At 74.2% G+C, this 55,914-nt stretch carries 52 protein-coding genes and 5 tRNA genes (2 of these 57 running past the window's edge); 26 read left to right on the top strand and 31 right to left on the bottom strand.

All coding sequences use genetic code 11. From position 1 onward, the window contains the following. Positions 1 to 238, top strand: partial view of a sensor histidine kinase gene (locus tag GA0070609_RS20210; protein WP_088995227.1) — the end only. It extends 1,499 nt beyond the left edge of the window; the window shows 238 of its 1,737 coding nt (coding positions 1,500-1,737); the start codon falls outside the window, past its left edge; it ends in the stop codon at positions 236 to 238. A 133-nt stretch (positions 239 to 371) separates the two neighbouring features. Here GA0070609_RS20210 and GA0070609_RS20215 read toward each other — a convergent pair whose 3' ends face one another. Continuing rightward, positions 372 to 1,013 carry a response regulator gene (locus GA0070609_RS20215; protein WP_088995228.1) on the bottom strand — a complete coding sequence of 214 codons (642 nt, stop codon included), beginning with the start codon at positions 1,011 to 1,013 and terminating at the stop codon, positions 372 to 374. 311 nt (positions 1,014 to 1,324) lie between these two features. Here GA0070609_RS20215 and GA0070609_RS20220 point away from each other — a divergent pair, with 311 nt between their 5' ends. After that, entirely contained in the window at positions 1,325 to 2,296 is a 972-nt protein-coding gene (locus tag GA0070609_RS20220) for an Acg family FMN-binding oxidoreductase (protein ID WP_088997860.1), read from the top strand. A 121-nt stretch (positions 2,297 to 2,417) separates the two neighbouring features. Here the strand turns inward: GA0070609_RS20220 and GA0070609_RS20225 are convergent, their stop codons facing one another. Next, a complete protein-coding gene (locus tag GA0070609_RS20225; protein ID WP_088995229.1) occupies positions 2,418 to 3,422 on the bottom strand; it encodes an NAD-dependent epimerase/dehydratase family protein in 1,005 nt (334 codons plus the stop codon). 201 nt (positions 3,423 to 3,623) lie between these two features. Here GA0070609_RS20225 and GA0070609_RS20230 point away from each other — a divergent pair, with 201 nt between their 5' ends. The 3 genes from GA0070609_RS20230 to GA0070609_RS20240 are packed head-to-tail and all read left to right on the top strand — an operon-like array spanning position 3,624 to position 6,364. Further along, positions 3,624 to 4,574, top strand: a complete 951-nt coding sequence (locus GA0070609_RS20230) for a hypothetical protein (protein ID WP_088997861.1) — start codon at positions 3,624 to 3,626, stop codon at positions 4,572 to 4,574. 9 nt (positions 4,575 to 4,583) lie between these two features. After that, entirely contained in the window at positions 4,584 to 5,723 is a 1,140-nt protein-coding gene (locus GA0070609_RS20235; protein ID WP_088995230.1) for a sensor histidine kinase, read from the top strand. Further along, complete coding sequence (locus GA0070609_RS20240) at positions 5,720 to 6,364, top strand: response regulator (protein ID WP_088995231.1); 645 nt, start codon at positions 5,720 to 5,722, stop codon at positions 6,362 to 6,364. The genes GA0070609_RS20235 and GA0070609_RS20240 overlap by 4 nt, the downstream gene beginning before the upstream one ends. Before the next feature lie 31 nt (positions 6,365 to 6,395). Here the strand turns inward: GA0070609_RS20240 and GA0070609_RS20245 are convergent, their stop codons facing one another. Beyond that, entirely contained in the window at positions 6,396 to 7,076 is a 681-nt protein-coding gene (locus tag GA0070609_RS20245) for an NADPH-dependent F420 reductase (protein WP_088995232.1), read from the bottom strand. Positions 7,077 to 7,260: 184 nt separating this feature from the next. Between GA0070609_RS20245 and GA0070609_RS20250 the strand changes: the two genes are divergently transcribed. Next, the gene (locus GA0070609_RS20250; protein WP_231928355.1) at positions 7,261 to 7,830 is read left to right on the top strand and encodes a TetR/AcrR family transcriptional regulator; all 570 of its coding nucleotides are present in this window, start codon (positions 7,261 to 7,263) and stop codon (positions 7,828 to 7,830) included. 101 nt (positions 7,831 to 7,931) lie between these two features. Here the strand turns inward: GA0070609_RS20250 and GA0070609_RS20255 are convergent. Further along, positions 7,932 to 8,003 (bottom strand) — tRNA-Val (locus GA0070609_RS20255). A gap of 37 nt (positions 8,004 to 8,040) precedes the next feature. Next, positions 8,041 to 8,113, bottom strand: a tRNA-Gly gene (locus GA0070609_RS20260). A gap of 163 nt (positions 8,114 to 8,276) precedes the next feature. Between GA0070609_RS20260 and GA0070609_RS20265 the strand changes: the two genes are divergently transcribed. Continuing rightward, entirely contained in the window at positions 8,277 to 8,525 is a 249-nt protein-coding gene (locus GA0070609_RS20265) for a DUF6458 family protein (protein ID WP_088995234.1), read from the top strand. Positions 8,526 to 8,612: 87 nt separating this feature from the next. Here GA0070609_RS20265 and GA0070609_RS20270 read toward each other — a convergent pair whose 3' ends face one another. Then, a complete protein-coding gene (locus GA0070609_RS20270) occupies positions 8,613 to 9,428 on the bottom strand; it encodes an isocitrate lyase/PEP mutase family protein (protein ID WP_088995235.1) in 816 nt (271 codons plus the stop codon). Between the two features lie 70 nt (positions 9,429 to 9,498). Between GA0070609_RS20270 and GA0070609_RS20275 the strand changes: the two genes are divergently transcribed. From GA0070609_RS20275 to GA0070609_RS20290, 4 genes are all read left to right on the top strand, one after another. Then, a complete protein-coding gene (locus GA0070609_RS20275) occupies positions 9,499 to 10,476 on the top strand; it encodes an ArsR/SmtB family transcription factor (RefSeq protein WP_088995236.1) in 978 nt (325 codons plus the stop codon). A 230-nt stretch (positions 10,477 to 10,706) separates the two neighbouring features. Then, positions 10,707 to 11,492 (top strand): arsenate reductase/protein-tyrosine-phosphatase family protein, encoded by a 786-nt coding sequence (locus tag GA0070609_RS20280; protein ID WP_088995237.1) that lies wholly within the window; start codon positions 10,707 to 10,709, stop codon positions 11,490 to 11,492. After that, a complete protein-coding gene (locus tag GA0070609_RS20285) occupies positions 11,489 to 11,893 on the top strand; it encodes a VOC family protein (RefSeq protein ID WP_088995238.1) in 405 nt (134 codons plus the stop codon). The genes GA0070609_RS20280 and GA0070609_RS20285 overlap by 4 nt, the downstream gene beginning before the upstream one ends. Before the next feature lie 106 nt (positions 11,894 to 11,999). Next, positions 12,000 to 12,515 (top strand): GNAT family N-acetyltransferase, encoded by a 516-nt coding sequence (locus GA0070609_RS20290; RefSeq protein WP_088995239.1) that lies wholly within the window; start codon positions 12,000 to 12,002, stop codon positions 12,513 to 12,515. A 3-nt stretch (positions 12,516 to 12,518) separates the two neighbouring features. Here the strand turns inward: GA0070609_RS20290 and GA0070609_RS20295 are convergent, their stop codons facing one another. From GA0070609_RS20295 to GA0070609_RS20330, 8 genes are all read right to left on the bottom strand, one after another. Beyond that, entirely contained in the window at positions 12,519 to 14,315 is a 1,797-nt protein-coding gene (locus GA0070609_RS20295; RefSeq protein ID WP_088995240.1) for a glycoside hydrolase family 15 protein, read from the bottom strand. 85 nt (positions 14,316 to 14,400) lie between these two features. Continuing rightward, entirely contained in the window at positions 14,401 to 14,856 is a 456-nt protein-coding gene (locus tag GA0070609_RS20300) for a hypothetical protein (RefSeq protein WP_197700174.1), read from the bottom strand. 319 nt (positions 14,857 to 15,175) lie between these two features. Beyond that, complete coding sequence (locus GA0070609_RS20305; RefSeq protein ID WP_088995242.1) at positions 15,176 to 16,939, bottom strand: FtsX-like permease family protein; 1,764 nt, start codon at positions 16,937 to 16,939, stop codon at positions 15,176 to 15,178. A 1-nt stretch (position 16,940) separates the two neighbouring features. Next, positions 16,941 to 17,657: an ABC transporter ATP-binding protein gene (locus GA0070609_RS20310; RefSeq protein ID WP_231928356.1), complete on the bottom strand. Its 717-nt coding sequence runs from the start codon at positions 17,655 to 17,657 to the stop codon at positions 16,941 to 16,943. Next, positions 17,654 to 18,193 (bottom strand): PadR family transcriptional regulator, encoded by a 540-nt coding sequence (locus GA0070609_RS20315; RefSeq protein WP_088995243.1) that lies wholly within the window; start codon positions 18,191 to 18,193, stop codon positions 17,654 to 17,656. The genes GA0070609_RS20310 and GA0070609_RS20315 overlap by 4 nt, the downstream gene beginning before the upstream one ends. Before the next feature lie 355 nt (positions 18,194 to 18,548). After that, a tRNA-Val gene (locus GA0070609_RS20320) sits at positions 18,549 to 18,623 on the bottom strand. Positions 18,624 to 18,635: 12 nt separating this feature from the next. Then, a tRNA-Cys gene (locus GA0070609_RS20325) sits at positions 18,636 to 18,706 on the bottom strand. 34 nt (positions 18,707 to 18,740) lie between these two features. Continuing rightward, positions 18,741 to 18,813 (bottom strand) — tRNA-Gly (locus GA0070609_RS20330). A gap of 295 nt (positions 18,814 to 19,108) precedes the next feature. Here GA0070609_RS20330 and GA0070609_RS20335 point away from each other — a divergent pair. Then, on the top strand, positions 19,109 to 19,711 hold the full coding sequence (locus tag GA0070609_RS20335) for a TetR/AcrR family transcriptional regulator (protein ID WP_088995244.1): 603 nt from the start codon (positions 19,109 to 19,111) through the stop codon (positions 19,709 to 19,711). A 57-nt stretch (positions 19,712 to 19,768) separates the two neighbouring features. Here GA0070609_RS20335 and GA0070609_RS20340 read toward each other — a convergent pair whose 3' ends face one another. Beyond that, positions 19,769 to 20,956 (bottom strand): alkane 1-monooxygenase, encoded by a 1,188-nt coding sequence (locus GA0070609_RS20340; RefSeq protein ID WP_088995245.1) that lies wholly within the window; start codon positions 20,954 to 20,956, stop codon positions 19,769 to 19,771. 210 nt (positions 20,957 to 21,166) lie between these two features. Between GA0070609_RS20340 and GA0070609_RS20345 the strand changes: the two genes are divergently transcribed. Beyond that, entirely contained in the window at positions 21,167 to 24,097 is a 2,931-nt protein-coding gene (locus GA0070609_RS20345; RefSeq protein ID WP_088995246.1) for a M36 family metallopeptidase, read from the top strand. A 215-nt stretch (positions 24,098 to 24,312) separates the two neighbouring features. Here the strand turns inward: GA0070609_RS20345 and GA0070609_RS20350 are convergent, their stop codons facing one another. Further along, positions 24,313 to 25,119 (bottom strand): SPOR domain-containing protein, encoded by an 807-nt coding sequence (locus GA0070609_RS20350; RefSeq protein WP_231928900.1) that lies wholly within the window; start codon positions 25,117 to 25,119, stop codon positions 24,313 to 24,315. Between the two features lie 184 nt (positions 25,120 to 25,303). On the opposite strand from GA0070609_RS20350, the gene GA0070609_RS20355 reads away from it, so the two are divergent. Then, the gene (locus GA0070609_RS20355) at positions 25,304 to 25,972 is read left to right on the top strand and encodes a class I SAM-dependent methyltransferase (protein ID WP_088997863.1); all 669 of its coding nucleotides are present in this window, start codon (positions 25,304 to 25,306) and stop codon (positions 25,970 to 25,972) included. Positions 25,973 to 25,981: 9 nt separating this feature from the next. Next, positions 25,982 to 27,145, top strand: a complete 1,164-nt coding sequence (locus GA0070609_RS20360) for a cytochrome P450 (RefSeq protein WP_088995248.1) — start codon at positions 25,982 to 25,984, stop codon at positions 27,143 to 27,145. Positions 27,146 to 27,244: 99 nt separating this feature from the next. On the opposite strand, the gene GA0070609_RS20365 is transcribed toward GA0070609_RS20360, so the two are convergent. Further along, the gene (locus GA0070609_RS20365; RefSeq protein ID WP_088995249.1) at positions 27,245 to 28,111 is read right to left on the bottom strand and encodes a LysR family transcriptional regulator; all 867 of its coding nucleotides are present in this window, start codon (positions 28,109 to 28,111) and stop codon (positions 27,245 to 27,247) included. Between the two features lie 72 nt (positions 28,112 to 28,183). Between GA0070609_RS20365 and GA0070609_RS20370 the strand changes: the two genes are divergently transcribed. The 3 genes from GA0070609_RS20370 to GA0070609_RS20380 all read left to right on the top strand — a co-directional run bounded on the left by GA0070609_RS20370 (position 28,184) and on the right by GA0070609_RS20380 (position 31,184). Further along, a complete protein-coding gene (locus tag GA0070609_RS20370) occupies positions 28,184 to 29,419 on the top strand; it encodes an MFS transporter (RefSeq protein WP_231928357.1) in 1,236 nt (411 codons plus the stop codon). Positions 29,420 to 29,502: 83 nt separating this feature from the next. Continuing rightward, positions 29,503 to 30,435 (top strand): ATP-binding cassette domain-containing protein, encoded by a 933-nt coding sequence (locus tag GA0070609_RS20375; protein ID WP_088995250.1) that lies wholly within the window; start codon positions 29,503 to 29,505, stop codon positions 30,433 to 30,435. After that, complete coding sequence (locus tag GA0070609_RS20380; RefSeq protein ID WP_088995251.1) at positions 30,432 to 31,184, top strand: ABC transporter permease subunit; 753 nt, start codon at positions 30,432 to 30,434, stop codon at positions 31,182 to 31,184. Before GA0070609_RS20375 ends, GA0070609_RS20380 begins: the two co-directional genes overlap by 4 nt. 19 nt (positions 31,185 to 31,203) lie before the next feature. Here the strand turns inward: GA0070609_RS20380 and GA0070609_RS20385 are convergent, their stop codons facing one another. From GA0070609_RS20385 to GA0070609_RS20400, 4 genes are read right to left on the bottom strand one after another with little or no spacing between them, the layout of a single operon-like run. Further along, positions 31,204 to 31,887: a response regulator gene (locus GA0070609_RS20385; protein WP_088995252.1), complete on the bottom strand. Its 684-nt coding sequence runs from the start codon at positions 31,885 to 31,887 to the stop codon at positions 31,204 to 31,206. Next, the gene (locus GA0070609_RS20390; RefSeq protein WP_231928358.1) at positions 31,884 to 33,509 is read right to left on the bottom strand and encodes a sensor histidine kinase; all 1,626 of its coding nucleotides are present in this window, start codon (positions 33,507 to 33,509) and stop codon (positions 31,884 to 31,886) included. Before GA0070609_RS20390 ends, GA0070609_RS20385 begins: the two co-directional genes overlap by 4 nt. Positions 33,510 to 33,563: 54 nt before the next feature. Next, positions 33,564 to 34,292, bottom strand: a complete 729-nt coding sequence (gene bioD, locus GA0070609_RS20395) for a dethiobiotin synthase (RefSeq protein WP_088995253.1) — start codon at positions 34,290 to 34,292, stop codon at positions 33,564 to 33,566. Between the two features lie 55 nt (positions 34,293 to 34,347). After that, the gene (locus GA0070609_RS20400; RefSeq protein WP_088997865.1) at positions 34,348 to 35,484 is read right to left on the bottom strand and encodes an 8-amino-7-oxononanoate synthase; all 1,137 of its coding nucleotides are present in this window, start codon (positions 35,482 to 35,484) and stop codon (positions 34,348 to 34,350) included. Between the two features lie 166 nt (positions 35,485 to 35,650). On the opposite strand from GA0070609_RS20400, the gene bioB reads away from it, so the two are divergent. The 3 genes from bioB to GA0070609_RS20415 all read left to right on the top strand — a co-directional run bounded on the left by bioB (position 35,651) and on the right by GA0070609_RS20415 (position 37,462). Further along, the gene (gene bioB / locus GA0070609_RS20405) at positions 35,651 to 36,646 is read left to right on the top strand and encodes a biotin synthase BioB (RefSeq protein ID WP_088995254.1); all 996 of its coding nucleotides are present in this window, start codon (positions 35,651 to 35,653) and stop codon (positions 36,644 to 36,646) included. Between the two features lie 10 nt (positions 36,647 to 36,656). After that, the gene (gene bsaP, locus GA0070609_RS20410; protein WP_088995255.1) at positions 36,657 to 36,878 is read left to right on the top strand and encodes a biotin synthase auxiliary protein BsaP; all 222 of its coding nucleotides are present in this window, start codon (positions 36,657 to 36,659) and stop codon (positions 36,876 to 36,878) included. Positions 36,879 to 36,946: 68 nt separating this feature from the next. After that, positions 36,947 to 37,462, top strand: coding sequence for a GNAT family N-acetyltransferase (locus GA0070609_RS20415; protein ID WP_231928359.1), 516 nt, complete (start codon positions 36,947 to 36,949; stop codon positions 37,460 to 37,462). Positions 37,463 to 37,502: 40 nt separating this feature from the next. Here the strand turns inward: GA0070609_RS20415 and GA0070609_RS20420 are convergent, their stop codons facing one another. Together GA0070609_RS20420 and GA0070609_RS20425 are read right to left on the bottom strand one after the other, a co-directional pair. Beyond that, entirely contained in the window at positions 37,503 to 38,033 is a 531-nt protein-coding gene (locus tag GA0070609_RS20420; protein ID WP_088997867.1) for a DUF488 domain-containing protein, read from the bottom strand. A 78-nt stretch (positions 38,034 to 38,111) separates the two neighbouring features. Next, complete coding sequence (locus GA0070609_RS20425; RefSeq protein WP_088995256.1) at positions 38,112 to 40,691, bottom strand: glycoside hydrolase family 9 protein; 2,580 nt, start codon at positions 40,689 to 40,691, stop codon at positions 38,112 to 38,114. Positions 40,692 to 41,077: 386 nt separating this feature from the next. Between GA0070609_RS20425 and GA0070609_RS20430 the strand changes: the two genes are divergently transcribed. Next, positions 41,078 to 41,836 (top strand): LPXTG cell wall anchor domain-containing protein, encoded by a 759-nt coding sequence (locus tag GA0070609_RS20430; protein ID WP_231928360.1) that lies wholly within the window; start codon positions 41,078 to 41,080, stop codon positions 41,834 to 41,836. Positions 41,837 to 42,359: 523 nt separating this feature from the next. Continuing rightward, complete coding sequence (locus tag GA0070609_RS20435) at positions 42,360 to 43,925, top strand: aldehyde dehydrogenase family protein (protein ID WP_088995258.1); 1,566 nt, start codon at positions 42,360 to 42,362, stop codon at positions 43,923 to 43,925. A 115-nt stretch (positions 43,926 to 44,040) separates the two neighbouring features. Here the strand turns inward: GA0070609_RS20435 and GA0070609_RS20440 are convergent, their stop codons facing one another. Together GA0070609_RS20440 and GA0070609_RS20445 are read right to left on the bottom strand one after the other, a co-directional pair. Beyond that, the gene (locus GA0070609_RS20440) at positions 44,041 to 45,093 is read right to left on the bottom strand and encodes a GNAT family N-acetyltransferase (RefSeq protein ID WP_088995259.1); all 1,053 of its coding nucleotides are present in this window, start codon (positions 45,091 to 45,093) and stop codon (positions 44,041 to 44,043) included. Positions 45,094 to 45,214: 121 nt separating this feature from the next. Then, positions 45,215 to 45,916 (bottom strand): ACT domain-containing protein, encoded by a 702-nt coding sequence (locus tag GA0070609_RS20445; RefSeq protein WP_088995260.1) that lies wholly within the window; start codon positions 45,914 to 45,916, stop codon positions 45,215 to 45,217. 150 nt (positions 45,917 to 46,066) lie between these two features. Here GA0070609_RS20445 and GA0070609_RS20450 point away from each other — a divergent pair, with 150 nt between their 5' ends. Both GA0070609_RS20450 and GA0070609_RS20455 read left to right on the top strand, forming a co-directional pair. Then, positions 46,067 to 47,179, top strand: a complete 1,113-nt coding sequence (locus tag GA0070609_RS20450; protein ID WP_088995261.1) for a phosphotransferase family protein — start codon at positions 46,067 to 46,069, stop codon at positions 47,177 to 47,179. Further along, positions 47,179 to 48,402: an acyl-CoA dehydrogenase family protein gene (locus tag GA0070609_RS20455; protein WP_088995262.1), complete on the top strand. Its 1,224-nt coding sequence runs from the start codon at positions 47,179 to 47,181 to the stop codon at positions 48,400 to 48,402. Before GA0070609_RS20450 ends, GA0070609_RS20455 begins: the two co-directional genes overlap by 1 nt. A 102-nt stretch (positions 48,403 to 48,504) precedes the next feature. Here the strand turns inward: GA0070609_RS20455 and GA0070609_RS20460 are convergent, their stop codons facing one another. From GA0070609_RS20460 to GA0070609_RS20485, 6 genes are all read right to left on the bottom strand, one after another. Next, the gene (locus GA0070609_RS20460; RefSeq protein WP_088995263.1) at positions 48,505 to 49,551 is read right to left on the bottom strand and encodes a LacI family DNA-binding transcriptional regulator; all 1,047 of its coding nucleotides are present in this window, start codon (positions 49,549 to 49,551) and stop codon (positions 48,505 to 48,507) included. Positions 49,552 to 49,633: 82 nt separating this feature from the next. Beyond that, positions 49,634 to 51,067 (bottom strand): GH1 family beta-glucosidase, encoded by a 1,434-nt coding sequence (locus GA0070609_RS20465; RefSeq protein WP_088995264.1) that lies wholly within the window; start codon positions 51,065 to 51,067, stop codon positions 49,634 to 49,636. Continuing rightward, complete coding sequence (locus GA0070609_RS20470) at positions 51,064 to 51,843, bottom strand: carbohydrate ABC transporter permease (RefSeq protein WP_088997868.1); 780 nt, start codon at positions 51,841 to 51,843, stop codon at positions 51,064 to 51,066. Before GA0070609_RS20470 ends, GA0070609_RS20465 begins: the two co-directional genes overlap by 4 nt. Positions 51,844 to 51,968: 125 nt before the next feature. Continuing rightward, a complete protein-coding gene (locus GA0070609_RS20475; RefSeq protein ID WP_088995265.1) occupies positions 51,969 to 52,952 on the bottom strand; it encodes a carbohydrate ABC transporter permease in 984 nt (327 codons plus the stop codon). Between the two features lie 152 nt (positions 52,953 to 53,104). Continuing rightward, a complete protein-coding gene (locus tag GA0070609_RS20480; protein WP_088995266.1) occupies positions 53,105 to 54,415 on the bottom strand; it encodes an extracellular solute-binding protein in 1,311 nt (436 codons plus the stop codon). Between the two features lie 338 nt (positions 54,416 to 54,753). Beyond that, positions 54,754 to 55,299: a plasmid pRiA4b ORF-3 family protein gene (locus GA0070609_RS20485; protein WP_088995267.1), complete on the bottom strand. Its 546-nt coding sequence runs from the start codon at positions 55,297 to 55,299 to the stop codon at positions 54,754 to 54,756. A 151-nt stretch (positions 55,300 to 55,450) separates the two neighbouring features. Between GA0070609_RS20485 and GA0070609_RS20490 the strand changes: the two genes are divergently transcribed. Continuing rightward, on the top strand, positions 55,451 to 55,914 hold the 5' portion of the coding sequence (locus tag GA0070609_RS20490; RefSeq protein WP_088995268.1) for a pyrimidine reductase family protein. It continues 283 nt past the right edge of the window; only the first 464 of its 747 coding nucleotides appear in the window; it begins with the start codon at positions 55,451 to 55,453; the stop codon falls past the right edge of the window.

The raw sequence follows: 55,914 nt of genomic DNA on the forward strand, positions 1-55,914 counted from the left end.
GCTGTCCAACGCGGTACGCCACGCCCAGGCCGACCGGGTGGCGGTCGCCGTCCGGGTCGACGCCGGGCAGGTGTCGGTCACCGTCACCGACAACGGGGTGGGCTGCGACCCGGCCGCCGGCCGGGGCGGGCTGGTCAACCTGCGCGAACGCGCCGAACGGCACGGCGGCGTGTTCGAGGTGCGCCCGGCCAGCCCGCGCGGGACCGAACTGCACTGGTCCGTCCCCCTCCGCGACTGACCCTCCCTGACCTACCCCGGCCACGACCGCATGGGGCGCTCGTACGGAGAACGAGTGGCATCCGGGCGCGACGAGGCCACTCGTTCCCAGAAAGTGCGCGCCGGGGTCGGCGGGCGGGGAGAGCGGTGGCGGGTCAGTGGGTGGTCTTGCCGAGCAGGCGGGTGGCCAGGACGGCGGCCTGCGTGCGGCGCTCCAGGCCCAGCTTGGCCAGCACGCTGGAGACGTAGTTCTTGACCGTCTTCTCGGCCAGGAACATCTTGCCGGCGATCTCCCGGTTGGTGAGCCCCTCGGCCACGTACTCCAGGATCCGCCGCTCCTGGTCGGTGAGGTCCTTCAGCTCCCGGGGCTGCTCGACGCCGCTGCGGATCCGCTCCAGCACCCGGGTGGTGATCGCCGGGTCGAGCAGCGACTGCCCGGCCGCCACCCGGCGTACCGCGTCGACCAGGTCGGTGCCGCGGATCTGCTTGAGCACGTAGCCGGCCGCGCCGGCCATGATCGCCGCGAACAGCGCCTCGTCGTCCTCGTACGAGGTGAGGATCAGACCCTTGATCGAGGAGTCCACGGCCCGGACGTCGCGGCACACGTCGATGCCGTTGCCGTCGGGCAGCCGGGCGTCGAGGATGGCCACGTCCGGCCGCAGCGCCGGGATCCGCCGCGCCGCCTCCTGGGCGGAGCCAGACTCGCCGACCACTTCGATGTCACCGCTGCTGGTCAGCAGGTCGGCAAGGCCACGACGGACGACCTCGTGGTCGTCGAGGAGGAACACCCGGATCATTCCTCGTTTCTACCCGCCGCCGGGCGGATCGGCACGGGCCGAAGGTCCCGAACCGCCGTGACCTGCGGCCGAACGGACAGCCGACGCCACGGGTGACCGACCGGGCGGAACGGACGCGGCCGCACCAGCGGCGGGCGGTGGCAGGCCGCCGGAGGCGGGCGGGCGGACCTGGCCCGGCGGGTGCGCACAAGGCCGTTGACCTGCGGCGGGGGGCGCTCGGGCCCGGGCGGACGGGACGTCCGGCCCTGTCCGGCCCGGTGCCGGCCGGGGCACGGTGGAGAGGAACCCGGCGAGTGCCGAAGGAGCCGAAGATGGACACCGCCTACACCGTCGAGCAGCTGCGCGATGCCGTGACCGACGCGGTACGGGCGCCGTCGCTGCACAACACCCAGCCGTGGCGGTTCCGCCTGCGCGACGGCGGCATCGAGGTGCTCGTCGACGCGACCCGGCGGCTGCCGGCCACCGACCCGAGCGGCTGGGGCGTCCGGATCGCCTGCGGGGCGGCCCTGTTCAACCTGCGGCTCGCGCTGGCCGTGGCGGGCACCCCGGCCCGGGTGCGGCTGCGCCCCTACCCTGCGGAGCCGGACGTGGTGGCCCGGCTGGTGCCCGACGTGCCCCGCCGACCCACCCCGGCGGAGCAGAGCCTGCACGCCGCCATCCCCCGCCGGTTCAGCAACCGGGCGCCGTTCTGGCCGGACCCGGTGCCGGCCGACGCCCGGTGGCGGCTCGCCGAGGCGGCCCGGGCCGAGCTGTGCTGGCTGGAGCTGCTGATCGGGGTCAGCGCGGTGAACGCCTTCGCCGAGATCGCCCGCAGCGCCCACCGGGTGCTCGAACGGGACCCCGCCTACCGGGCGGAACGCACCGACTGGGTGCGCACCGAGCCCGCACCGGACGGGGTGCCGGCCGCCGCCGGCGGCCCGCAGAGTGAGCCGCAGGACCTGCTGCCGTCCCGTGGCTTCGGCGGGCTGAACCGGGCCCCGGGGCGCGACTTCGAACCGGAGCCGCTGGTCGCCGTGCTGGGCTCGGCCGGCAACACGGCGGTGGACCAGGTGGTCGCCGGGCAGGCGTTGCAGCGGGTGCTGCTCACCGCGACCGACTCCGGGCTGTCGGCGTCGATGCTGTCGCAGCCGATCGAGGTGCCGGGGGCCCGGGAGCAGTTGCGGCTGTCGCTGGGCCGGTTCGGCACCCCACAGATGGTGCTGCGGATCGGCTACGGCCAGCCGGGCTCGCCGACGCCCCGCCGCGACGTCGACGAGGTGCTGGAACTGCCGGTCCACCCGTGACCGGCGGGCCGTCGGGCTCGGGTGGGGCTTCCCGTGCGGGGCACCGTCCCGGCCAGGCGGGCGCCGCCGTCCCGGCCAGGCGGGCGCCGCCGTCCCGGCCGAGCGGGGACGCGCCGGCCGGTCAGGCCGGGGCGAGGCCGGCCAGCAGCGCCGACTCCCGGGCCGGGTCGAGCCCCACCTTCGCCCGCTGCGGCCGCCCGGCCCGCGGCGGCACGGTGCCGACCTGGCGCAGCCAGCGCCAGGTGTCGGCCACCGTCTCGGCCACCGGGCGGCAGGTCAGCCCCGCCGCGTACGCCCGGCTGACGTCGCGCTCCTGCAACCAGCGGTACTCGTGCCCGAGCGGGATCCAGATCGGCAGGTCGTTCCAGGGCACCACGCCGGCGGCCAGGATCGGTTCCGGGTCGACCCAGCGCAGCCGGGCGTCCGCCCCGGCGGCCGCGATGCAGGCGTCGAGCAGCTCACCCATGGTGGTGTGCCCGGTGCGGCTGACCACGTTGAACGTCCCGCCGAGCCGGTCCGCGCCCCGGTCGAGCAGCCAGCCGGCCAGGTCCCGCGCGTCGACGTACTGCAGGGGCAGGTCGGCCGGGCCGGGTGCGAGCACCTCCCCGCTTCGGGCGACCCGCTCCAGCCACCACGGCAGCCGGCCGATGTCCTCCCCCGGGCCGAGGATCAGCCCGGCCCGGGCGATCAGTGCGGCGTCGCCGTACACCTGCCGCACGGCGCGCTCGGCACCCGCCTTGAGCTGCGGGTAGTCGCCGTCGGTGGCGTCGGGGTCGGCGTCCACCACGGGCGCGTCCTCGGCCGAGCCCGGTTGCACCGGTTCGGCGTAGACCGACCCGCTGGAGACGTAGACGTACTGCCCGACCCGGCCGTGCAGCGCCCGCGCCGCCGCCCCCGCCGCCCGCGGCGCGCCGTCCCAGGTGTCCACCACCACGTCCCACTCGCCGTCGGCCAGCGCGGCCAGCCCGCCGGGCGCGGTCCGGTCACCCCGCAGCCGGTGTACGCCCTCCGGCGTGCTCCCGGAGACGCCCCGGTTGAACACCGTCACCGACCAGCCCCGGCGGACCGCCTCGGCCACCGTCGCCCCGCCCACGAAACCCGTACCACCCAGCACCAGCAGTCGCATGGGCTCCACTGTGCCGCCTCTCGGTGACGCCCCGGCAAGGTGTTCACGGTGAGCGGATCTGCTGACGGCAGAAGCCGCCCGGGCAACCCGCGCCTCCTGCCGCCGGGCTCCTCCGGTGGCAGGAGGCGCGGCCGGTGGCAGGAGCCCGGTCCGGCCGTGCGGCAGGAGGTGCTGGCCGCCCGCGACGACGACCGTCGAGGCATGACCACTTCACTGCGCACCGCCTGGCGGGGCAGCCCCGCCCTCACCCTCCTCGCCGCCCTGATGGGCGGCCTGCTCGTGGCCAGCGCCGCCGGCCTGGTCGTCGACGACCGTACGCTCGGCGGGCAGCCGATCTGGCTGAAGCCGGCGAAGTTCGCCGCCTCCTTCGTCCTCTACGGACTGACTCTGGCCTGGCTGATGGCGCACCTACGGCGCGGCCGGCGGATCGCCAGCTGGACCTCGTACGCCGTCGTCGGCACCGCCATCCTGGAGGTCGGCATCATCGTCGCCCAGGCCGCCCGCGGCCGGGCCAGCCACTTCAACGAGGCCACCCCGCTGGACGAGACGTTGTGGCAGGCCATGGGTGGCCTGATCAGCGTGCTCTGGCTGGGCACCGCGGTGCTGACCGTCCTGCTCTGGCGGGACGGCATGCCGGACCGGGCCGGCACCTGGGCGGTGCGGCTCGGCATGGTGGTGCTGCTGGTCGGTCTGCTGCAGGGGCTCACCATGACGATGCCGACCGAGGCCCAACTCGCCCTCGACGAGCGGGGACTGGGCACCACCATGGGCGCGCACGCGGTGGGGGTGCCCGACGGCGGGCCGGGCATGCCGCTGACCGGGTGGAGCACCACCGGCGGTGACCTGCGGATCGGGCATTTCGTCGGCATTCACGGCCTGCAGGCGTTGCTGCTGTTCGCGATGCTGCTGTCCGGGCTGGTCGGCGACGTGGCCCGGCGGACCCGCCTGGTGTTCGTCTTCGCGTTCGCCTGGAGCGGGCTGCTGGTGCTGGTGACCTGGCAGGCGCTGCGCGGCCAGCCGCTCACCGCCCCGGACGCCGCCACGCTCGCCGCGTTCGCGGTGCTGGTGCTGGCCACGGCCGCCGGTACGGCGGCGGCCTGGCTGCTGCCCACGCGTTCCGCGGCGCTACTGCCCGCCCGGACCGCCGCATAGGATGCCGGCATGCTCTGGGTGGAGCGGCTGTTCGAGGAGCGGTACACCGCGATCCGGCTCACCCTGGTGAGCCTGACCGGGGTCGGCTACCTCGTCCTGACCCCGGCCGGCAGCACCATGAGTTCGCTCGACCGGGGGCTCGCGGTCGGCGTCCTGCTCTTCGGCTACTCCGGGATCTGGTCCCCGTTCACCGTCGTCTGTGGCGTGTCCGTCGCGTTCGCGGTGGGTTACCTGTTCGGCGCGGACAACGACGCCGTCCCTTCGGTCGCGCTGGCCTGGGCGATGTTCGAGCTGGGCGCCCGCCGCTCCGGCTGGCAGGTGTGGACCGGCCTGGTGGTCGGTCTCACCGGCAGCATGCTCTCCGACTACGACGAGCTGATCGACGTGGCGCTCACCGTCCTCTACGCCGCGGCCGCCGCGGTGGTGGCGCCGCTGCTGCTCGGCCTGCATGTGCGGGCGCTGGGTGAGCTGAACCGGCAGGCCGCCGACCGAGCCCGGCAGGAGGTGTCCCGGGTCCGCGCCGAGGAACGCACCGCCATCGCCCGGGAGCTGCACGACCTGGTGGCGCATCACGTGGCCTCGATCGTGCTCCGGGTAGCGGTGGCCCGCAACGTGCTGCCGCTGGACGATCCCCGGGTCCGGCAGGTCCTCGACGACGTGCACGCGACCGGCTCCGGGGCGCTGACCGACCTGCGCCGGCTGGTGGCCGTGCTGCGCGATCCCGGCTCGGCCCGGGAGGTCACCTTCGTCGACCCGGAGGGGCTGCCGGTGGCCCTGCGTACCGCGGTGGACCGCAGCCACCGGATCGGCCTGCAGGTGCAGGCGGACATCGACCCGGACGTGGTCCGGCTGGATTCCCGTACCGCGCTGGCCGTGCTGCGGCTGACCCAGGAAGGGCTGGCCAACGTGGCCAAGCACGCCGGCCCGGCGGCCCGGGCCCGACTGTCGATCCAGGTCGACGACGACCGGGTGGAGTTCGAGCTGCGCGACTCCGGCGGCCCGGCCGGCTCGGCGCCCAACGGGCCGGCCGGGCACGGGCTGGTCGGCCTGCGGGAGCGGGTCGAGGTCCTCGGTGGCCGGCTCGACGCCGGCCCGGCGGGCACCGGCTGGCGGTTGAGCGCGCGGGTGCCCACGGGTGTGGCCGCGTGATCCGGGTGCTGCTCGTCGACGACCAGCAACTGGTCCGTGCCGGCCTGCGGATGCTGTGCGACTCGGTGCCGGACATGGAGGTGGTCGGCGAGGCCGCCGACGGGGCGGCCGCGGTCCGGCTCGCCGAGCAGCTCCGCCCGGACGTGGTGCTGATGGACCTGCGGATGCCCGGCGTCGACGGCACCACGGCCACCGCCCGGATCCTGGCGAGCCGGCCGGCCACCCGGGTGGTGGTGCTGACCACCTTCGACGACGACGACCACCTGTACCCGGCGCTGGCGGCGGGCGCCTGCGGCTTCCTGGTCAAGGACACCAGCCCGGCCGAGCTGCTGGACGGGGTGCGGCGGGCAGCCGCCGGGGACAGCCCGTTCAGCCAGGCCGTGCTGCGCCGCCTGGTCGAGCAGGCGGTGCACACCCAGGCGAACCGGGCCCCGGTGGCGGCGCCGGCGGGGGTCACCGAGCGCGAGCGCGACGTGCTCGCGCTGGTCGGGCAGGGGTTGTCCAACCCGGAGATCGCCGCCCGGCTGCACCTCGGCGTCACCACCGTGAAGACCCACGTGGCGAACCTGATGACCAAGACCGGCAGCGCCAACCGGGTGCAGCTGGCCGTCTACGCCGCGACCGGCGCGGACCGCCGGTGAGCCGGCCACGCCCGGCGGCCGGGGGCCCGGGTCAGCGGACGACCTTGAGGTTGAACAGCGGGGTGTCCAGCGCGCCCATCAGGCGCAGCCAGAGCGGCAGCAGCAGCTCGGTGCCGCGGGCGGTGGTGATGTCGCCGAGGTCGACGACGTCGGTGTGGCCGAAGGACGTCAGGATGCCGGTGACCGTCTTCTTGGCTTCGGCGTCGTTGCCGGACACGAAGACCGAGTGGTCGCCGCCGGCGAGGGCCTTCGGCTCGACCATCAGCGCCGCGGTGAGCGTGTTGAGGGCCTTGACCACGCGCAGCTGCGGGAAGGCGGCCTGGATCTGCTCGCCGAGGCTGTCGGTGTCCTTGACGAACAGGGTGGGTGGGAACCCGTTGCCGAAGTCCAGCGGGTTGGCCAGGTCGATGAGGATCTTGCCGGCCAGGTTGTCGGCACCGGCGGCCCGCAGCGCCGCGATGGACACCGCCCCGGACGTGGCGTTGACCAGCAGCTCGGCACCGGCTGCCGCGTCGGCGAAGGCGGCGAGCCGGACCTGCGGGTGGCCGGCGGCCCACGCGGCGTAGGGCGGGTTGCCCATCCCGTCCGGGGTGGTCGTGGCCAGCGTCGCGGCGACGTCGCGGGTGCCGACGGTGACCTGGTGGCCCAGGTCCGCGAGGCGGCCGGCCAGCGCCTGACCGACCATTCCGGTGCCGAGAACCGCGATCTTCATGGTGCTGCTCCCTCGTCAGGTCTGGCTGGCCATCCGGAGCGGGTTCCCGCCCGGGCCACCAAGCTAACAGACAGGTCTGTCTACCACCAGCACTCATCCAGCTCCAGGGAGGAACAACCCAAACCAGGGCATGAACAGACTTGTCTGTATCATTGTTCGGCCTGGCCAGTGGAGGTGTGTACGGGTGACCAAGCCAGCCCAGCCCGCGCGCGAGCGGATCCTCGACACGGCGTTCCGGCTGTTCTACGCCCACGGGCCCCGCGGCGTCGGCGTCGACACCGTCATCGCCGAGTCCGGCGTGGCCAAGGCGACCCTGTACAAGCACTTCCCCCGCAAGGACGACCTCGTCCTGGCGTACCTGGACAAGGTCGACCAGACCTGGTTCGGGCAGCTACGCGCCGCGGCCCGCGCCGGCAGCGACGACCCACGCGACCAGCTGGTCGACATGTTCGACGCGCTCGCCTCGGCGTGCCGGCGCGAGGGCTACCACGGCTGCGCGTTCATCAACACCGCCGCCGAGAGCGAGGCCGGCGGCGATGTGCACGCCCGCACCGTCGAGCACAAGCGGGTGGTGCTGGTCTGGGTGACCGACCTGGCCCGCCGGGCCGGCGCCGCCGACCCGGCACGGCTGGCCCGCCAGCTGACCCTGCTGCTCGACGGCGGACTGTCCGCCGGTGTGCTGGACGCGGATCCGGAAATCCCCGAGACCGCCAAGGCCGCGGCCCGCGTGCTGGTCGACGCCGCCTGCCGATGACCCGAAGCCGAGCTGGAAGCGCCACGGCCTGACCCGGAACCACGCTGGCAAGCGGAGGAAACGACAGCACCCGCATGGAGTTCGGGCACTGCCACGTACGGTGGGCGATACTGGGTTTGAACCAGTGACCTCTTCCGTGTCAAGGAAGCGCGCTCCCACTGCGCCAATCGCCCCTGGTGACCACCCGTCGGAGACCCGGGGTGGTTCGCGAGCGGACGACGGGATTCGAACCCGCGACCCTCACCTTGGCAAGGTGATGCGCTACCAGCTGCGCTACGTCCGCGTGCCGCCGGCGTTCCCCGGCGACGGGGCAAACTCTACCCGATGACAAGATCCCCCGGTCCGTCGGCCCACCCGGCCCCGGGTCGCGGCATGGTTGCGCTGGTCAGCGCCGGGGTACTGAAGACCCTCGACAGCACACCACATCCCCTGACAAGGAGGCTGTCGTGGGTATCGGCACCAGCATCTTCCTGATCGCCGTCGGCGCGATCCTCACCTTCGCGCTGGACGCGAGCATCGGCGGCATCGACCTCGACGTGGTCGGCTGGATCCTGATGGCGGCCGGCGTGCTCGGGCTCATCATGACCACCCTCATCTGGGGCCGGCGCCGCCAGGTGGTCAGCACCACGGAGCCCGTCGAGCCGGTGGAGTACCGGCGGGTCGAGGAGCGCCGGGACATCGCTCCGCCGCTCTGACCGCACCGGCGCGGCCGACGGAGCTGGACGGTCGCGACGGCGAGGTGCCGACCACCACCCGGTGGCCGGCACCTCGCCGTGCGCGGGTCAGCGCATCAGGCTGTTCAGCGCGCCGTAGTCGAACCCGCCGGCGAGGGTCTGGTACGTCCCCGGGCCGAACGCCTCGTCGGCAGCCCGGCGGGCCACCGCGTACGCCGCCTCGGCCACCGCCGAGCCCAGGCTGACCCGGGCGACCCCCAGCCGGGCCAGTTCGGGCACCGCCGGGGCACCCGGGCCGGCCAGCACGTTGACCGGCGCCGACACGCCGGTGACCAGGGCCCGGATGGTCTCCGGGTCGACCACGCCCGGCACGAACACCCCGTCCGCGCCGGCGGCCAGGTACGCCCTGGCCCGCGCCACGGTCCCCGCGACCCCGTCCACGCCCCACAGGAAGGTGTCCGTACGGGCGTTGACGAAGACCGGCACGCCGGCGGCGTCGGCGGCCGCCCGGACGGCGGCGATCCGGGCGCACTGGTCGTCCACGTCCCGCAGCACCGGCCCACCGTCGTACCGGGCGTCCTCGATGTTCACCCCGACCGCGCCGGCCGCGATCACCGCCCGTGCGGTCTCGCCAACCTCCGCCGGGTTCGCCCCGTAACCGGACTCGATGTCCGCGGAGACCGGTACCGGCACCGCGGCGGCGACCCGGCGCACCAGGTCGACGGCCGCCTCGCGGCCGAGGGCGTCACCGTCCGGGGCGCCCAGGCTCCAGGCCACGCCGGCGCTGGTGGTGGCCACCGCGCGGGCGCCGGCGGCGGCCACGATCCGGGCGCTGGCCACGTCCCAGGCGTTGACCAGGACCAGCGGCGACGCGGCGGTGTGCAGGGAACGGAAGAGCTCTGCTCGGCTGTGTTGATCGCTCACCCGGCCAGTCTGGGCGGGTCCGGCCGCCGGCAGTATCGTTTCAGTCCCAGCTGAATCCACCGGGGGTGCCGTGGTCTCGATCGGGCTGTCCGCGGCCGGCGTCGCCCGGATCCGCTTCGCCGTCTCCTGCCTCTGGGAGGTGGCCGCCGGCGTCCGGGTGCTCCGCGAGCCCGGCCGCCACGCCGTGCATCTGCCCTGGGTGCGCCGGGTGCGGCCACGCCTCGCGGAGGCCGGGTTGCTCGGCCCGGACGGGCTGCTCTGGCAGCTGATCCCGGCCGCACCCGGCTACTTCCCCGACTTCCTCACCCCGCCGCCGGCCGGGCTCAACCCCGACCTGGCCGCCGAGCTGGCGGTGCTGCGGGCCACCCCCGCCGCGACCGTACGCGCGCAGCTCGACCTCGGTCCCGGCGACCGGCCGCCCGCGGTGGCCGCCCTGTACGCCGACCCGGAGGCGGGCCTGCGCCGGCTGGCCGGGGAGATCGAGGCATACTGGCGGCTCGCGGTGGCCGCCGACTGGCCCCGGATCCGGGTGCTGCTCGACGCCGAGGTGTTCGCCCGGGCCCGCCGGCTGGCCGAGGACGGCGTCGCCGCGCTCCTCAACGACCTGCACGAGTGGGTCCGCTGGGAGGACGACACGCTGCGCATCGCCCAGCGGCACTGCGCCGCCCCCGACGTACCCGCCGGTGGCGCCCTCGTGCTGGTCCCCTCGGTCTTCGTCTGGCCGTCGGTGCTCAGCGTCGCCGCCGGGGACGCCCCGCAGCTCAGCTACCCGGCCCGCGGGGTCGGCACGCTCTGGGAGAGCCCGGCGGGCACCCCCGGGGCGCTGGCCGCGGTGCTCGGGCCGGGGCGGGCCCGGCTGCTGGCCGAACTGGCCGCGCCGACCGCCGGCGGGGAGCTGGCCCGGCGGACCGGGATGTCCCCGGCCGGGGTGTCGCAGCACCTCACCACGCTCCGCGCGGCCGGGCTGGTGACCACCCACCGGCAGGGCCGGACGCTGCTCAGCGTCCGCACCGAGGTCGCCGAGGCGCTGCTCGCCGCCGCCGGTTGACCGGACCGGCGAGCGCTCGATGCCGCCGCCGGCTGACCCGACCGGCGGCGAGCGCTCGGTGCCACCGCCTCGGGCCGGGTGCCGCCGCGCCGCTCGCGGGCCGGATGTGGCGGGGTCAGTAGAGCCCGGCCTGCGTCAGCCCGCCGACGCCGGTCCGGCAACCCATCAGCCCGCTGACGCCCGACCCCGATCCGTCAACCCATCAAATGGTTTTGATGTAAAGTCGGTCTATGGCGCCATCGAGCCCCGATGCCCCGGCGTTCCTCTACCTGGCCGCCCATCCGCTGCGCTGGCGGCTGTTGACCGCACTCGCGGCTGGTGACTACCGCGTCCGGGAGCTCGTAAGGCTGGTGGGCGAGCCACAGAACCTGGTGTCCTACCACCTTCGACTGCTGCGTGACAGCGGGCTCGTCATCGCCACGCGCAGCAGCTTCGACGGCCGGGACAGCTACTACCACCTCGATCTGGACCACTGCGCCCGGGCGCTGGCCGGTATCGGAACGGCCCTGCACCCGGCGCTGCACCGGGAAGCAGCGCTCCCTCCCGTGGACCCGCGGCGCTCACCGCGTCTCGATGTGCTGTTCGTGTGCACCGGCAACAGCGCGCGGTCGCCGATCGCCGAGGCCCTGCTGGGCCATCGAGCCGGTAGCCAGGTGACGGTTCTCAGCGCCGGCACCCGGCCGAGACCAAGGCTCCATCCCTACGCCGTACGGGTGCTGCGCGACACCTTCGGCATCGACATCACCGGACAACAGCCCCGGCACCTCGATACGGTGACCGGCCGCCGGTACGACTACGTGATCACCTTGTGCGACAAGGCCCGCGAGGTCTGCCCCGACTTCGCAGCCGAGCCTCGGCGGATGCACTGGAGCGTTCCCGACCCCACGACGACCGGCGACACCAGCGACCCCGACTATTCCGCTTTCCAGCGCGCCGCGACCGACATCGACACCCGCGTCAGACATCTGCTGCCCCTGCTCAGCGCCACCCGGCCCGCGAAGGAGACCGCGTCATGACAACACCCAGCCAGTACGCGAGCGTCCGTTACCTCGTCGACGACGTCCAGGCCGCCGTCGACTTCTACACGACCCATCTCGGGTTCACCGTCCACACCAGTGCCGCTCCCGCCTTCGCCGACGTGGTGCGCGGCCCGCTACGGCTGCTGCTGTCCGGACCGACCAGCTCCGGCGCCCGTGCCACTCCCGCCGACGCCGCCACCGCCGGACGCAACCGTATCCACCTCGTCGTCGACGACCTCGATGCCGAGATCGACCGCCTGCGCGGCAGCGGATTGGATTTCCGCGGCGAGGTGGTTACCGGGCCGGGCGGACGTCAGATCCTGCTCACCGACCCCGCCGGCAATCTCATCGAACTGTTCCAGCCCGCCAGCACGCCCAGCGCACCAGTCACGCCCTGACCAGAGGCCGGCCGGGGCGCACTCACGGTCGACACGACCGGATTCTGTGGCACCCCGCTGGTATGTTCGCCCGCGCTGACCGGTGCTGGACTAGTAGGAGGCACTTGTGGTTGACGTGGCGCTGCGGCCGATCGACGACTCCGATCTCGACGCGTTGTTCGAACAGATGCGGGATCCCGAATCGGTCCGGATGGCTGCCTTCACCGCCGAGGATCCCGACGACCGCACCGCGTTCGATGTCCACATGGCGAAGGTCAGGGCGTCGCCCACGGCCATCAATCGCGCCGTCACCGCCGATGGACGGCTGGTCGGCAGCATCGCCGCCTTCGTCATCGAGGGAGTCACCGAGGTCACGTACTGGATCGACCGGGCCTTCTGGGGGCAGGGAATCGCCAGCCGAGCGCTCGCCCTGCTGATCGAGTCGGTTCCCGTCCGGCCCCTGTTCGCCCGCGTCGCGAGTGACAACGCGGGATCGCTCCAGGTGCTGCGGAAAGCAGGCTTCGAGATCACCGGCACGGAGATCGCGTTCGCCAACGCGCGGAAAGCGGAGATCGAAGAAACGATCCTGCGCCTCGACCGGCCCGCGAAGACCGCGCCACCCGATGCGGCGAGCGGGGCCTAAAGATCAAGCCGGGGGGCTGTCGCAGATCGCGAGCGCGGCCTGGACGAGCGCGGCGTGGGTCAGCGTCTGCGGGTAGTTGCCGAGTTGGGCCCCGGTCCTGGGATCCACCTCCTCGGCGAAGAGGCCGAGCGGGCTGGCGTAATCGAGCAGCGTCTGGAACAGCTCGATCGCCTCGCCGCGTCGCCCGGTGCTGGCGAGGGCCTGGACGAGCCAGAACGAGCAGGGCAGGAACGCGCCCTCGGTGCCGGGCAGGCCGTCGCGTCCCGGTGGGTAGCGGTAGAGCAGCGGACCGCCGGCGGACAGCCGCTCACGGATGGCGTCGATGGTGCCGCGCACGCGGGCGGACCCGACGCTGTCCATGCCCAGCAGGGGCAGGACGAGCAGGGCCGCGTCCAGGTCGGTGGAACCGTAGCTGCGGACGTAGCTGCCCTGCGTCGGGTCGAAGCCCTGGGTGCGGACGTCGGCGGCGATGGCATCCCGGGCGCTCTCCCAGCGCCGGCGTTGCCGCGCCGGGAGCCGGTGGGTGTCGGCGATGCGCAGCGCCCGGTCGAGGGCGAGCCAGCCCATGAGCTTGGAATGCACGTGCTGGCCCGGCTCGCGGACCTCCCAGACGCCGGCATCGGGCTCCCGCCATCGGCGGGCGACGACATCGGCGAACCCGCGCACGGCCCGCCACGTCTCGGAGTAGAGGCGGTGACCGGCCTGGACGAACACCCAGGCGGCGTCGACCACCCAGCCGTAGCCGTCGAGCTGGTGCTGGTCAGCGGCGCCGTTGCCGAAGCGTACCGGCACGCTGTCGTGGTAGCCGGGCCAGCCGGACAGTTCCCGTTCGCGGGGCACGTGGCGGCCGGTCAGGGTGAACAGCGCCGGCAGGCGTGGCCGCTCCAGGCGGCTGGCGTGCAGCAGCCACGCGAGGAAACCGTGGGCCTCGTCGAGTTTGCCGACGCCGAGGAACGCGTTGACGCCGATACTGGCGTCCCTGGGCCAGACATAGCGGTAGTCCCAGTTCCTCGCCCCGCCGGGATCCTCGGGCAACGACGTCGTCGGTGCGGCCACCGGGGCCTGCGAGGGGGAATAGGTCAACAAGCGGATGGTCATCAGGCTGCGTACGACCGGCTCCCGGAACGGGAGCGACTCCTGGATCCCGGCCGTCCAGGCCCGCCAGCGGGCCTCGTCTGCGACGACGAGTTCCCACGCCGCCGCCGGCTCCACGTGGATCAGCGGTTCGCGGTAGGCCACGGCGAGGACAAGGGTCACCGGGTGGCCCGGCACGACCCTCACCGAGGTGGGCCGCCCCGGTTCGATCGTGCGGTCGGGCGTACAGCTCAGGGACACAGCCAGCGCCCCCCACTCGCACACCAGGATTCCGCCGCGGTGGCGGGTGCGGGGCCGGCGGTGCGGTACCCCGAGGCGGGGGTCGAACTCGACGACGACGTCGACCGCTCCCCCCTCGGCCGACAGCCGCCGCACGAGCAGCGTCGTCGGCAGCAGGCGGCCCGACACCTCGGCCACCATCGACTCGGCGAGGGTGAGCCGACCGCCGCCCACCGCCCAGGTCGTCTCCAGCGTGGCGGTGTGCTGCCGGTAGCGCCGCTCGACAACCGTGGCGGCCGAGGCCGGGCCGACCCGGAACGTGCCCGCCTGCGGACCGCCGACGAGGCGGCCGAACAGGGGTTCGCCGTCGAAGCGGGGTACGCAGAGCCAGTCGATGGCGCCGTCACTGGCGACGAGGGCAGCGGTACGGGTGTCGCCCAGCAGCCCGTAGTCGCTGATCGGCGCCGGCGGCCGGGGCCCCGTCACCGTGGGCCCACCGGTCGCCCCGGTCCCGTGCTGACGGTTCGCACGGGATCACAGCGAAGGGGACGGTCACCCGGGCCGGTGCGGCTCACTGGGCCCGGAGGAGCAGCCCGAGGACGACCCCGTAGATGACGTGGACGACGACCGCGACGGCGGGCGTCTGGACGCCGTAGTTGAGGGCGAACAGCCCGGGCGGCTCCAGCACGGCCGTGCTGGACGGTCCGGCCCGCGGCGAGGCCATCCGCGGATGGACGCCGGGGAGCAGCGGTAGGAGCACCGTCAGCGCGATCGCGACATGGAGCCCACCGAACAGCGCACCGACCCACCAGGTGGCACGGTCCAGCACGGCGAACGCGGCCGCGTACCCCAGGGCGAAGCCCTGACCGGCGATGAGGTGGACGAAGAAGCCGACGACCCGCGCCCGATCGGGGTCCTCGGTGACGAGAGTCCCGAGCACCAGCGGCAGGTCGAGGCGAGTGAGCCCGGCCAGTTGCGCCGCGATCATCGACGCGGTGAGCGCGGCGGTCGCGACCAACCCGAACACTGCCCATCCGGCCCAGTCCATCTCAGCGGCCGTCAGTCACGCACGCCGGCGCGCACGTGGCTGACCGGGTCTGGAGCTGTCGAGCAGCAGCCGCCCGGCGTCCCGTACGCGGCGCCGCGCACTTGTCTCGGACATCGGTGCCTTCCGGCTGCAAACACGAGGTCGGTTACAAACCTGGGCCGGGGTGTACGCCTGCGACAACTCGCGGACGCTGGTCTCCACCCTAGGCCCACCAGACCTCGGACACCGTCGGCTTGCCGGAATGCACAGCGCGGACAACCGAGGGAAGCGGTACGCCCGGCACCGCCGCCGGCGGCTGTCACGTCGGTGCGGACCGGAGCGTGTCCACGACCGGGCGCCGGGTGGCGACCATCGCGGGGATGGCGGCGAGTGCGGCGATGGCGAGCAGGACTCCGAGCGCGGTGGCGAGCAGCCAGGAACCGGGCGGGTACCGGACCTCGCCGGTGCTGACGACCTCGAGAAGCCCGATGCCGGCCGGGATCCCCGCGACGACGCCGGGTATGGCGGGAAGCAGTTGCGCCACCGCCAGGCCCACGCCGGCCTGCGTGGGCGTGGCGCCGAGCGTCCGCGCGACGGCCAGCGGCTGCCGGGCGTCGAGGACCGCGGTCCAGGTGCTCACGACGGCGTTGATAAGCGCGAGGACGCACAACACGACGATGACGACGAGCAGGGCCTGGTCCATTCGCTCGCTGCGGGGATTGGCGAGTTCGGTGTAGCCGAGGTCGAAGTGTTCCACCCGGGCGTTGACCATGAGCATGGCGACGAGCGCGGTCATGGTGATCAGCGTGTTCACCGTGACCAGCCGGGCGCGGCGCGGCCGGCGCGCGTTGATCCGCACCCCGATCAGCAGAGCGGTGGGCAGCCGCCGCGACAGCCAGATACGCCACCGCCGGCGTCGCGGTGGCGTCGCGGCGTCGGCCAGCGCGGGGACGGTGCTGCTGGCGGCGGCGCGCACCACCGGCACCAGAGTCGCCGCCACCGCGACCGCGAGGGCGAGGGCGGTGACGGCGATCACTGTGCGCAGGGCGGGGGGCTGGGCGTTGACGGAGCCGATGAGTCCGGCGCTGGGGCGGATCAGCACGGGTGCGGCGAACCAGCCCGCGGCCAGCCCCACCCCGGCGGCGGCAAGTCCGATCACGAGGTACTCGGCGAGGTGGACGACGGCGATCATGGCCGGTCCGGCGCCGACGGCCTTGAGCAGCCCCACCCGGCGGCGCTGACCGATGATCCGACCCGCGACGATGCCGGCTACGCCGGCCAGCGCAAGGCCGGTGAGCAGCCAGCTGCCGACGAGCAGCGTCATCCGCGCGTCGCCGTACAGCCGACCGTTGAGATAGCTGATCTCCTGCCAGGTGGTGAGGTGGGGGCCGACGTCGTACGTCGCGCTGGCCGCCGGGTCGGCGAGTCTGAGTTTGGCGGTGTACGACAGCGGCTGGCCGCCCGCGAGCGTGCCGATGTCGCCGCGGTCGACCCAGACCAGGCCGCCGCGCTCGACCAGGATGCTGCCCGGGTGGTGCCATCCGGCGTACGGGTACGTCGGTCTCGCGGCGGTGACGGCGGTTCCGATCACGCGCAGCGGATGACCGTCGATGCTGACCGTGTCGCCGATGCGGATGTCGAGGGCGTCGGCGAAGGCACGCTCGACGACCACGCCGCCGGGGCGTACCCAGGTGCCGTCGGTCACGGCGGGCCGGTCGACGGATACGGGTGCGGCGTCCCGGCCCTCGACGACGGTGTGCGCGGACGTGCCGCGGACCGTCATCGTCAGGTAGGCGATGGGGAACGGACCGCTGTGCTCGGTGACGCCGGCCGCGGTGGTCAGCGAGGCCAGCTCATCGATCGCTGCCTGGCCGGTGGCCAGGGGCGTCACGGCCACGTCCGGGCCGGCGGTGGCCGTCCGGGTCTGCTGGTACGGCCGACCGGCGAGCTCGTTGAGGGCGAGGCCGATGGTCAACGTGGCGGTGGCGGCGGTGATGGCGGACAGCAGCAGGACAGTCTCGGTCCGACGGCGGCGCAGGTCGCGCACCAGCAGCCGGCAGACGAGCAGCAGGCGGCCGGTCACCTCAGCGCCGCCCGTCGCATACGGCGCCGGCGAGTCGGTTGTCGTCGACGAACGCGCCGTCGCGCATGGCGATCACCCGGTCGGCGACCGCCGCGATGCGGGCGTCGTGGGTGACCACCACCAGGGTCTGCCCCGCCGTGCGCAGTTCCTCGAACAGCCGCAGCACCTCCAGGGTGGCGGCGCTGTCCAGGCTGCCGGTGGGTTCGTCGGCCAGCACCACCAGCGGCTCGTTGCTCAACGCGCGGGCGATGGCGACCCGCTGGCGCTGCCCACCGGACAGCGCCGAGGGAAGGTGCGCGGCGCGGTCGGCCAGCCCGACCCGGTCCAGCAGATACATCGCCCGCTTGCGGGCCCGTCCCGGTGACTGGCCGGCCAGCAGCGCGGCCAGCTCGACGTTCTCCACCGCGGTCAGCTCGTCCATGAGGTGGAACGACTGGAAGACGAACCCGATCCGGTCGCGCCGCAGCCGGGCCAGGGCCCGCTCGCTCATCGTGTCCACCCGGGACCCGGCCAGCCACACCTGCCCGCCGGTCGGGCGTTGCAGCCCGCCGAGCAGATGCAGCAGGGTGGACTTGCCGCAGCCGCTGGGCCCCATCACCGCCAGCGCCTGCCCGGCCGGCACGTCCAGGTCGACCTCGTCGACCGCGCGGACCAGCGCCCGCTCGTCGCCGTACCGCATGCTCAGCCCGCGCGCCTGCAACACCGTCGACCCGGTCACGCCCCCGCCTTCCGTCCGGTCCGATCAAGCCCGGTCCAGCGGCGTTCACACGCCTCCAGCCAGTCCAGGTCCGCCCGCAGCCGCAGCACGACACCCTCCAGCAGCAACCCGGCGTCCGGTTCCACCGACCGGTCCAACGCGGCCCGCTGGGCGTCGCGCAACCGGCGCAGCACCTCACGCCGCTGCGCGTCGACCAGGGCCACCGGATCTGCCAGCCGGGCGGCCGCGGCGGCCACCAGCTTGAGATGGAACTCGGCGAGGTCCGGCTTCGGCCAGTGCACCTCGGTCAGCCAGGCGGCGACCCGCTGCTGCCCCTCCGGGGTCAACGCGTACACCCGGCGTTCGGGCCGGTCCGGCAGGCCCTCGGCCCGCTGCGAGGTCACCAGCCCGGCCTTGGCCAGCCGGGCCAGCGTCACGTAGATCTGCCCGGCGTTCATCGCCTCGCCCAGCGGGCCGAGCGCGGTCCGCATCCGGCTGCGCAGCTCGTACCCGTGCGCCGGTTCCTTCGCCAGCATGGCCAGCACCACGTCCTGCACCCGGCAACCCCTTCGAGTCGATCGCTAATAGATAGCCGTTAGCTATAGCGCTGTCAAGCCGGCGGCGGGGTGTGCGGACGCGGTCGGCCAGCAACCTGAGGGCGTGCCCGGGCGCTTCGACCCGCAGCCGTTCCGGGCGCACCTCGGCACGACCGCGAGCGGCTGGTCAGGCCCGGAAGGCCGCGGATGTCGGCGGGGTGCCGGTCGAGGTTCGTGCGGGCGCCCGGTCGTGGCGCGGGTGGTTCGCGGGTCGGCGAGCACAGCGGTCAGCCGCCCCGGCGGCTGTTCATCGTCCGGTCGCGGTCGCGAAAGGCAGCGGGCCCGTCACCGGTCGGTGACGGGCCCGCTGTACTTCTGGTGGGCGATACTGGGTTTGAACCAGTGACCTCTTCCGTGTCAAGGAAGCGCGCTCCCACTGCGCCAATCGCCCGCGTCTGTGTCGAGGTGGGGACGGGATTTGAACCCGCGTACACGGCTTTGCAGGCCGTTGCCTCGCCTCTCGGCCACCCCACCGAGGTTGCCCCCGTCATGCGTGGCGGCAGCTCCGAGCGGACGACGGGATTCGAACCCGCGACCCTCACCTTGGCAAGGTGATGCGCTACCAGCTGCGCTACGTCCGCGTTGCCCCCGGCATTCCCCGGTGACGGATGAGAACTTTAGCCGAGCCGGCGGAGGGTTGCCAACTCGGGGGGCGACTCGGCGCGTCCGTGTCGGTCCACCCACCCCCCAAAGCTTCCTAGGAGGATCTCCGGGCCCCGGCCGGCCGCGAGCGCCGATCCTAGCAAGGCAATGACCGACGACAATTCGTGATTCACGTTTTCGCAGGTCAGGAAGTGTCCGACATCCGACTTTAGGAGCGCGGCAGGCCGATTCGGTAACGCGCCGTGTTCGGGTGAATGGGCTACGGTAACGGGCGTGACGAGACGTGCGGCCGAGATCCGCCTGGATGCCCTGCTGCGCACCGCCTGCGACGTGATCGCCGAACGTGGCCTGGCCAACACCCGGACGGCCGACGTCGCACAGGCCGCCGGAGTGAGCCAGGCACTGGTCTTCTACCACTTCGCCACCAAGGACCGGCTGCTCGCCCAGGCGTTCGCGTACGCCGCCGAGCAGGACCTGGCCCGGCTCGACGCGGTGATCCGGTCCAGCGCCCCGCCACTGACCAAGCTGCGCCGGATCCTCAAGATCTACACCCCGGCCGGGCGGACCATCTCCTGGGCCATGTGGATCGACGGTTGGGCCGAGTCGCTGCGTACCCCCGAGCTGGAGAAGGTCTCCCGCCGGCTCGACCTGCGCTGGCGGGAGGACCTGGCCACGGTGATCGCCGACGGGGTCCGCGACGGCACCTTCGAGTGTGCCGACCCGGCCGGCGCGGCCTGGCGGATCAGCGCGGTGATGGACGGCCTGGCGGTGCAGCTGGCGGTGCACGACCGGGTGATCTCCCGCCGGCAGTTCACCGAGTGGGTCCGCCTGGTCACCGCCCGGGAACTCGGCCTCGACCCCACCGAGCTGGACTGATCTCCGCCGAGCCGGCCCGCGGACCACCGGCTCACGGCGCCGGAGCGGCCGGCGGGGCTAGCGGTCGGCGAGGCTGGCGGCGCGCCGCCGGTGCCGCTCGCGCAGCCGGGCCAGGGCCGGCGGGTGCACGTTGGCCCGCTCGATGTCGCCGGCGTAGTGCTCGATCACCCGGTGGTCCATCATCCGCCGCCAGAGCGGCGGCACCAGCGCGGCGACCACCATGGTCGCGTAGCCGGCGGGCAGCTGCGGCGAGCTGTCGAAGCTGCGCAGCGTCTGGTAGCGGCGCAGCGGGTTGGCGTGGTGGTCGCTGTGCCGCTGGAGCTGGAAGAGGAACACGTTGGTGACCACCCGGTCGCTGTTCCAGCTGTGCCGCGGGTCGACCTTCTCGTACCGGCCGGCCGCGGTCCGCCACCGGGCCAGCCCGTAGTGCTCCAGGTAGTTGACCGCCTCCAGCAGGGAGAACCCGACCAACGCCTGGAGCAGCAGGAACGGCAGCACCCCCGGGCCGAACGCGACGACCAGCGCCGCGAACAGCGCGACCGTCATGGCCCAGGCGTTGAGCACCTCGTTGCGCCAGGTCCACGGCGACCGGCCGCGGATCCGGAACCGGCCGGTCTCCAACCGCCAGGCCGAGCGCAGGCTGCCGACGACGGTACGCGGCCAGAACCGCCAGAAGCTCTCCCCCAGCCGCGCGCTGGCCGGGTCCTCCGGGGTGGCCACCCGCACGTGGTGGCCCCGGTTGTGCTCGACGTGGAAGTGCCCGTACCCGGTCGGCGCGAGGGCCACCTTGGACAGCCAGCGCTCCAGCCGCTCCCGCTTGTGGCCCAGCTCGTGCGCGGTGTTGATGGCGATGCCGTCGACCACTCCCGCGGTGAGCACCAGGCCGGCGGCGCCGAACAGGGAGAGGCCGCCGTCGACCCAGACCGCGCAGCAGAGCACCAGCGCGGCGTACTGGGCGGGCAGGTAGAGGTAGGTGAGCCAGCGGTAGTAGCCGTCGGCCGCCAACTCGGGCACGGCCGCCTCCGGCGGGTTGGCCCGGTCGTCGCCGATCAGCAGGTCGACGACCGGGATCAGGCCGAAGACGATGGCCGGGGTGAGCCACCAGGCCCAGCCGCCGTCGGTGCCCCGCCACGTCGCGTAGCCGAGGAAGGGCAGCGCCGGGACGAGCAGAGCCAGCGGCCAGAACGGCCGGCGCGGGTCGCGCCAGCGGCCAGCGGGGACGGTCGCGCGGACACCGGTCGCCATCGTCAACCTCCGATCCGGGGACTGTCCCGACCCTGACACCGGAGGGGCCTCTTTACAAGACTCTCGCTTTTGTAAAGAGCCTGGCCGCGAAAACGGACAGTCGTCGACCTTGTCGCCACCGTCACCGGCTGGTATCCACAAATGCGCATGCGTCACCGCGCTGCACCGGCCGGCGAAGGGCCGGCCATCCCGCTCCCACGAGGAGGACCCGTGGCACAACCGGAGTGGACACCCTGGATGAGCCGGCGCCGACGCCGGCTCATCCCCGTTCTGGCAGCGACCGCGGTGGTCGCCGCCCTGCTTCCCGCCGGCCCCGGCGCCGCCGCGCCCGCCGGCGGCGGCGCCACCGAGGAACGGCGCTCCGGCCCGTTCGCCGAGGGCCACCAGCACGCCGACGTGGACAACCGCGCCGGCAGCGCGGCCCCGGACGCCCGCCAGCGCGGGCTGGGCCGCAAGGCCGACCCGGACGTGCGGTGGAACCGGCTGGGCACCCCGCACGCGCTCGGCCCCGGCCGCGCCCCGCTCGCCACCGGCCTGCCGGCCGACCCGGAGGCGGCGGCCCGCGCCTACCTGACCGGCAACCAGGACCTCTTCGGCCTCGACGCGGCCGACGTCGCCGCGATGGACCGGCTGCTGGTCCGGCCGGTCGGCACCGGCGCGGTGGTCACCCTGCGGCAGCGCTTCGGTGACCTGCCGGCCGGGCACGACGGCCTGGTCACCGTCGCTGTCGCCGACGGCACGGTGCTGTCGGTGAGCTCCTCGCTGGCCCGCGACGCGGCGGCGCCGGCGCCGGCCACCCTCACCGAGGAGCAGGCGTACGCGGCCGCGCTGGCCGACGCCGGCCTGGACCCGGCCGCGGTACGCAGCCACACCGTGCACCGGGTCGCCGTGCCCACCCCGCTCGACGGGGCCCGGGACGCGTACGAGGTGACCCTGATCGGCGCCGACGCCGATCACCCGACCGCCTACACCACCTACGTCGACGGGATCACCGGTCAGGTGCTGGTCCGCGAGGACCTGGTCGACTACGACTCGGACAACCCCAGCTGGGCGGTGTTCCCGGCCACCCCGCCCCGCGACCTCGGCCCCGGGGTGGACCCGCGGGTGCGCTGGTGCGGCGACCCGGCACCGGGCTGCCAGGCGGCGTTCCGCGACCCGGCCACCGGGCAGCCGTGGGACGTCGACGCGGCCACCGGCACGCCGACCCTCACCTCGCGGGGCAACTCGGCCAACACGGTGCGCTCCTGGGGCGCCGGCACCCCGGTCGTCCCGGCCACGGAGAGTCCGGAACGCCGCTACGAGTACCCGTTCACCGACCAGTGGCACCAGGCCCGGTGCAACCCCGAGGTGTTCACCTCCGCCCAGCGCAACGACGACGACGCGGCGATCGCCAACCTCTTCGCCATGCACAACCGGATGCATGACTGGGCCTGGCACCTCGGCTTCACCGAGGCGACCTGGAACCTGCAGGCGGTCAACCTGACCCCGGACGGCCTGGGCGGGGACGCCGAGCAGGGCCGCGCCCAGCAGGGCGCGCTGAGTGGCAACCGGAACAACGCTAACCAGGGCACGCCGCGCGACGGCCTGCCGCCGACCACCAACATGTACCTGTGGCAGCCGCAGGCCGGCGGCCCGTACCCGCCGTGCGTGGACGGCGACTACGACATGACGGTGATCGGGCACGAGTACACCCACGCCATCACCAACCGCATGATCGCTGGCCCGAACAGCGGCATCGGCGGGCACCAGGGCGGTTCGATGGGTGAGTCGTGGAGCGACCTGCTCGCCGCGGAGTACCTGTTCCAGCACGGGCTGCGCGCCCCGGGCGAGACGCCGTACATCACCGGCGGGTACGTCACCGGCAACCTGGTCAGCGGCATCCGCAACCACGACTTCAGCCGCAGCCCGCTGAACTACTCCGACGTCGGCTACAACACCGGCGGCCCGGCGGTGCACGCCGACGGCGAGATCTGGAGCGCCACCAACTTCCGGGTCCGGGCCGCGCTGATGAAGCGGTATGGCGTGGGCACCCCGCAGCGGCAGCTCGACTGCGCGCTCGGCAAGGTGCCGGTCGAGCAGTGCCCGGGCAACCGGCGCTGGGCGCAGCTGGTCTTCGACTCGTTCCTGCTGCAGGCCGCCAGCCAGGTGAGCATGCTCGACATGCGGGACAACATGCTCACCGCCGACCTGCTCCGCTTCGGCGGCGCCAACCAGGACCTGATCTGGGCCGAGTTCGCCCGCTCCGGGATGGGCCGGGACGCCGCCACCAACGGCGCCTCCGACACCGACCCGACGCCGAGCTTCGCCGCCCCGAACGCGGACAACGCGCTGCTCACCCTCCGACCGAAGGGCGACAGCGCCGACGCGCCGATCCGGGTGTACGTCGGGGCGTACGAGGCGCGGGCGGTGCCGGTGGCCGACACCGACCCGGCCACCCCGCTGCCGGACACCGTCGAGCTGGTGCCCGGCACCTACCAGTTGCTCGCCGTCGCGCCCGGCTTCGGTCACCAGCGGCTGACCGTGGTCGCCAAGGCCGGCAAGGAGGGCTACGTCGACCTGCGGATGAGCCGTAACCTGGCGTCCACCGCGTCCGGCGCGACGATCACCGGGGACGGGGTCAACCTGGACCGGATCGCCGACGACACCGAGGCGACCAACTGGGCCTCGCTGGACGGGGTGGCCGGCCGGCAGGTCACCGTGGCGCTGCCCGGGGACGCGCCGCAGGTGGTGAAGCGGGTGAACGTCAGCGCCATGCTGCGCCCGACGATCGCCGGTGACGCCGACCCGGGCAGCCAGAACTCGCTCAGCGCGTTGCGGTCGTTCGCGGTGTCGGCGTGCAACGCGAAGACCACCGACTGCGCGGATCCGGCGAACTGGCAGCGGATCTACACCAGCGCGGCGGACGCCTTCCCGGGTGGGGCGTACCGGGCCTACGTGCGGGACATCAACCTGCGCGAGTTCCGGGTGCCCACCACGCTCGCCACCCACCTGCGGCTGGAGGTGCTGGCCAGCCAGTGCACCGGCGGCCCGGCCTACGCCGGTGAGCAGGACGACGATCCGGCCACGACGACCGACTGCGCGACCGCCAGCCCGGCGCGCGACCAGGTGCGGATCGCCGAGTTCCAGGCGTTCTCGAAGTGACGCCGCCCGGGGCCGGTCGGCGCGCGCCGGCCGGCCCCGGGACACCGGCCGCCCGTCACGGGCCCGCAGGGTCACGGCCCGCAGGGTCACGGCCCGCAGGGTCACGGGCCCGCGGGTCCCTGCCCGCCGGTCACTGCCCGCCGGTCACTGCCCGCCGGTCACTGCCCGCCGGTCACTGCCCGCCGGTCACTGCCCGCCGGTCACGGACGGCCGGTTCACCACCGCCGCGGACCGGTGGGCCGCTCCCACCGGTCCAGCGGCTCCGGGTCGCCGTCCCCGCCGGCGGTCCGGGTCAGGTGGCGTAGCCGCAGCAGCAACCCCACACCGAGGAAGAGCAGCAGCCCGCCGAGCAGGAACGCGGCCTGCACCACGCCGAACCCGCCGGACTGCGCGACCGGCCGGCCCGCGGCCGGAGGCACCTCCGCCGCCGGCTCCTCGGTCGGCTCGGCCTCCCCGGTCTCCTGGGCCGGCTCGGTCGACGCCGGTGGCGTGCTCTCCGGCGTCGGCTCGGTCGGGGTGGCCGGGGCGTCCGGCCCCACCACCGACCGGGTCGCCGTCTGCCGGGCCAGCAGGCGCAGGTTCGCGTCGTACGCCTCGGCCGCCAGGGTGACCCGCCCCCGCGTGACGTCCTCGGCGAAGGCCAGCCGGTAGCGGGCGGTGACCGTCCGGTTCGGGCAGAGCGTGCCCGGGTCCAACTGCCGGTCGGTCAGCCGGGCCACGTCCCCGTCGGTCCGGATCTCCAGCGGGAACGAGCCGGTCTCCTCGACCCGGTCCACCTTCACCTGGTCCAGCCGGATCCCGCGCACGGTGAGCACCATCGACCAGCGCACCTTGACGCACCGGCCGGGGTCGGTGCGGGAGACCACCGCCGAGACGGTGGCCACCCGGTCCCCGGCGGTGAACTCGTCGGGCAGGCCGCTCAGCTCAGTGGCGAAGGCCGCCCGCGCGGGCGCGGCCGGGCCGAGCGCCATCCCGCTCAGGCAGGCCAGCACCACCCCGGCCCGCAGCGCGTACCGCCGCATCGTCACCGTTTCGTCCTCCCCGGTCGGCCTTCTCCCCGGCAACGCTAGGGGCGCGCCGGGCCGGCGGCCAGACGGGTGTGTTCGCACCGATCGCCAAGCGCGAGGGTGGATATCACCGAGCGTGGTGAACCGGTCACCCCTCCCCCGCGACACGCCGGCCGGCGGGCCGGGCGAGAATCACCGGGTGTCCGAGCTCTCCGCCGCCTTCGTCCGGCTGCACGCCCGCCTCGCGCCGGTCGCCTTCGTCCCCGAGGTGCGGCTGCACCAGGCGGACGAGCCGATCGGGCTCTGGGAACTGACCGAGGGCGAGTTCCGCAGCGCCCAGCCCCCGCCGTTCTGGGCCTTCGCCTGGGCTGGCGGGCAGGGGCTGGCCCGCTACGTCACCGACCACCCGGAGCTGGTCGCCGGCCGCCGGGTGCTCGACCTGGCCGCCGGCTCCGGGCTGGTGGCGATCGCCGCGGCCCGGGCCGGCGCCGCCGCCGTCCGCGCCGTCGAGGTCGACGAGCTGGCCGTCGCGGCGGTCACGCTCAACGCCGAGGCCAACGGGGTACGCGTCGACGCCGAGCTCGCCGACGTCCTGGACGGCGATGCCGGCGACGCCGAGGTGGTGCTCGCCGGGGACGTCTTCTACAGCGAGGCGATGGCCAACCGGATGCTGCGCTTCCTGCTGCGGGCCGCCCGGTCCGGGGCGCGGGTGCTGGTCGGCGACCCGGGCCGGGCGTTCCTGCCCCGGGACCGCTTCGACGAGCTGGCCGGCTACGACGTGCCGGTGCCGGAGGCGCTGGAGAGCGTCCGGGTGAAGCGCACCACGGTGTGGCAGCTGCGACCCGGCCGGCCGGGGGCGGCCGGCTAGCGTGTCGGCGTGCTGTTCCGCAGCTGGGCGCAGGCCGCCGACGCGTCCTGGCCCGACGTGGCCCGGGTCGCCGACCACACCGGCCTCGAGCACCTGGTGGTCACCCGGCACGCGCTGGTCCGCGAGGTGCTCACCGACCCGGTGACCTACCGGCCGGACAACGCGCTGGACGCGGTGACGCCGATGCCGGTGGCCGCGCTGCGGGTGCTCGCCGGGCACCGGTTCCGGCTGCCGCCGACGCTGGCCAACAACTCCGGCGCCAGCCATCCGGCGATCCGGGCGGTCGTCGCCGACGCGCTGCACCCGACCCGGGTCGCCGCCCAGCGGCCCTGGCTGACCGACCTGGTCCGCGGCCGGGTAGCGGCGCTCGCCGCCGAGCTGGACGCCGGCGAACCGGTGGACCTCTACGCCCGGCTCGCCGCCGACCTGCCGCTGCTGGTGCTGGCCCGGCTGGTGGAACTGCCGGACGCGCCGGTCGGCGCGGTGAAGGAGTTCGCCCGGGCCGCGCTGGAGCTGTTCTGGGCGCCGCTGGACGCCGACCGGCAGCTCGCCCTCGCCGCCGAGGTGGGCCGGTTCCACCGGGTGCTGCGGGAGTTCGCGGCCACCGGCGGCGGGCTCGCCGCCGACCTGCGGGCCGCCGGCCACCCGCCCGACACGGTGGTCGGCGCGTTGTTCTTCCTGCTGGTCGCCGGCCAGGAGACCACCTCGCAGTTCCTCACCCTGCTGCTGCACCGGCTGGCCGGCGAGCCGGCCGTGCTGGCCGGCCTGCGCGCCGGCGCGGTGCGGGTCGCCGACGTGGTCGAGGAGGGGCTGCGGCTGGAGCCGCCGATCGTCACCTGGCGGCGGGTGGCCGCGACCGACACCACGCTGGGCGGGACGGCGGTGCCGGCGGGCACCAGCATCGTGCTCTGGCTGGCCCGCGCCGGCCGGGACCCGGCCACCGTGGACGCCCCCGACGAGTTCCGGCCCGGCCAGCGCGGGTCGCGCCGGCACCTGGCCTTCGGGGCGGGCGCGCACCGCTGCGTCGGCGACCTGCTGGCCCGGATGGAGGCGGCGGTGGTGGTCACCGAGGCGGCCCCGTTGCTGACCGGGGTGACGGTGGTCCGCCCGCCCTGGTGCCCGGACAACCTCACCTTCCGGATGCCCGACGCCTTCGTGATCCGCCGGGGCTGACCTTCCCGACCCGGGTCGCCGGCTTTGGCGGCCATGGTCCGAACGCGGCTTGCAGGTCCGCGCCCGGCGGCCGGCCTGCATTCGGGCCGCGCCAAGGCCTCACCGCGCCGGCTGGAGACCGAGGCGGGTGGGCAGGCCGGCCACCGCCGCCGCCAGGTCGGGCGGCGTGGGCCGGCGGGCGACCAGGAAGAGGGTGAGCCGGCCCGGCACCGCCACCGGCAGCACCCGTTCCGCCGGCTCGGCGTAGGCGACGCCCAGCGCGCGGGGCAGGACCACCGGGGCGCGCAGCAGCCGGCCCATCCGTACCGCCGTCTCCGCGGTGGCCGCCGGGCGCGGGCGGGCGCCCAGTTCGGAGAGCCGGCGGTGCAGCGCGTCGGACGACATGTCGTAGGTGAAGACGACCACGTCGGCGCCGGCGAACGGCCGGCGGCCGGAGCCGAGCTCCACGCCCGGCGGGGTGAGGACGGCCAGCCGGTCGTGCCCCAGGGGCACCGCGGTCGCCGTGGCGGGCAGCCGCATCTGGTTGGCGATCGCCACGACGGCCGCGTCGAGCGAACCCTCACCGACCCACTCCACCAACCGGTCGCCGTGGTCGGTGACCTGGTGCACCGTGGCGTCGCCGAGCAGCTCCTGCAACGGCGGGAACAGCCAGGGGGCGAGGCTGCCGAAGGTGCCGACGGTGAGGGCGCCCGCCCGCGCCGCCGCCCTGGTCCGCTCGAAGATCGCCTCGAGGTGCCCGAGGACGTGCGCCGCGTCGGCGGCCAGCGCCCGGCCGGCCGGCGTCGGCCGCGCCCCGGTGGTGTCCCGGTCGAAGAGCCGTTCGCCGACCCGCCGCTCCAGCGCCGCCAGCCGGTTGCTCGCGGCCGGCTGGCTGATCAGCAGTTCCCGCCCGGCCGCCCCGAGCGAGCCGTGCCGGACGAGCGCCTCGACCAGCCGCAGATCCTCAACCGAGGGCACCGAGGTCATAGCCACAGATTATGAGGTGCCGGCACGAAGTGCCAGCTAGTAGCCATCGCCGCCGGATCCGAGGATCTGTCCGTGACCTTCCGACGCGACATCGCCGCCATGCTGACCACGACGTTCCTCACCTGGCTGGGGCAGCGCACCACCGCCGTCGCGCTCCCCCTGGTCGCGCTCGCCGAGACCGGGTCCGCCTGGACCACCGGCCTGGTCGGCGGGGCGGTCGGGCTGCCCATGCTCACCTCGGCCTGGTGGGCCCGGGGCCTGCGGCAGCGGCTGACCACCGGCCGGGCGCTCGCCGGGGTGCTCGCCGTCGGGGTGCTCGGACTGCTGGTCGTGCCGGTCGGCGCCGCGCTCGGCACGGTCGGCCCGATCCACCTGGCCGCCGCCGGGCTGGTCACCGGTGGCGCCACGGCGCTCGGCGGGCCGGGCCAACGGGCGCTGCTCGCCGACATCGGCGACCGGTCCGGCCCCGGCGTCGCCGCCCGCATGCTCGCCTGGCAGGACTTCGCGCACCGCGCCACGATGATCGTGGCGCCGCCGCTGGCCGGTTGGGCGATCACCGCCGGCGGCCCGTACCTGCTGCTCTGGGCGGAGGCGGCGGGGGTCGGCCTCGGCGCGGTAGCGCTGCTGACCGTACGCGGCACGGCCGCCGCCGGCACCGCCGGCCGGACCACCGGCGCGCCGGCCCTCCGGCACGTCCTCGCCCGGCACCCGGAGATCCGTCGCGCGGTGACCATGAGCGGCGTCGGTGGCCTCGCCTGGTTTGCCTTCACCCTCGGGCTCGCCATCCTGGGCGCCGAGACCGGCCGGCCCGGGCTGCTCGTCTCGGCCGGCATGACCGGTTACGGACTGGGCTCGCTCACCGGCGCGCTCCTGGCACCGGTGCTGGTGCCGCGCCTGCCGGCACTGGGCACCATGGCCACCGGCTGGCTCGTGCTCGGCGCGACCTTCGTCGCCCTGCCCGCCGTCACCTCGTCGCTCGTCCTGATCGGCGCCCTGGCCGCCGCCGGCGGTTTCGCCATGCCGCTCGGCATCGGCGCGGTGAACCGGTTGATCAGCACCCGCACCGCCGGCCCGGAACGGCGGGCCGCGTTCGCCGCGGAGAGCCTGGTGCACGACGGGGCGGTGTCGATCGGCCTGCTCGCCGGCGGGGCGGTCATCGGCCTGGCCGGCGCGGGCGCGACCCTGGTCGTCGCCGGCGCCGCCCAGATCGCCGTCGCGCTCCTCGCCGCGCCGTGGCTGATCCCGCTACCCGCTCACCGGCCAGCCGCGCCGCCGGCCCCAGTCGAGCGGGACCGGGTAGCGGTGTGAGCCGGGCGACCTGACGAAAGTGGGGGGCGGGGGGTGCCGTTCGGGCGCGGTGCCGGCCCGGGCCGCCCACCTAGCGTCGATGCATGATCACATTACGTGGGTTGACCAAGCGGTTCGGGCGGACGACGGCCGTCGACGACCTGACCGTCGACATCGCACCCGGCCGGGTCACCGGCTTCCTCGGCCCCAACGGCGCGGGCAAGTCCACCACCATGCGCATGGTCCTCGGGCTGGACCGGCCCACCGCCGGGCGGGCGCTGATCGACGGCCGGGCCTACCGGGAGCTGCGCCGACCGCTGCGCGAGGTCGGCGCGCTGCTGGACGCCCGGGCCATCCACCCGGCCCGCGCCGGCCGGGCCCACCTGCTGGCGATGGCCCGCAGCAACGGCCTGCCCGTCCGCCGGGTGGACGAGGTGCTCGACACCGTCGGGCTGGACGCCCGCGCCGCGGCCAAGCCCGGCCGGACCCTCTCGCTCGGCATGGCGCAGCGGCTGGGCATCGCCGGCGCCCTGCTCGGCGACCCGCCGGTGCTGATGTTCGACGAGCCGGTCAACGGCCTCGACCCGGACGGGGTGCGCTGGGTCCGGCAGCTGATGCGGTCGCTGGCCGGCGAGGGCCGGACAGTCTTCGTCTCCAGTCACCTGATGAGCGAGATGCAGCTCACCGCCGACCGGCTGGTGGTGATCGGCCGGGGCCGGCTGCTCGCCGACGCGCCGATCGACGAGGTGATCGCGGGCAGCCCGGTGGCGGTACGGGTGCGCAGCCCGCACCCGGCCGGCCTGGCCGCGCTCGCCGAGCGGCTCACCGCCGCCGGGGCCGCCGTCGACCCGGCCGGCCCGGACGAGCTGACCGTCACCGGCGCCACCACCGACCGGATCGGCGACCTGGCGTACGAGCTGGGGGTGCGGCTGCACGAGCTGAGCCCGCACGGGGCCTCGCTGGAGCAGGCCTTCATGGAGTTGACCGCCGGCAGCGTCGAGTACGCCGGCACCCCGACCGGAGGGACCGACCGATGAACACGATCGGCGCCGAATGGACCAAGGTGTGGTCGGTCCGCTCCACCTGGTGGACTTTGCTGGCCGGGCTGCTGGTCACCGCCGCGACCGCCGGCCAGCTCGCCATCTACGCCGCCAACGCGAACACCAACGACGACCCGGCCGACGACCCCGGCGTCGTCACCGTCGGCAGCGTCGTGATCGGCTCGGTCGAGCTGACCCAGTACGCCGTGCTGGCGCTCGGCCTGCTCGTGATCACCAGCGAGTTCACCAGCGGCACCATCCGTACGACTCTGCAGTGCACCCCGTCGCGCGGCCGCGTACTGCTGGCGAAGGCCGCGGTGACCGGGGCGGTGACCTTCGCGCTCGGCCTGCTGCTCGGCGCGGTCGGCGCGGCGGTGGCCCGGCCGGTGCTGGGCCGCTGGGGCACCGCGCCGGCCGCCGAGACGCTCGCCGACATCGCGGCGGTGGCGGTCTACCTGGCGCTGGTCGGGGTGCTCGCGCTGGGCCTGGCCGCGGCGCTGCGCAGCGCGGTGCTCACGCTGACCGTGTTGGTCGCCACCCTGATGATCGTGCCGCTGTCGTTGCAGGAGCCGGACATCGAGGTGCTGAACCGGATCGCCGACGCCTTCCCCGGGGTGGCCGGGGCGCACTTCCTGGCCGGCGACACCGACCCCTATCCGGCGGCCGTCGGGCTGCTGCTGCTCGCCGGGTGGTCCGCCGCCGCGCTGGCCCTGGGCCGGTTCGCGCTGCGCCGGCGGGACGCCTGACGTGCGCAGGCGGGGCGGTTCAGCCGACCGGCTCGACCAGCCCCGCCTCGTACGCGAGGATCGCCGCCTGCACCCGGTTACGCACCTCGAGCCGGGTGAAGATGCTGGTCAGGTAGCTCTTCACGGTTCCCTCCACCAGGTGCAGCCGGCGGGCGATCTCGGCGTTGGACAGCCCCGCCCCGACCAGCGCCAGCACCTCCCGCTCCCGGTCGGTGAGCCCGGCCAGCCGGTCCCGGGCGGCGGGGCGCCGGGCCAGCCGCCCGCCGCCCAGCTCGATCACCCGGCGGGCCACCCGCGGCGACAGGTACGCGCCGCCGTCGGCGACCGCCCGCACCCCGGCGATCAGCTCGCGCGGGTCGCCGGCCTTGAGCAGGAAACCGCTCGCCCCGTGGCCGAGCGCCCGGGCGACGTGGTCGTCCTCGCCGAAGGTGGTCAGCATGACCGTGGCGGTCTGCGGCACCAGCCGGCGGATCTCGGCGGCGGCGCTGAGCCCGTCCAGCTTCGGCATCCGGATGTCCAGCAGGGCCACGCTCGGCCGGTGCGCCCGGACCAGTTCCACCGCCGCCCGGCCGTCGCCGGCCTCGGCGACCACCTCGATCTCCGGGTCCGCGGCGAGGATGGCCCGGACGCCGGCCCGGATCATCGCCTCGTCGTCGGCGAGGACGACCCGCACCGGGCCGCTCGGGGTGCTGTCGGTGCTCACTGGTTGATCCGCTCCTTGCTGACCAGCCGGCCGTCGGCGAAGCAGAGTCGCCAGGTCGGCTGGGCCAATGGGAAGTTTCCGTCGGTGTAGTACTCGCAGCCGGCCGTTCCGGCGCCGGCGGGCCGGTCGAGCTGGCGGCGGGGCAGCCCGGTCAGCTCCGCCCGGACCGTGCCGACCCGCATCGCGTCGAAGGTGGCCTGGTCCAGCACCGTCCCGGCGGTCGCCACCGGGTAGTAGACGAGGGAGAGCACCAGGGCGAGGCCGACCGGCGCCCCGAGCGCGGCCAGCAGGCTGCGCCGGACCCGTCGCCGGGCGTCGCGCAGCCGCCGCTCCGCCTCGGCCGGCCGCTCCGGCGGCTCCGCCCGGCCGGTCCGGTCACCGCCGGCAGCCGGACGAGCCGCCCGGCCCGGGTCCACCCGGGCCGGCTCGTCCGCCGGCCCGGTCGAGTCGACTGCGACCGGACCGGTGACCGGCAGCCCGGCGCGTACGACGAAGCCGCCGTCGGGCCGCGGGCCGGCGTCGAGGGACCCGCCGGCGAGGCGTACCCGCTCGGCGAGCGCGAGCAGCCCGCTGCCGTGCGACGGCGGGCCGGGCAGCGGGCCGGCCGGCGGCGGCGCGTTGACCACGGCCACCTCGATCCGGTCGCCGGCCCGGGCGAGCCGCACGTCGACCGCGGCGCCGGGGGCGTACCGGGCCGCGTTGGTCAGCGCCTCGCGAACCACCCGGTGCGCGGCGTGCCGGACCCGCGCCGGCAGCTCGGCCGCGTCGGGAGTCGCGGCCAGCCGGACTGCCATGCCCGCCTCCCGGGCGCCGTCGACCAACTCCGCCACGCTTTCCTCCGCCGGTCGGGTGGAGCTGGCGCCGCCCTCCTCGCGGAGCAGCCCGATGATCTCGTGCAACCGTTCGGTGGCGGTGGCGACGCTGGCCCGCAGCTCCCCGGCGGCGGCCCGGTGCCGCTGGTCGAGATCCGCGGCGACCTCCAGGGCGGCGGCGCGCAACGCGATCAGGCTGAGGTCGTGGCCGAGCGAGTCGTGCATCTCCTGGGCGATCCGGGCGCGCTCCCGCAGCCGGATCCGCTCGGCGGCACCGCGCTCCTCCCGGACCAACGCCTCGGCGTGCCAACGGCCCGCCTCGATCAGCTCGTGCTGCTGGCGCCGGTACCGGCCGACCAGCCACGGGAACACCCCGGCGAAGAGCAGCACCGAGGCGAGCAGGAACCAGGTGGCCGCGCCGGCGCCGAGCAGCCCCAGGTTGAGCACCGTGCCGCCGGCCGCGAGCGCGACGAAGGCGACGGCGGCCGGCGTGGCGGTGGCGCTGCGACGCCCCGCCAGATAGCTGAACACCGGGATCGCGAAGAGGAAGTTGCCGTTCAGCAGCGACCCGAGCACCGCCATGACCAGGGCGGCCACCGGCCACCGCCGGCTCACCCCGACCGCGGCGGTGAGCACGAGCAACGCGCAGACCGTCAGCATGGTGTCCCGCCCGGAATGCGGCGGGGTCACCCCCGCGTACCCGATCGGCGCGGCGGTCACCAGCCACAGGGCGGCGTCGCCGGCCAACCGCCGTTGATCGGCGCGCGACCACCGCCCGCCGCCCATCCGGGCCGCCCACCAGCTCTCCACGGCGGCCAGGCTACCCACGGCCGACCTGGGCGGGCACCGACGAAGGTCAGGTGTTCAGCTGATCTCCTCGGCCCAGGCCCGCCAGTCGTCGAGCACCCCGTAGAGCGCCGGGGTGAGCCAGCCCGGCGCGGACCGCCGGAACACCCCCGGGTCCATCGCGCCGGCGCCGGCGGGCACCGCGCCGAGCAGGTTCGGCACCAGGTCGGTGAGGTTGGACCAGTGCACCAGCTCCGGCTCGGTGGGCCAGGCGCCGACGACCACCCCGGCCGGCACCGCCCGGCGGTCCAGCGCCTCCAGGGTGAGCGCCGTGTGGTTGAGCGTGCCCAGCCCGGCCCGGGCCACCACCACCGCCGGGGCGCCCAGCGAGACGGCCAGGTCGGCCACCGTCCACGGCTCTCCCGACGGGCGCAGCCCCATCGGCACCAGCAGCCCGCCGGCGCCCTCGACCAGCACCAGGTCGTGCTTGTCGGCCTCCTCGCGGACAGCGTCGACGGCGGTGTACAGCTCCAGCGGCTCCAGCTCGGCGACCCGGGCCGCGGCCAGCGGGGCCAGCGGATCGGGGAAGCTGGCCAGGGTGCGGCCGGTCAGTGGGGCCGCCAGCCGGGTCACGTGGTCGACGTCGCCGGGCTCGCCGGTGGCCGTACCGGTCTGGCCGGGCTTGACCACCGCGACCCGCAGGCCGGCCGCCTGCGCGGCGGCCGCGATCGCCGCGGTCACCACGGTCTTGCCGACCTCGGTGTCGGTGCCGGTGACCAGCACCGGTCCCCGCCACGGCTCGGTCATGCGCCCACCTCGGTTCGCGACTGCGGGGCTCGCAAGACCGGCTCACTCCTCGCGCTCACGGCGCACACTCCACGATGACCTCCAGGGCCCGCTCGAAGTCCGCCCGGGGCACCCCGGCGCCGATGGTGAGCCGCAGCCGGGACCGGCTGTCCGGGGTCGACGGCGGGCGGAAGCAGCCGACCGCCACGCCGCGGTCCCGGCAGTCCGCCGCCCAGGCCGTCGCGGCCTCCGGGCCGGGCGCGGTCACCGAGACGACCGCCGCGTCCGGTTCGGAGACGTGCAGTCCGGCGGCGCGCAGCCGGCGCACCGCGAGCGCGGCCCGCTCGGCGATCTCGGCCCGCGAGCCGTCCCCGGCCCGGGCCCGCGCCACGGCGGCGTGCACCCCGGCGGCGACCGCCGGGGGCAGCGCGGTGTCGAAGATGAAGGTGCGCCCGGTCTCCACCAGGTGGCGGACGAACTCGGCCGGTCCGGCGACCACCCCGCCGGCGCCGCCGAGGGCCTTGGACAGGGTGGCGGTGACCACCACGTCCGGCTCGCCGGCGAGCCCGGCGGCGGACACCCCGCCGGCCCCGGCCGGGCCGACGACCCCGAGCGCGTGCGCGTCGTCGACCAGCAGCAGCGCGCCGTGCCGGCGGGCGACCGCGTGCAGCTCGGCCAGTGGAGCGAGGTCGCCGTCGACGGAGAACACCGACTCGGTGACCACCACCGCCGGCCGGCCGGGCGCGGCGGCCAGCGCGGCGGCCACCGCTGCCACGTCGTTGTGCGGGGTCACCACGGTCTCCGCGCCGGAGATCCGGCAGCCGTCGATCAGCGAGGCGTGGTTGTGCGCGTCGGAGACGAGCAGCGTACGGGGCTGCACCAGCGCCCGGACCGCGCCGAGGTTGGCCAGGTAGCCGGAGGAGAAGACCAGGGCCCGGTCGGTGCCGAGCCAGTCGGCGAGGGCGTCCTCCAGCGCGTGGTGGGCGTCGGTGGAGCCACGCACCAGCCGCGACCCGGTGGCCCCCAGCCCGTACGCCGCGAGCGCCCGGCCGGCCGCGGCGGTGACCTCGGGGTCGGTGGCCAGGCCGAGGTAGTCGTTGCCGGCCAGGTCGACCACGGCGTCGCCGGCCGCGCGCGGCCGCAGCCGGCGGGTCAGTCCCGCCTTCGCCCGCAGCTCGGCGCGGCGGTGCAGCGCCGCCAGCCAGTCCGCCACCGTCACCCCCACACCGCCGGTCGCGGCCGCCGTCCGAGCACGGCCGCCGGGCGAAATTACCATCCGTGACAAGCGGCCCGGCGCTTCCACCCCGGCCGGCGTCGTCTCGTCACCGCAGGCCGCGCGGCCGTTCCTGTCGATCGGGCGGGCTTGTAGGGTACGAGCCATGCCAGAGATCCTCGACCAGGCCCGTACCCAGGTGCTGGAGAACGGTGTCGGCCTCGACGAGGCCGGAGTCCTCGCCGTGCTGAACCTGCCCGACGAGCACCTGTCCGCCGCCCTCCAGCTCGCCCACGAGGTGCGGATGCGCTGGTGCGGCCCGGAGGTGGAGGTCGAGGGGATCGTCTCGCTGAAGACCGGCGGCTGCCCGGAGGACTGCCACTTCTGCTCCCAGTCCGGCCTGTTCACCTCCCCGGTGCGGTCGGTCTGGCTGGACATCCCGTCCCTGGTCGAGGCGGCGAAGCAGACCGCGGCGACCGGGGCGACGGAGTTCTGCATCGTGGCCGCCGTCCGCGGCCCGGACGCCCGGCTGATGAAGCAGATGCGCGAGGGTGTCGCCGCCATCAAGGCCGAGGTCGACATCCAGGTGGCCGCCTCGCTCGGCATGCTCACCCAGGAGCAGGTCGACGAGCTGGTCGACATGGGCGTGCACCGCTACAACCACAACCTGGAGACCTGCCGCTCCTACTTCCCGAACGTGGTCACCACGCACTCCTGGGAGGAGCGCTGGGAGACGCTGCGGATGGTCCGCGAGTCCGGCATGGAGGTCTGCTGCGGCGGCATCCTCGGCCTCGGCGAGACGGTGGAGCAGCGGGCCGAGTTCGCCGCGCAGCTCGCCGAACTGGACCCGCACGAGGTGCCGCTGAACTTCCTCAACCCGCGTCCGGGCACCCCGCTGGGCGACCGGCCGGTGGTCGAGGGCAAGGACGCGCTGCGGGCCATCGCCGCGTTCCGGCTGGCCATGCCGCGCACCATCCTGCGGTACGCCGGCGGCCGGGAGATCACCCTGGGCGACCTGGGCACCCGCGACGGCCTGCTCGGGGGCATCAACGCGGTGATCGTCGGCAACTACCTGACCACCCTGGGCCGGCCGGCCACCGAGGACCTGGCGCTGCTGGACGACCTGAAGATGCCGGTCAAGGCGCTCTCCGCGACGCTGTGAGGGGTCGACGGTGACGGAAGCTGCGGGGCTGGTGACGCCGAACGGGACGGCGCCAACCTGGTGCGACCGGTGCGGCGAGGCCGCGACGGGCGGGTCGCACGAGGCGTGCGCGGCGGCCCGGGCGCTGGAGCCGCCGCGCTTCTGCGCGCACTGCCGCCGCCGGATGAAGGTGCAGGTGCTGCCGGTGGGCTGGGCGGCGGTCTGCGTCGAGCACGGCGAGATCCGCGGCTGAGGCCCGGTGACCCCGCGCTTCCTCGTCGCCGGCGGGCCGGTCCCGCCGCCGGGGTCCCGGTGGCGCCGGTGACCGGGGAACTGCGCGGGCGGGCGGTGACGCTGCGCCCGGCCGGCGCCGCCGACGTGTCGGCGCTCGCCGCGATCCGGGCCACCCCGCAGGTGCGCCGCTGGTGGCGCGGCGGCGACGACCTGGCCGCCGCCGTCGAGGCCGACCTGGCCGACCCCGACCTGACGGTGTACGCGGTGCTGCACGCCGGCCGGGTGGTCGGCGCGATCCAGTGGTACGCCGAGGACGACCCGGACTACCGGCACGCCAGCCTGGACGTCTTCCTCGACCCGTCGGTGCACGGCCGGGGCCTCGGGCCGGACGCCATCCGCACCCTGGTCCGGCACCTGGTCGAGGCGTACCGGCACCACCGGTTCACCATCGACCCGGCGGCGGCGAACACCCCGGCGATCCGCAGCTACGCCAAGGTCGGCTTCCGCCCGGTGGGCGTACTGCGCCGCTACGAGCGCGGCGAGGACGGGCGCTGGCACGACGGGCTGCTGATGGACCTGCTCGCCGACGAACTGGTCGAGTGACGGGAACGGATCGTTCCGGCACCGGCGCGACGGGCGACGGTCAGCCGTCCCAGACGAGATCGTGGTCGCCGTCGCGGCGGGCGCCGGCGGCCGGCCGGTGCGGAGTGAGCCGGCCCTCCGGCATCAGATGGTCCACCGGCACGTCGTGGCCGAGCACCGCGACGTCGGCGATCAGCCGCCGGTGGCAGCGCCACCAGACGCTCTCGCTGCACATCACCGCCGTGGTCCGGGCCGCCGCGTCGGCCAGCACCGCGCCGAGCGCCGCCCGGAAGTCCGGCGTGCGGGTGTACGCCGCGTACGCCCGGAACGCCGCCACCGTCCACCAGGTGTCCGGCTCCGGCGTGCCGGCCGGGGTGTGCCGCCGGCCGCCCAGCCGCGGCTCCCAGCGGTAGTCGATCCCGGCCCGGGGCAGCCAGCGTTCCAGCTCCTCCCGGCGGACGTCGGGGTTGGTGCGGCTGGCGGGGAACCGGCGCACGTCCACTACCAGCTCGATCCCCGCCCCGGCCAGCAGCTCGCCGAGCCGGGCCCGGTCGGCCGGCCCGTGCCCGACGGTCACCAGCGCCCGCTGCACCACCACATCCTGCCCCGGATCCTGGGCAGCTACCGTTCGCGGCGACGGTAACTGCCCAGGATCTCGACGGAACGGTGGTCAGCCCAGGGTGCAGGGGGCGCCGTTGAGGGTGAAGGCGGTGGGTTTCGGGTTGCTGCCGGTGTGGGTGCCGTTGAAGCCGAAGCTGGTCGAGGCCCCCGGCGCCAACCCACCGTTGTAGGAGACGTTCGTCGCGGTCACCGCCGTCCCGGTCTGGCTGTACGTCGCCGACCAGCCCTGCCCGACCCGCTGCCCGGTGCTCGGGAAGCTGAAGGCGAGGGTCCACCCGTTCAGCGCGGTGGTGCCGGTGTTCGTGATGGTGATGTTCGCGGTGAACCCGGTGCTCCAGTCGCTGGTGACGTACCCGACCCGGCAGTCGGCGGTCGGCGTCGGGGTGACCGGAGTGGTCACCTCCAGCACGGGGGAGGCGGCCGAGCGGTTACCGGCGCCGTCGCGCGCCCGCACCGAGAACCGGTACGTCCGCTCCGGCGTCAGCCCGGTCACCGCGAGGGAGTTGGTGGCGGCGTTCAGCAGGACCAGCGCGTCGCTGCCGACCTGCTCCTGGGTGACCTCGTAGCCGGCCAGGCCGCTGCCCCCGGCGTCGGTGGCCGCGGGCCAGGTCAGGGTCAGGCCGGTCGGCGTCACCGCCGAGGCGACCGGGGTGCCCGGCACGGTGGGCGCGGTGGTGTCCGGCGTGGCGGGGCCGGGCTCCTCGCCCCAGACCCGGGTGCCGCCGGAGTAGAGCGGCACCCTCCGGTTCGGGCCGGCGTCGGCCTGGTACGACGGGTCGTTGGTCGGGTCCCAGGTGCCGCCCTCCGGCACGCCGACCTTGAACTGCACCTCCATCCGGTGCTGGGACTGGCCGGCCGGGGCGATGGTGTGCCCGGTGCAGTCCACCTCGACGTACCAGATGTCACCGGAGTACTGCCGGGCGCTGGTCGGCGCCGGGCAGCCCTGGGTGTAGCCGGGGGTGACCTGCACCGGGCCGGGGCCGTCCGGGCGGAAGTAGTACCGGAACCGGCCGTCGGTGAGCGCCCGGGCCGGGAAGCCGGACCGGTTGTAGACGATCGCCTTCAGCCCGGTGGCCCGCGGCTCGGCCTGCATCACCGTGGTCTCCACGGTGAGCTCGTCCAGGTCCGGCGTCTCCGGGGTGGGGAAGTTCGCCAGCGGGGTGCCGCCGTACTCCTGGGCGAGCCGGGCCAGCGCCGAGGTGAAGCCGGCGTTGTAGTCGGTGGCCACCTCGTTCATCACGTAGTCGGAGCGGTTGTCGGTGTAGGCGTCGTTGGCCGCGGAGGGGCCGCCGACCAGCGCGCCGTACAGGGTGTGCCGGGTCTCGGTGGGCACGGTCTGGCTGTCCCACCAGGAGCCGTGCGCGGTGCGGTGGTGCGGGTTGCGCGGCGGGTTGGCCCCGAAGCCGATCACGTAGCTGGAGTTGCGCGGGTTGTCGCCGAGCGCGTAGCCGATCTGCCGGACGGCGAAGTCGTGGTATCGCGCCTTGCGGGTGGCGTCGGTGGTCCGGTCGCTGTAGACCAGGGCGGCGAAGGCGGTGTTCGCGGCGTAGCGCAGCGCGCCCCAGGAGTCGAGCACCGCCATCCCGCCGGGCGAGTACGGCACCCGCTGCCCGTTGACGCCCACGGTCCAGTAGTCCAGCCAGCGGTTGGCGTCGTCGACGTACTTCTGCTTGCCGGTCAGGTTGGCCAGCAGCACGTACGCGCCGAACTGCTTGTTGTCCCAGGCGATGGTCCACTTGTAGGACCGGGTGGTGGTCTGGTTCTCGGTGCCGAGCTTGTCGTACTCGCTCTCCGCCTTGGCCAGGTAGGCGGCCTCACCGGTGGCCCGGTGGAGCCAGATCGCGCCCCAGACCAGTTCGTCCTGCCAGCCGCTCCAGGAGCGGTAGAAGTTCGTGACGTCGGTGATGCACTCGTGGTAGCTCTTGCGCACCGTGTCGGCGAAGGTGTAGAGCTGCCGGGCGTGGCCGAGCAGCGTGTCGGCGTAGCTGGGGTCGGTGGGGCGGAAAACCATCGAGGAGGCGGCCATCGCGGCCGCCGTCTCGCCGGCCAGGTCCGCGCCGCCACAGCTGGCATCGATCTTGTACGCGGGCCGCGCCATCGGCAGCACCTCGGCCGGCCCCCACCACTTGTGGTCGTCGTCGCCCTTGCCGACCTGTCCGTAGAGGACGTTCGGCGCCGGGTGCGCCCTGATGAACCAGTCGTTGACCCAGCGCAGGTTGTTGAGCAGGTGCGGGAGTTGACCGGTGGCGGCGTAGCCGGCCCGGTACTCGACCGCGCCCCAGGCGAGCATGGTGGCGCTGAACGCCATCGGGAAGCCGAACTTCACGTGGTCGCCGGCGTCGTACCAGCCGCCGGTGAGGTCGAGGCCCACGTCGGCGCCGTCGGTCAGCGCCGAGTCGCCCCGCCAGGAGACCCGGTTCCAGTCCGGTAGCCGGCCGGACTGCTGCGCCTCGTAGAACAGGAGGGACTTCTGCAACGCCTCCGCGTAGTTGAAGGCGGGTGCGGCGGATGCGGGCGGGGCCGGCGCGACGACCGCGAGGGCGAGCCCGGCGGCGAGCGCGGCACCGGCGGCCAGCAGGCGGCGCGGCCAGGGTTGGTCGGCGGGTCGGGGCCGTCTCGGGTGGGGCATGGCGTGCTCCTGTCGGTGGCGCCGCCGGGCGGGACGTCGTCGGATCCGACGTGGACTGCCGGCGGCGGTGGTGGGGGTGGGCCGCGGGGTCCGGGAGCGCTCCCATGGACAATCAGCAATGTAATCTCGCCCTCGCCGATTTGGGAAGACCGGCCGGCGTCGGCCCTCGCTTCCGCCCGCGGAGCGGTCGCAGCGTCCCGTCGGGCATTTGCGTTACAGCGACACGCCTGCGGAGAGTAGTGGATTTCGCCGAACCGGCCGCTTCCGGCAGCACGTCCGCGCAGGTCAGGCCGATCACCTGATGTCGACGACGGTCACCGTCCGTGCGATCATGTGCTGTCCCCTCGATCCATTCCGGAGGAATCCTCATGCCACAGCGTCGGCGCGTGGCGCGCGCGGCCGTCTCCACGGCCGCCGCCACGGCCCTTCTCGCCATCGCTACCCCCGCCTGGGCGTCCAGCACCATCCCGCTCCACGAACCGCACAAGGGCTCGACGGCGGCGAACTTCCAGCAGGAATGCGGGGACGAGAAGTTCGACAACCTGCCGGACGGCTACGACGGCTGGCACTTCGTGCTGCCCTCGGGAGGCGCCGACTTCGAGAGCCTCACGCTGACCTTCGACAGCGGCAGCGGCACGGTGACGGTGAAGGTGCCCGACCCCACGGATCCCTACACCGACTTCCTCAGCTCGACGGGCGGCAAGAACCCGCAGGTCAAGCACGCCTACGTCTTCACCCCGGCCGGGTGGACGCTGGTCGACGGCAGCGCCACGGTCGACGGCGACGCCGACCGGTTCAACCTGAGCCACACCTGCGCGGGCACCCCGACGACGCCGACGACGCCGGCCACCCCGACCACCCCGGCCACGCCGACCACGCCGGCGACGCCCACCACGCCGGCTACGCCGACCACGCCCACCTCGCCGTCCACGTCGGTCACGCCGTCGGACTCGGCCACCCCGTCGACGTCGGTCACGCCGTCGGAGAGCACCGGCGTCGGTGGCGGCGGCGGTGACAACGGGGGCGGCCTGCCGCTGACCGGTGTCGCCACCACCAGCATCGCGCTGGGCGGCCTCGCCCTGATCGGCGCCGGCGCCCTGCTGGTGCTGCGCCGCCGCCGGGACAACGTCACCTTCACCAGCTGAGCTGACGCAGCACACCGAAACGGCCGCCGGACATCGGTCCGGCGGCCGTTTCGCGTGTCACCCCCTCAGCGCCGGCCATAATGCGACCCCCAGCGCCGGCCGCAGCACGGCAGCGCCGGCGATGATGCGGCCCGCAGCGCCGGGTGCGGGCCCCCAGGGCCGGCCGTGCCGCGCGCCCCGTCCGGTGACCCGCCCGCCGGCGGGTGACAGGGAGGGATCGGGCCGCGCCGAGGTGGCCCGGATTGATCCGTTCCGGAGCGAGATCCGTACCGACGGGTAACCCGGTCGACGTCGCCCGGAGATAGCTCACATCATCGATAAATGCAGATGCACTGGCCGCGTAGGCCCAGGTCAGGGCGATCGGTATCGGCCGCGACCCGCGGTCGGCGCCGGTGCCGCGCAGGCCTGGCGTTCCGGCATACGAACGTACTGTTGCCCGGCCGCCGCGCGGCGCGCGACAGTACGCGACACCAAGCGGTGCCATCGACGCCGCCGCTCTCCGGACGACCCTGAGGAGATCGCGATGGCTCTACGACTCGCCGACGGCACCGCCTGGTCGGACACCCTGGCCCGCGCGGTGACCGCCGCCCCGGAGGCGTTCGGCGCGCCGGCCGACGGCGTCATCACCCTGCACAACCTCGTGGAGGGTGACTGGCGCGCGGTCGGGGCGCCCACCCCGGTACGCACCCCGGTGGACAACACCGTCCTGGTCAACCTGCCCCGGCTGGACGCGGAGAGCGCCCGGGCCGCCGTGGCGCACGCCGCCGCCGCGCACCGGGGCTGGGCCAGCACCCCGCTGGCCGACCGGAAGGCCCGGGTCACCGACGCGCTCGACGCGCTCACCGCGCACCGCGACCTGCTCGCCCTGCTGCTGGTCTGGGAGATCGGCAAGCCGTGGCGGCTGGCCTGCGCCGACGTGGACCGCGCCCTGGACGGCGTGCGCTGGTACGTCAGTGAGATCGACCGGATGCTCGCCGACGGCCGGGAGCCGCTACCCGGCCCGGTCAGCAACATCGCGTCCTGGAACTACCCGATGAGCGTGCTGGTGCACGCGGAACTGGTGCAGCTGCTGGCCGGCAACGCGGTCATCGCCAAGACGCCGTCGCAGGGCGGCGCGGTCTGCCTCACCGTGGCGCACGCGCTGATGCGCCGGGCCGGGCTGCCCGCCACGCTCGTCTCCGGCAGCGGCGAGGAACTCTCCGAGGTGCTGGTCCGGGCGCCGGAGATCGGTGCGGTGGCGTTCGTCGGTGGCCGGTCCAACGGCGGCAAGGTGGCTGCCGCGCTGCTCGACTCCGACAAGCGGCACTTCATCGAGCAGGAGGGGCTCAACGCCTGGGGCGTGTGGAACTTCTCCCAGTGGGACCTGCTCGCCGGGCACCTGAAGAAGGGCTTCGAGTACGGCAAGCAGCGCTGCACCGCGTACCCCCGGTTCGTGGTCCAGCGGGACCTGGTCGACGAGTTCCTCGACATGTACCTGCCGGTGGTCCGCTCGGTCCGGTTCGGACACCCGCTCGCCGTCGGCGACGGCTGGACCGCCGGCGACCCGCTGCCCGAGCTGGACTTCGGCCCGCTGATCAGCGCCGCCAAGGCCGACGAGCTGCGCCGCAAGGTCGACGAGGCGGTACGCGGCGGCGCGGTGCCACTGCACCGGGGCAAGCTCGACGGGGCGCCCTTCCTGGACGGGCAGGACACCTCCGCGTACGTGGCGCCGGCGGTGCTGCTCGCCCCGCCCGGCCGGTCCCGACTGATGCACGCCGAGCCGTTCGGGCCGGTCGACACCATCGTGGTGGTGGACACCACCGACGAGTTGCTGGCCCAGATGAACGCCTCCAACGGCGCGCTGGTCGCCTCGCTCGCCTGCGACGACGAGGAGTTGGCCGGCAAGCTCGCGGTGGACCTGCAGGCGTTCAAGGTGGGCATCAACAAGCCCCGCTCCCGGGGCGACCGGGACGAGCCGTTCGGCGGCCGGGGCGCCTCCTGGAAGGGCGCCTTCGTCGGCGGTGACCTGCTGGTGCAGGCCGTCACCCAGGGCGGCGACGCCCGCCTCTACGGCAACTTCCCCGACTACAGCAGCTACCCCGCCACCTGACCCCACCCCCCACCCCACCCCCGCTTCCTAATCCCGCGATCTTGCACTTTTGGCCTGTGAAACGCGGCATGTGCCCGGTTCGCCGGGGCCGAAAGTGCAAGATCGCGCGTGGTCGTCAGCGGGGGTGGGCGGGGGCGGAGGTGGTGAGCGGGATGGTGAGGGTGAGCAGGGCGCCGTCGCGGTCGGTCGGCGTCGGTCGGGCCAGGCGGCGCAGGGTGCGCAGCATCGGGGTGTTCTCGGCCTGGACGTGCAGCAGCAGCGCCGCGTAGCCGGCCCGCTCGGCGTGCCCGACCAGTCGCCGCAGCAGCGCCGAGCCCAGCCCGCGCTGCTGCCAGTCGTCCCGCACCAGCAACGCCACCTCGGCCTCGTCGCCCTCGGCGAGCAGGTTCGCCATCGCCACCACCGGCTCCCCCGGGCCGGGGCAGCCGGGCGCGGTGGCGAGCAGGGTCAACCCGCGCGCCGGTTCCAGCAGCCGGCGCAGCCGGGTCGGCGACGGGGCCGCCCCGCCGCCCAGGTAGCGCCGGTACCGGCTGCGCGCCGAGCACGCCTCGTGCAACTCGACCACGCCAGCCAGATCGTCCGCGCCGGCCGGTCGTACGCCCAGCTCGGCGCCGTCGGGCAGGACCAGGGTGACCTGCTCGGCGGCCCGGCGCGCGACGGTCGCGGCCAGCTCGACCAGGGCCTGCGCCCGGGCGTACTCGGCCGGGGTGAAGTCCGGGGCGGCCCGGCGCAGCTCGAAGGAGCCGCCGCCCGGGTCCGCCAGCAGCATGGTGCGCCCGGTGATGCCGCCGCGGACCCCGGCCGGCGCCGGCCGCCAGCTGACCGTGTCCGCGCCGAGCAGCGCCCGCAGCGCCTCACCGGTCGCGTCCGGGTCGCGCACCAGGCGGTTGGCCAGGCCGAGCACCCGGGTCGGCTGGTCGGCCAGTCCGCGCGCCTCGCTGCGCGCGACCCAGCAGTCCCGGCCCCGGCCCCGCTCGACGGCGGCGACCAGGTCGGCCTCGCCGAGCGTGTCCGGCGCGTCGACCAGGAAGTCGTCGACCGCGCCCCGCTCGGTGGTGTGCACCTGCACGGTGAGGATGTTGACCCCGCGCAACGCGAGGCTGGCCGTGAGCACCGACAGGTAGCCCGGCCGGTCGTCCACGGTGGCTCGGATCCGCCACAACGTCATGGTTGCCTCCCTTCCCCGGTACGACCCTCGCGGCTGGCTGTTGCCGGCCGGTTGCCCCGGGGTGACGGCTACGAACCAGGTGCGCGACCTGCGCCACACCCGACCCGCTAGCCGGCTCGGGTCAGGGGCCGGCCACCACCGGCGGTACGCCGACCAGGTCCAGCCGGTCGCCGAGGATCACCGCACTGGCCCGGACCAGCTGCGCCAGCCGGTCCACCTCGGTGCCGTGGAACGCCGGCGCGGCCAGCGGTTCGGTGTGTTCCCGGGCCACCACCAGCACCAGGCCGGCCCGGCCGAACGGGGCGACCGCGAAGTGGCCGCCGTCGGGCGTGCCGACCGCCCGGGCGCGCAGCGGGGTCACCTCCGGCAGCGGCGGCGGGACCGGCGCCCGCCAACTGGCCTGCCCGATGGTGGGCTGCCCGCCGCCGGCCCGGGTGGCCCAGTCCAACGGCACCACCGCGGCGACCGCCCAGTCGGCGGCGAGCAGCCCGGGCACCGCGTCGACCAGGGTGGCGACCCCGTCGGCCGGGTTCGCCGCCACCTGGGCCAGCAGCTCGGCGTCCTGGCCGGTGGTGGTGGGCGCGCCGATCGCCCGCCACACCCCATCCACCCGTACCCCCGGGATCGCGGCGAGGCCGGCCAGCAGCCGCTCCACCCGGGCCGCGCCCGGCCACACCACGGTGAAGTCGTCCACCGCCCGCCCGCCGAGCCGCTCCAGCACCACCACCTGGACGATGTCCGCACCGGAGACGCCCATGGTGCGGGCCACCTGGCCGAGCGTGCCCGGGCGGTCCGGCAGCGTGACCCGAACTCGCAGCAACATCTGTCTACCCTCCGCTCGGCGGGGCCGGCAGCGCGGCCGGCAGGCTGGGCACCAGCCTGGTCGGTGCCCATTTCGTCCCTGTTGCCGCGGCATGTCCCGGGGGCAAAATCCGACCTTGACAACCCGGTCGGGCTGCCATCAACTAGTCGAATGACCGATCCGGCCGTCGACGCGCTCCGGCCGGGGACCGCCCCGGCCACCCCGCCGGAGCGGGGCTCCACCCCCACGGCGTCCCCCGCCGGCCTCGACCTCGACCGGCTCGCCGGCTACCTCGCCGAGCACCGGCCCGAGCTGGCCACCGGCCCGCTGCGGGCCCGGCTGATCGCCGGCGGCAAGTCCAACCTGACCTACCTGCTGCGCGCCGGCGAGCACGAGGTCGTGCTGCGCCGCCCGCCGCTCGGGCACGTGCTGGCCACCGCGCACGACATGGCCCGCGAGTTCCGGGTGATCTCCGCGCTCGCCCGCACCGACGTGCCGGTGCCCGCGGCACTGCTGCACTGCCCGGATCCGGACGTGATCGGCGCGCCGTTCTACCTGATGGAACGGGTGCCCGGCGAGGTGTTCCGCACCCGCGCCCAGACCGACCCGCTCAGCACCGAGCAGCGGCGGGAGCTGGCGATGGCGATGATGGACACCCTCGCCGCGCTGCACGCCGTAGAGCCGGCCTCGGTCGGGCTGGCCGACTTCGGCCGGCCGGAGGGCTACCTCGCCCGGCAGGTCCGCCGCTGGGCCGGGCAGCTGGAACGCTCCCGCAGCCGGCCGCTGCCGGGCATCGAGGAGCTGCGCGACCTGCTCGCCGCCACCGCGCCCGAGGGCGCCAACGCGGGCCGGATCGTGCACGGCGACTACCGGCTGGACAACCTCCTCGCCACCGTCGACCCGGTGGCCGTCCGGGCGGTGCTCGACTGGGAGATGGCCACCCTGGGTGACCCGCTGGCCGACCTCGGGCTGCTGCTGACCTACTGGGACGTGCTCGGCGGCAGCGAGGCCGCGGCCGGCAACCCGGTCGCCGACGGGCTCGGCCCGCGCGCCGGCTTCCCCACCGGCGGTGAGCTGATCGAGCGCTACGCCGGCCGGAGCGACGTCGACGTCGGCCCGCTGCACTGGCACGTCGCGCTCGGCTGCTTCAAGCTCGCGGTGATCTGCGAGGGCATCCACTACCGGCACACGCTGGGGCAGACCCTCGGCGAGGGCTTCGACCGGATCGGCGAGATGGTGGCACCGCTGGTCGCGCACGGGCTGACCGCCGCCAGGGAGCGCTGATGGACTTCGCGTACGACGCCCGCACCGAACAGCTGCGCGGTGAGCTGACCGCGTTCCTGACCGAGCACGTCTACCCGGCCGAGCCGGTGCACGCCGAGCAGGTCGCCGCCGCCGGCGACCCGTGGGCCCGGCCGCCGGTGATGGCCGAGCTGAAGGCCGAGGCGCGCCGGCGCGGCCTGTGGAACCTCTTCCTGCCCGACCCGCGCTACGGCGCCGGGCTGACCAACCTCCAGTACGCCCCGCTGGCCGAGCTGACCGGGCGCAGCCCGCACCTCGCCCCGGAGGCGGTCAACTGCGCCGCCCCGGACACCGGCAACATGGAACTGCTCGCCGAGTTCGGCTCCGACGCGCAGCGCAAGCGCTGGCTGGAGCCGCTGCTCGAGGGCGAGATCCGGTCGGCGTTCTGCATGACCGAGCCGGAGGTCGCCTCCTCCGACGCCACCAACATCGCCACCCGGATCACCCGCGACGGCGACGACTACGTGATCAACGGCCGCAAGTGGTGGTCGTCGGGGGCGATGGACCCGCGCTGCGAGATCTTCATCGTGATGGGCAAGACCGACCCGGGCGCGGACCGCCACCGGCAGCAGAGCATGGTGCTGGTTCCCCGGGACACCCCGGGGGTCACGGTCCGCCGGGGCATGACCGTGTTCGGCTACAGCGACGCCCCGCACGGCGGGCACGCCGAGATCGACTTCGTCGACGTACGGGTGCCGGCGGAGAACCTGATCGGCGCCGAGGGCGCCGGGTTCGCCATCGCCCAGGCCCGGCTCGGCCCCGGCCGCATCCACCACTGCATGCGACTGATCGGGATGGCCGAACGGGCCCTGGAACTGCTCTGCCGGCGGGCCGGCGAGCGGGTCGCGTTCGGCCGGCCGCTGGCCGAGCAGGGCGTGGTACGGGAGTGGATCGCCGAGTCCCGGGTGCGCATCGAGCAGGCCCGGCTGCTGGTGCTCAAGACCGCCTGGCTGATGGACACGGTCGGCAACAAGGGTGCGCACACCGAGATCCAGGCCATCAAGATCGCCACGCCGGCGATGGCCGAGTGGGTGATCGACAAGGCCATCCAGGCGCACGGCGGCGCCGGCGTCAGCCAGGACACCCCGCTGGCCGCGCTCTGGGCCCAGACCCGCACGCTGCGCCTCGCCGACGGCCCCGACGAGGTCCACAAGGCCTCCCTGGCCCGCCGCGAACTGCGCCGCTGGACCCACCCCTCCGCCTGACCCCCGGCGCACCCCCACCCGGCCCCCTCCCGAGCCGGTGATCATGAAGTTGTTGCGCGCGACACCGGCGCGTCACGACAACAACTTCATGATCAGCGGGGGTCAGGCGGAGGCGCGTTCGATGAGTTGGGTGTCCAGGAGGATGTGGGGGGCGGGGAGTTCGTCGCCGCGGATCCGGGCGACCAGCAGCTGGGCCATCTGCCGGCCCATCTCCTCCACCGGCTGGAACACGGTGGTCAGCGGCGGGTCGGCCTGCCGGGCCACGGGCGCGTCGTCGAAGCCCACCACCGCCACGTCCTCGGGCACCCGCCGGCCCGCCTCGCGCAACGTCCGCAGCGCGCCGAACGCCATCAGGTCGGAGGCGACGAAGACCGCGTCCAGCTCAGGGCAGACCTCCAGCAGCCGCCGCATACCGGCCGCCCCGCTCTCCTCGCTGAAGTCCCCGTACGCCACCAAGTCCGGGTTGACCCCGCCCCCGGCGGCCCGGATCGCCTCCGTGTAGCCGGTCAACCGGGCCAGGCCGGCGCCCATGTCCTGGGGGCCGGCGATGGTGGCGATCCGCCGCCGCCCCCGGCCGGCCAGGTACTCGACGGCGCGGCGGGCGCCCCCGACGTTGTCCACGTCGACGTACCAGGCCGGCTGGGCGCCCGGCTGCAGCATCCGGGCCGGGCGGCCGCCGAGCACGGCGGGCAGGCCGCGCTCCTCCAGCAGGGTGGGCAGCGGGTCGGCGTCGTGCAGCGACAGCAGCAGCACCCCGTCGACGTGCTGGTTGGTCAGGTGGTGCTCGACCCGTTCCCGCTCCACCGGGGACTGCGCCATGGCCAGCCAGAGCTGCATCGGCGTCTCCAGCAACGCGGAGCTGATGCCGCGCACGATGCCGGCGAAGAACGGCTCGGTGAAGACCCGGTCGCCGGACTCGGAGACGACCAGCGCGACGGAGTCGGTGCGCTGGGTGACCAGGGCGCGGGCGGCCCGGTTCGGCACGTACCCCAGCTCGGCGATGGCCTGCTGCACCGCGGCCCGGGCCTCGGGGCTCACCTGGGGCGAGCCGTTGACCACGCGGGACACCGTCCCGCGGCCGACGCCGGCGCGGGCGGCGACCGCGTCGAGGGTCGGGCGGCCGAGCGACCGGGTGCGCTGCGTTGTCATGGTCTGCTCCTCCGACGTCGGGCGGACCCGGCGCACCTCGCGGGAGGTGGCGCCGGGACCGCCCGGTGCTGGCTGGTCCTCGCTATTGTGCGGCCAGACCGTTGCGTCGGATCACCTCGGCGTACCACCTGGCGCTGGACTTGGGGATGCGGGCCTGGCTGTCGTAGTCGACGTAGATCATGCCGAACCGCTTGGTGTAACCCCAGGCCCACTCGAAATTATCCATCAGCGACCAGGCGAAGTAGCCGCGCAGGGGCACCCCGGCGCTGATCGCCTCGTGGGAGGCGCGCAGGTGGGCGTCGAAGTAGGCGAGCCGGTCGGTGTCGTCGACCTGCCCGTCGACCACCACGTCGACGAACGCCGAGCCGTTCTCGGTGACGTAGAGCGGCAGGTCGGTGTACTGCTCGTGCACCCGGCGCAGCGTCTCCACCAGGCCCGGCGCGTCGATCTCCCACTCCATGTCGGTCACCGGCACCCCCCGGGTGACGAACCGGACGTCCTCGCTGCCCGGCCAGCAGGACGGCGACCGCCAGTACTTCTCCGGCGCGACACCCTCCACCGGGGCGGCCACCACGTGCCGGCTGTAGTAGTTGACCCCGACCAGGTCCAGCGGGGTGGAGATCACCGCCAGGTCACCGTCGCGTACGTGCCCGAAGTCGGTGACGGTGGCCAGATCGGCCTGCAGGTCGGCCGGGTACGACCCGCGCAGCAGCGGGTCCAGGAAGAAGCGGTTGGCCAACCCGTCGATCCGCCGCGCGGCGTCCGCGTCGGCGGGCGAGTCGCTGGCCGGGGTGACCGGGTAGAGGTTGACGGTCACCCCCACCTCGGCCGACGGCCGGGCCGCGCGCAGCGCCCGTACGGCGAGGCCGTGGCCGAGCATCAGGTGGTGCCCGGCCCGGACCGCGTCCGCCCCGTTGGAGCGGCCCGGCGCGTGCGCGCCGGAGCCGTAGCCGAGAAACGCCGAGCACCACGGCTCGTTGAGCGTGGTCCAGTAGCGCACCCGGTCGCCGAGGGCGTCCGCGACGAGTTGGGTGTAGTCGGCGAACCGGCCCGCGGTGTCCCGGGCCGGCCAGCCGCCGGCGTCCTCCAGCGGCTGCGGCAGGTCCCAGTGGTAGAGGGTGAGCCACGGCTCGATGCCGTGGGCCAGCAGCCCGTCGACCAGCCGCCGGTAGAAGTCCAGCCCCTCGGCGTTGGCCGGGCCGGAGCCGCCGGGCTGCACCCGCGGCCAGGAGACCGAGAACCGGTACGACTTCAGCCCCAGTTCGGCCATCAGCGCGATGTCGGCGTCGAGCCGGTGATAGTGGTCGCAGGCCACGTCGCCGGTGTGCCCGGCGACCACCCGCCCCGGCGTGTGGCTGAAGGTGTCCCAGATCGACGGGGCCCGGCCGCCCTCGGCCGCCGCGCCCTCGATCTGGTACGCCGCGGTGGCGGCGCCCCAGAGGAAGCCGGGCGGGAAGGTCAGCGGCGGGCGCTCGTCGAGCACGCCGAGGGCGGGTGGGGTGGCGGGGTTGCTCACGACTTGACGGCGCCTTCCATGATGCCGCCGATGATCTGGCGGCCGAAGATGATGAACACGATCAGCAACGGCAGGGTCGCCAGCGCGGTGCCGGCGAACAGGGCCACATAGTCCGTCTGGTACGGCCCGGAGGAGAGGATCTTCAGGGAGTACTGCACCGTCGGAGTGTCCGGGGTGAGCACGATGAACGGCCAGAGGAACTCGTTCCAGGTCTGCATGAAGGTCAGCAGGCCGAGTACCGCCGCGGCCGGACGCAGCGCGGGCAGCACGACGTTCCAGTAGATCCGCCAGGTGGAACAGCCGTCCAGCCGGGCCGCCTCGATCAACTCGTCGCTGATCGCGGACATGGCGTACTGGCGCATCATGAACACCCCGAAGCCCTGCACCAGGAACGGCACGATGACCGCCTGCAGGGTGCCGGTCCACTCCAGCTCGACCATCATCATGTAGAGCGGGATGACGCCGAGCTGGGTCGGCACCATCATGGTCAGGATGATGACCAGCAGCAGCGCGTTGCTGCCCCGGAACTTGAGCTTGGCGAAGGCGAAGCCCGCCAGGCTGGAGAAGAAGATCACCGAGATGGTGACCACACTCGACACCACCGCCGAGTTGACCAGGCCGTAGACGAACGCCGCGTCCTCGTTGGCCAGCATCCGGTCGATGTTGTTGAACAGCTGGTCGCCGGGGACCGGCGGCATCTCGTAGACCGCGCTGTTGTCCCGGGAGGCGATGATGAACGACCAGATGATCGGGAAGACCGAGAGCACCGAGCCCATGATCAGCGCGAGGTAGGTCAACGGGCTGGCCTGCCAGAGCTGAGCGCCGGGCACCCGGCCGCGCCGGCGGCGCCGCGGGGCCGGCGGGGGTGGGGCCACCGACCGGGGAAGGGTCTGCGCGGTGGTCACTTCTTCTCCCCCTTCACCGAACGGCGTACCAGCGCGAAGTTGATCAGCGCGAAGATGATGATCATCATGAAGAGCAGCCAGGACATCGCCGAGCCGTAGCCGTACTCGGCGTTGCCGGTGAAGGTCTGCTCGTAGATGTACATGGCCAGGGTCTGGAACTGGTGGTCGGCGCCGCCACGGACCAGACCGAACCCGTACATCAGGGGCTCGGTGAAGATCTGGAAGCCACCGATGGTGGAGATGACGACCGTGAAGAGGATCGTCGGCCGGATCAGCGGCACGGTGATCGTCCAGAACTGCCGCCAGGCCGAGGCGCCGTCCAGCGCGGCCGACTCGTACAGGTCCTTCGGGATGGCCTGCATGGCGCCGAGGTAGATCAGCGCGTTGTAGCCGGTCCACCGCCAGTCGACCATGAACGAGATCGCGAACCAGGAGGCGTAGCGGTTGTCCCGCCAGGCGATCGGATCGAAACCCACGGTGCCGAGCAGCCAGTTGATCAGGCCGTACCGGTCCGCGAAGATCAGCGCGAAGATGATCCCGACCGCCGCCACCGAGGTGATGTTGGGGATGAGGATGCCCATCCGCAGCACCGTGCGGGCCCGCATCTGCCGGTTCAGCAGGTTGGCGAGGAGCAGCGCCACGACGAGCTGGGGCACGGTGCTGAGGATGAAGATGCCGACGGTGTTGTACGCCGCGTTCCAGAACTGGGCGTCCGCCATCAGGACGCGGTAGTTCTCCAGCCCCGCGAACTCCTTGGTGCCGCTGAGCAACTCGTAGTCGAAGAGCGAGACGTAGACGGTGTAGAGGACCGGGAAGAGGCCGAAGACCCCGAAGAGGACGAAGAACGGAGCGATGTAGAGGTACGGGGAGTACTTGATGTCCCAACGGCCGAGTCGGAACGACGGGCGCCGGTGTTGCGGGGTGGACTGGGGCGGGGAGGCGGCAGCCGATGGTGGCACCGCGCCGACGGTGGAACTCATTGCGGGTCCTTCCGGAAGTTGGGCGTTGGTGACCTCGGCGCAGGTCGCCGTCGGGCGTCCGCGGGGTCGGCGCCCACACCCGGGCCGGGTGTGGGCGCCGCCGCCGGTCCGCGGGCACCTGACGCCCGCGGACCCGGCAGGTCACCGGCGACTCAGCTGGCCGCCTTCTTGGCCTCGTCCATCGCCTTCTTCCAGGCCGCGTCGGAGCTGACCCGGCCGCGCTCGGCCGCCTGCATCTGCGGCTCGACGATGGTCTCCCAGATCTGCTGGTGCTTGGCGCCGAGGAAGACCGGCTTCATGTTCTTGACGCTCTCACCGAAGATCTTGCCGGTGGGCGCGCCGCTGAAGTACTCGCTGGTCTTGTCCTTGAACGCGGGGTCCTCGAGGCCGGCGATGTCGGACGGCATGGCGCCCGCCTCCTTGAACGCCGCCAGGTGCCCCTCCTTGCTGGTCAGGTACTTGGCCAGCAGGTACGCCTCCTTCGGGTGTTTGGTCTGGGCCGGGACGGCGAGGTACGACCCGCCCCAGTTGCCACCCCCGCCGGGGATCCGGGCGATGTCCCACTTGCCGGCGTTCGCCGGGCCGGAGCGCTGGGCGATGACGCCCTCGGTCATCCAGGCCGGGCAGGGCAGGGTGGCGAAGGCGGAGTTCTTGAAGGCCGCGTCCCAGTCGGCGCTCCACCGCTGCGCCTTGGCGGTGAGGCCGTCGGCGGCCATCTGCAGGCCCATGTCCCAGGTCTGCTTGACCACCGGGTTGGTGTCACCGATGAACTTGTTGTCCTTGTCGAAGAAGAACGTCTCGGAGTTCTGCATGACGTGCGGCTGCATCAGGCTGGTGGCGCTGTCCAGCCAGGCCGCCTTGACCTTGCCGCTGGCCTTGAACTCCTTGCCCAGCGCGATGTAGTCCTGCCAGGTGCTCATCCGCTGGGAGACCTGTTCGCGGTCGGTGGGCAGGCCCGCCTGCTGGAACAGGTCCTTGCGGTAGCACATGGCCAGGCCGCCGACGTCGGTGCCGAGCCCGATCAGCTTCTTACCGTCCGGCGTCAGCGCGTTGTTCCACTTCCACTCGGGGAAGTTGGCCTTCAGCTCACCGGCGCCCAGGTCGAGCAGGTTGGTGAACTTGTCGTGGTTCTGGACGTACCCGAGCAGGACGCCCTCCTCCAGACCGACGACGTCGCCGGCCCCGCTGCCCGCGGCGAGCCACTGCACCAGCTTCGGCTGGAAGTCGCGCAGCTCGCCCATCTTCTGGTGCTCGACCTTGATGTTCGGGTTGGCCGCCTCGAAGTCCTTGATGGCCTGGTCGTAGCCGAAGTTCTGGAAGGTCTGCAGGACCAGCTTGACCTGTCCACCCTCGCCGCTTGCCTCGTCGTCGTTCTTCTTGCTGCACGCCGTGCTGCCAAGGGCCACGCCCACGGCGAGCGCGGCGACCGCGACAGTGCGGAATCGGCGCCCGATGACGCTCATCCCTGACCCCTCTCAAGTGGTTCGTGTGGTGGTTGCGGATGCCTGACGCTGCTTCGTCGGTGGTGGCTTCCGGAGGTGTTCCAGGCTCGTGTGAGGTCCGCCCGCCGCCGAGCCGGGCGCCGAGCGAGTGCGCACCCGTCGGGAGCGCTCCCATGAGATTGCTGGGGTGTGTCGAGGGTGTCAATAGGTCGATGGGAGCGTTCCCAGATCGTTACCGCGTCCGGCGCTGGGCGGCGATCGCACGGCAGGGCGCAGGGGTGACCGCCCGTCGGCGGAAGGGACGCCGCAGGGACTGGTCGCGCGTCAGCGGGAGGGGCCGCGGCCGGGGGCGGTCGCGTTCAGCAGAAGCGGCGCAGCAGGGTGTCGGCCCGACCCGGGTCGAAGGCGGCCGGATCGAAGCGGTCGCCCACCCACTCCCGCATCGACCGGTGCTCCGGATGACGCGGGTCGGCCAGCGCGGCCAGCAGGGCGTGGTAGCCGACCGGGCCGCCGATGTCCTCCGGCGGGCAGGCCCGCGCGCCGTCCAGGCAGGACGGATAGCGCACCTCCGGGTCGGCGGTCACCGCGTCCTCCACCACCAGGTCGTGCTCCCACCAGTCGCCGAAGTCGTACGTGTAGTGGAACCGGCTGCCCTTGCCCACCACCGCGTCGAGGCGGACGTCCAGCTCGTCGGTGAGCGCCAGTTCGCCGTCCGGGTCGGGCTCGCCGTACTGGATGCCGTCGATCTCGAACGAGTGCAGGTGGCAGTCGCGCCAGCCCATTCCGTGCTGCACCACCCGGTGCAGCCGGTCGAGGGTGTAACCACCGGGGACGAGCACCCGGCGCCAGACCGTCGGCCGGACCCCGGCCAGGGAAATCTTCAGCTGGAAGATCTGACGCGGCATGCTGCTCCATCCTCCCTCGGCATAGGCTTGCCAGCATGATCTGCCGAGCGTGCCGGGCGAGGCGGCACGACGACTGTCCGGGCCGGAACTGGTGCGACTGTCAGCACCGTACCCCCCGGCCCACCCCTCCGGTCACCGGTCCGGCCAGCGAATGAGCGTCGGAATCCCGATTTCCCGGCTCTGGCCGGCACCGCACCCGCAGCCCCTCGACGACGACGCGCTGGTCGCGCTCTACCCCCGCGGCGACCACCCGCGCCTGCGGGTGAACTTCGTGACCAGCGTCGACGGCGCGGTCAGCGTCGACGGCTACTCCGCCGGGCTCTCCGGCCAGCCGGACAAGCGGGTCTTCGGCCTGCTACGGATGCTCTGCGACGCGCTCGTGGTGGCCGCCGGCACGCTGCGGCACGAGGGCTACCGGGCGGTCCGACTCAGCCCGGAACGGCGGGCCTGGCGGCGCGCGCACGGGCTGGCCGAGTACCCGACGCTGGTGGTGGTCTCCGGCACGCTCGACCTCGACCCGGCGCAGGCCGCGTTCGCCGACGCCCCGGTCCGCCCGGTGGTGCTCACCCACGCCGGCGCCGCCGCGCCGCCCGGGCTCACCGACGTCGTCGACCT

Origin of the sequence: Micromonospora echinaurantiaca (genome assembly GCF_900090235.1) — a bacterium.
GTDB classification, from domain to species: Bacteria; Actinomycetota; Actinomycetes; order Mycobacteriales; family Micromonosporaceae; genus Micromonospora; species Micromonospora echinaurantiaca.

What these genes read in the sequence shown, in the direction of transcription:
- GA0070609_RS20485 (WP_088995267.1), bottom strand. Translation starts at nt 55,299, where the DNA reads ATGCCGCGTCAGATCTTCCAGCTGAAGATTTCCCTGGCCGGGGTCCGG.
- GA0070609_RS20425 (WP_088995256.1), bottom strand. Translation starts at nt 40,691, where the DNA reads ATGCCCCACCCGAGACGGCCCCGACCCGCCGACCAACCCTGGCCGCGC.
- GA0070609_RS20215 (WP_088995228.1), bottom strand. Translation starts at nt 1,013, where the DNA reads ATGATCCGGGTGTTCCTCCTCGACGACCACGAGGTCGTCCGTCGTGGC.
- GA0070609_RS20460 (WP_088995263.1), bottom strand. Translation starts at nt 49,551, where the DNA reads ATGACAACGCAGCGCACCCGGTCGCTCGGCCGCCCGACCCTCGACGCG.
- GA0070609_RS20380 (WP_088995251.1), top strand. Translation starts at nt 30,432, where the DNA reads ATGAACACGATCGGCGCCGAATGGACCAAGGTGTGGTCGGTCCGCTCC.
- GA0070609_RS20435 (WP_088995258.1), top strand. Translation starts at nt 42,360, where the DNA reads ATGGCTCTACGACTCGCCGACGGCACCGCCTGGTCGGACACCCTGGCC.
- GA0070609_RS20445 (WP_088995260.1), bottom strand. Translation starts at nt 45,916, where the DNA reads ATGTTGCTGCGAGTTCGGGTCACGCTGCCGGACCGCCCGGGCACGCTC.
- GA0070609_RS20475 (WP_088995265.1), bottom strand. Translation starts at nt 52,952, where the DNA reads ATGAGTTCCACCGTCGGCGCGGTGCCACCATCGGCTGCCGCCTCCCCG.
- GA0070609_RS20470 (WP_088997868.1), bottom strand. Translation starts at nt 51,843, where the DNA reads ATGGGCTCGGTGCTCTCGGTCTTCCCGATCATCTGGTCGTTCATCATC.
- GA0070609_RS20455 (WP_088995262.1), top strand. Translation starts at nt 47,179, where the DNA reads ATGGACTTCGCGTACGACGCCCGCACCGAACAGCTGCGCGGTGAGCTG.
- GA0070609_RS20365 (WP_088995249.1), bottom strand. Translation starts at nt 28,111, where the DNA reads ATGACCTCGGTGCCCTCGGTTGAGGATCTGCGGCTGGTCGAGGCGCTC.
- GA0070609_RS20375 (WP_088995250.1), top strand. Translation starts at nt 29,503, where the DNA reads ATGATCACATTACGTGGGTTGACCAAGCGGTTCGGGCGGACGACGGCC.
- GA0070609_RS20285 (WP_088995238.1), top strand. Translation starts at nt 11,489, where the DNA reads ATGACAACACCCAGCCAGTACGCGAGCGTCCGTTACCTCGTCGACGAC.
- GA0070609_RS20245 (WP_088995232.1), bottom strand. Translation starts at nt 7,076, where the DNA reads ATGAAGATCGCGGTTCTCGGCACCGGAATGGTCGGTCAGGCGCTGGCC.
- GA0070609_RS20450 (WP_088995261.1), top strand. Translation starts at nt 46,067, where the DNA reads ATGACCGATCCGGCCGTCGACGCGCTCCGGCCGGGGACCGCCCCGGCC.
- GA0070609_RS20280 (WP_088995237.1), top strand. Translation starts at nt 10,707, where the DNA reads ATGGCGCCATCGAGCCCCGATGCCCCGGCGTTCCTCTACCTGGCCGCC.
- GA0070609_RS20480 (WP_088995266.1), bottom strand. Translation starts at nt 54,415, where the DNA reads ATGAGCGTCATCGGGCGCCGATTCCGCACTGTCGCGGTCGCCGCGCTC.
- GA0070609_RS20225 (WP_088995229.1), bottom strand. Translation starts at nt 3,422, where the DNA reads ATGCGACTGCTGGTGCTGGGTGGTACGGGTTTCGTGGGCGGGGCGACG.
- bioD (WP_088995253.1), bottom strand. Translation starts at nt 34,292, where the DNA reads ATGACCGAGCCGTGGCGGGGACCGGTGCTGGTCACCGGCACCGACACC.
- GA0070609_RS20230 (WP_088997861.1), top strand. Translation starts at nt 3,624, where the DNA reads ATGACCACTTCACTGCGCACCGCCTGGCGGGGCAGCCCCGCCCTCACC.
- GA0070609_RS20220 (WP_088997860.1), top strand. Translation starts at nt 1,325, where the DNA reads ATGGACACCGCCTACACCGTCGAGCAGCTGCGCGATGCCGTGACCGAC.
- bioB (WP_088995254.1), top strand. Translation starts at nt 35,651, where the DNA reads ATGCCAGAGATCCTCGACCAGGCCCGTACCCAGGTGCTGGAGAACGGT.
- GA0070609_RS20440 (WP_088995259.1), bottom strand. Translation starts at nt 45,093, where the DNA reads ATGACGTTGTGGCGGATCCGAGCCACCGTGGACGACCGGCCGGGCTAC.
- GA0070609_RS20340 (WP_088995245.1), bottom strand. Translation starts at nt 20,956, where the DNA reads ATGGCGACCGGTGTCCGCGCGACCGTCCCCGCTGGCCGCTGGCGCGAC.
- GA0070609_RS20235 (WP_088995230.1), top strand. Translation starts at nt 4,584, where the DNA reads ATGCTCTGGGTGGAGCGGCTGTTCGAGGAGCGGTACACCGCGATCCGG.
- GA0070609_RS20350 (WP_231928900.1), bottom strand. Translation starts at nt 25,119, where the DNA reads ATGCGGCGGTACGCGCTGCGGGCCGGGGTGGTGCTGGCCTGCCTGAGC.